This is a genomic window from Actinoplanes sp. NPDC020271, from assembly GCF_044388125.1.
Taxonomy (GTDB): Bacteria; Actinomycetota; Actinomycetes; order Mycobacteriales; family Micromonosporaceae; genus Actinoplanes.
The window spans coordinates 1-46328 of sequence record NZ_JBIRWQ010000044.1; the positions used below are offsets into that span (position 1 = coordinate 1).

The 46328-nt window shown below is 70.9% G+C and carries 42 protein-coding genes and 1 pseudogene; 28 read left to right on the plus strand and 15 right to left on the minus strand.

All coding sequences use genetic code 11. The annotated features are described in order from the left end of the window. The 6 genes from ACH442_RS45220 to ACH442_RS45245 all read left to right on the plus strand — a co-directional run. A partial coding sequence (locus tag ACH442_RS45220; RefSeq protein ID WP_396344375.1) for a phosphopantetheine-binding protein occupies window positions 1-645 on the plus strand: 645 nt, incomplete at its 5' end. A gap of 8 nt (window positions 646-653) precedes the next feature. Continuing rightward, a complete protein-coding gene (locus ACH442_RS45225) occupies window positions 654-2363 on the plus strand; it encodes a fatty acyl-AMP ligase (RefSeq protein ID WP_396344376.1) in 1710 nt (569 codons plus the stop codon). 32 nt (window positions 2364-2395) lie between these two features. Then, window positions 2396-2689 (plus strand): acyl carrier protein, encoded by a 294-nt coding sequence (locus ACH442_RS45230; protein WP_396344377.1) that lies wholly within the window; start codon window positions 2396-2398, stop codon window positions 2687-2689. Between the two features lie 123 nt (window positions 2690-2812). Beyond that, on the plus strand, window positions 2813-3028 hold the full coding sequence (locus tag ACH442_RS45235; protein ID WP_396344378.1) for an MbtH family protein: 216 nt from the start codon (window positions 2813-2815) through the stop codon (window positions 3026-3028). Between the two features lie 26 nt (window positions 3029-3054). Beyond that, a complete protein-coding gene (locus tag ACH442_RS45240; protein WP_396344379.1) occupies window positions 3055-3999 on the plus strand; it encodes a TauD/TfdA family dioxygenase in 945 nt (314 codons plus the stop codon). A gap of 96 nt (window positions 4000-4095) precedes the next feature. After that, window positions 4096-4896, plus strand: coding sequence for an alpha/beta fold hydrolase (locus ACH442_RS45245; protein ID WP_396344380.1), 801 nt, complete (start codon window positions 4096-4098; stop codon window positions 4894-4896). A 12-nt stretch (window positions 4897-4908) separates the two neighbouring features. On the opposite strand, the gene hppD is transcribed toward ACH442_RS45245, so the two are convergent. Then, window positions 4909-5979 carry a 4-hydroxyphenylpyruvate dioxygenase gene (hppD, locus tag ACH442_RS45250; RefSeq protein ID WP_396344381.1) on the minus strand — a complete coding sequence of 357 codons (1071 nt, stop codon included), beginning with the start codon at window positions 5977-5979 and terminating at the stop codon, window positions 4909-4911. Window positions 5980-6033: 54 nt separating this feature from the next. After that, window positions 6034-7533 (minus strand): tryptophan 7-halogenase, encoded by a 1500-nt coding sequence (locus ACH442_RS45255; protein WP_396344382.1) that lies wholly within the window; start codon window positions 7531-7533, stop codon window positions 6034-6036. 927 nt (window positions 7534-8460) lie between these two features. Between ACH442_RS45255 and ACH442_RS45260 the strand changes: the two genes are divergently transcribed. The 4 genes from ACH442_RS45260 (at window position 8461) to aroH (ending at window position 12232) form a co-directional block, all read left to right on the plus strand. Then, window positions 8461-9453 (plus strand): ParB/RepB/Spo0J family partition protein, encoded by a 993-nt coding sequence (locus tag ACH442_RS45260; protein WP_396344383.1) that lies wholly within the window; start codon window positions 8461-8463, stop codon window positions 9451-9453. 167 nt (window positions 9454-9620) lie between these two features. Next, complete coding sequence (locus tag ACH442_RS45265) at window positions 9621-10424, plus strand: siderophore-interacting protein (protein ID WP_396344384.1); 804 nt, start codon at window positions 9621-9623, stop codon at window positions 10422-10424. Between the two features lie 102 nt (window positions 10425-10526). Beyond that, window positions 10527-11873 carry a PLP-dependent aminotransferase family protein gene (locus ACH442_RS45270; protein WP_396344385.1) on the plus strand — a complete coding sequence of 449 codons (1347 nt, stop codon included), beginning with the start codon at window positions 10527-10529 and terminating at the stop codon, window positions 11871-11873. After that, entirely contained in the window at window positions 11870-12232 is a 363-nt protein-coding gene (aroH, locus tag ACH442_RS45275; protein ID WP_396344386.1) for a chorismate mutase, read from the plus strand. Before ACH442_RS45270 ends, aroH begins: the two co-directional genes overlap by 4 nt. A gap of 16 nt (window positions 12233-12248) precedes the next feature. Here aroH and ACH442_RS45280 read toward each other — a convergent pair whose 3' ends face one another. Beyond that, window positions 12249-13343: an alpha-hydroxy acid oxidase gene (locus ACH442_RS45280; protein ID WP_396344388.1), complete on the minus strand. Its 1095-nt coding sequence runs from the start codon at window positions 13341-13343 to the stop codon at window positions 12249-12251. Window positions 13344-13507: 164 nt separating this feature from the next. Between ACH442_RS45280 and ACH442_RS45285 the strand changes: the two genes are divergently transcribed. From ACH442_RS45285 to ACH442_RS45300, 4 genes and pseudogenes are all read left to right on the plus strand, one after another. Continuing rightward, on the plus strand, window positions 13508-14401 hold the full coding sequence (locus ACH442_RS45285; RefSeq protein ID WP_396344389.1) for a prephenate dehydrogenase: 894 nt from the start codon (window positions 13508-13510) through the stop codon (window positions 14399-14401). Window positions 14402-14539: 138 nt separating this feature from the next. Further along, window positions 14540-15340 carry an alpha/beta fold hydrolase gene (locus tag ACH442_RS45290; protein WP_396344390.1) on the plus strand — a complete coding sequence of 267 codons (801 nt, stop codon included), beginning with the start codon at window positions 14540-14542 and terminating at the stop codon, window positions 15338-15340. Window positions 15341-15353: 13 nt separating this feature from the next. After that, window positions 15354-17282, plus strand: a complete 1929-nt coding sequence (locus tag ACH442_RS45295; protein WP_396344391.1) for an ABC transporter ATP-binding protein — start codon at window positions 15354-15356, stop codon at window positions 17280-17282. Next, window positions 17176-17640: pseudogene (locus tag ACH442_RS45300) on the plus strand (hypothetical protein); the annotation flags it as partial. The gene ACH442_RS45295 and the pseudogene ACH442_RS45300, both read left to right, overlap by 107 nt. 123 nt (window positions 17641-17763) lie before the next feature. On the opposite strand, the gene ACH442_RS45305 reads toward ACH442_RS45300, so the two are convergent. Beyond that, complete coding sequence (locus ACH442_RS45305; protein ID WP_396344392.1) at window positions 17764-19353, minus strand: MBL fold metallo-hydrolase; 1590 nt, start codon at window positions 19351-19353, stop codon at window positions 17764-17766. A gap of 499 nt (window positions 19354-19852) precedes the next feature. Here ACH442_RS45305 and ACH442_RS45310 point away from each other — a divergent pair, with 499 nt between their 5' ends. The 6 genes from ACH442_RS45310 to folE all read left to right on the plus strand — a co-directional run bounded on the left by ACH442_RS45310 (window position 19853) and on the right by folE (window position 26997). After that, on the plus strand, window positions 19853-22327 hold the full coding sequence (locus tag ACH442_RS45310; protein WP_396344393.1) for a LuxR C-terminal-related transcriptional regulator: 2475 nt from the start codon (window positions 19853-19855) through the stop codon (window positions 22325-22327). A gap of 188 nt (window positions 22328-22515) precedes the next feature. Next, on the plus strand, window positions 22516-23547 hold the full coding sequence (gene dpgA / locus ACH442_RS45315) for a 3,5-dihydroxyphenylacetyl-CoA synthase DpgA (protein ID WP_396344394.1): 1032 nt from the start codon (window positions 22516-22518) through the stop codon (window positions 23545-23547). Further along, window positions 23544-24209 carry an enoyl-CoA-hydratase DpgB gene (gene dpgB, locus ACH442_RS45320; RefSeq protein WP_396344395.1) on the plus strand — a complete coding sequence of 222 codons (666 nt, stop codon included), beginning with the start codon at window positions 23544-23546 and terminating at the stop codon, window positions 24207-24209. The genes dpgA and dpgB overlap by 4 nt, the downstream gene beginning before the upstream one ends. Continuing rightward, window positions 24206-25507 (plus strand): (3,5-dihydroxyphenyl)acetyl-CoA 1,2-dioxygenase DpgC, encoded by a 1302-nt coding sequence (gene dpgC / locus ACH442_RS45325; protein WP_396344396.1) that lies wholly within the window; start codon window positions 24206-24208, stop codon window positions 25505-25507. Before dpgB ends, dpgC begins: the two co-directional genes overlap by 4 nt. After that, window positions 25504-26301 (plus strand): enoyl-CoA-hydratase DpgD, encoded by a 798-nt coding sequence (gene dpgD / locus ACH442_RS45330; protein ID WP_396344398.1) that lies wholly within the window; start codon window positions 25504-25506, stop codon window positions 26299-26301. The genes dpgC and dpgD overlap by 4 nt, the downstream gene beginning before the upstream one ends. Before the next feature lie 99 nt (window positions 26302-26400). Then, a complete protein-coding gene (gene folE / locus ACH442_RS45335; RefSeq protein ID WP_396344399.1) occupies window positions 26401-26997 on the plus strand; it encodes a GTP cyclohydrolase I FolE in 597 nt (198 codons plus the stop codon). A 193-nt stretch (window positions 26998-27190) separates the two neighbouring features. Here folE and ACH442_RS45340 read toward each other — a convergent pair whose 3' ends face one another. Together ACH442_RS45340 and ACH442_RS45345 are read right to left on the minus strand one after the other, a co-directional pair. Beyond that, window positions 27191-27967 (minus strand): oxidoreductase, encoded by a 777-nt coding sequence (locus ACH442_RS45340; RefSeq protein WP_396344400.1) that lies wholly within the window; start codon window positions 27965-27967, stop codon window positions 27191-27193. A gap of 26 nt (window positions 27968-27993) precedes the next feature. Further along, window positions 27994-28797 (minus strand): alpha/beta hydrolase, encoded by an 804-nt coding sequence (locus tag ACH442_RS45345; RefSeq protein ID WP_396344401.1) that lies wholly within the window; start codon window positions 28795-28797, stop codon window positions 27994-27996. A gap of 98 nt (window positions 28798-28895) precedes the next feature. On the opposite strand from ACH442_RS45345, the gene ACH442_RS45350 reads away from it, so the two are divergent. The 3 genes from ACH442_RS45350 (at window position 28896) to ACH442_RS45360 (ending at window position 32680) form a co-directional block, all read left to right on the plus strand. Continuing rightward, entirely contained in the window at window positions 28896-31604 is a 2709-nt protein-coding gene (locus ACH442_RS45350; RefSeq protein WP_396344403.1) for an AAA family ATPase, read from the plus strand. A 32-nt stretch (window positions 31605-31636) separates the two neighbouring features. Next, on the plus strand, window positions 31637-31888 hold the full coding sequence (locus ACH442_RS45355) for a hypothetical protein (protein WP_396344405.1): 252 nt from the start codon (window positions 31637-31639) through the stop codon (window positions 31886-31888). Between the two features lie 156 nt (window positions 31889-32044). Further along, window positions 32045-32680: a phosphoesterase PA-phosphatase gene (locus ACH442_RS45360; protein ID WP_396344419.1), complete on the plus strand. Its 636-nt coding sequence runs from the start codon at window positions 32045-32047 to the stop codon at window positions 32678-32680. A gap of 209 nt (window positions 32681-32889) precedes the next feature. Here ACH442_RS45360 and ACH442_RS45365 read toward each other — a convergent pair whose 3' ends face one another. The 5 genes from ACH442_RS45365 to ACH442_RS45385 form a co-directional block, all read right to left on the minus strand. Then, on the minus strand, window positions 32890-33846 hold the full coding sequence (locus ACH442_RS45365) for an ABC transporter substrate-binding protein (protein WP_396344406.1): 957 nt from the start codon (window positions 33844-33846) through the stop codon (window positions 32890-32892). Further along, window positions 33843-34445, minus strand: coding sequence for a GTP-binding protein (locus tag ACH442_RS45370; RefSeq protein ID WP_396344407.1), 603 nt, complete (start codon window positions 34443-34445; stop codon window positions 33843-33845). Before ACH442_RS45370 ends, ACH442_RS45365 begins: the two co-directional genes overlap by 4 nt. Then, window positions 34429-34848, minus strand: a complete 420-nt coding sequence (locus tag ACH442_RS45375; protein WP_396344408.1) for a DUF742 domain-containing protein — start codon at window positions 34846-34848, stop codon at window positions 34429-34431. The genes ACH442_RS45370 and ACH442_RS45375 overlap by 17 nt, the downstream gene beginning before the upstream one ends. A 73-nt stretch (window positions 34849-34921) precedes the next feature. Further along, window positions 34922-35347, minus strand: coding sequence for a roadblock/LC7 domain-containing protein (locus tag ACH442_RS45380; RefSeq protein WP_203753476.1), 426 nt, complete (start codon window positions 35345-35347; stop codon window positions 34922-34924). Window positions 35348-35394: 47 nt separating this feature from the next. Next, on the minus strand, window positions 35395-37851 hold the full coding sequence (locus ACH442_RS45385; RefSeq protein WP_396344409.1) for a nitrate- and nitrite sensing domain-containing protein: 2457 nt from the start codon (window positions 37849-37851) through the stop codon (window positions 35395-35397). Between the two features lie 524 nt (window positions 37852-38375). On the opposite strand from ACH442_RS45385, the gene pdxY reads away from it, so the two are divergent. After that, the gene (pdxY, locus tag ACH442_RS45390) at window positions 38376-39227 is read left to right on the plus strand and encodes a pyridoxal kinase PdxY (RefSeq protein ID WP_396344410.1); all 852 of its coding nucleotides are present in this window, start codon (window positions 38376-38378) and stop codon (window positions 39225-39227) included. A gap of 16 nt (window positions 39228-39243) precedes the next feature. Further along, on the plus strand, window positions 39244-39372 hold the full coding sequence (locus tag ACH442_RS45395) for a hypothetical protein (RefSeq protein WP_396344411.1): 129 nt from the start codon (window positions 39244-39246) through the stop codon (window positions 39370-39372). A gap of 31 nt (window positions 39373-39403) precedes the next feature. Here the strand turns inward: ACH442_RS45395 and ACH442_RS45400 are convergent, their stop codons facing one another. Beyond that, on the minus strand, window positions 39404-40015 hold the full coding sequence (locus tag ACH442_RS45400) for a hypothetical protein (RefSeq protein ID WP_396344412.1): 612 nt from the start codon (window positions 40013-40015) through the stop codon (window positions 39404-39406). Window positions 40016-40136: 121 nt separating this feature from the next. Between ACH442_RS45400 and ACH442_RS45405 the strand changes: the two genes are divergently transcribed. Beyond that, entirely contained in the window at window positions 40137-40955 is an 819-nt protein-coding gene (locus ACH442_RS45405) for a CAP domain-containing protein (RefSeq protein WP_396344413.1), read from the plus strand. Between the two features lie 452 nt (window positions 40956-41407). Here ACH442_RS45405 and ACH442_RS45410 read toward each other — a convergent pair whose 3' ends face one another. Beyond that, the gene (locus ACH442_RS45410) at window positions 41408-42106 is read right to left on the minus strand and encodes a DUF4184 family protein (RefSeq protein WP_396344414.1); all 699 of its coding nucleotides are present in this window, start codon (window positions 42104-42106) and stop codon (window positions 41408-41410) included. Window positions 42107-42113: 7 nt separating this feature from the next. After that, the gene (locus ACH442_RS45415; protein ID WP_396344415.1) at window positions 42114-42491 is read right to left on the minus strand and encodes a hypothetical protein; all 378 of its coding nucleotides are present in this window, start codon (window positions 42489-42491) and stop codon (window positions 42114-42116) included. 49 nt (window positions 42492-42540) lie between these two features. On the opposite strand from ACH442_RS45415, the gene ACH442_RS45420 reads away from it, so the two are divergent. After that, window positions 42541-43542 (plus strand): GDSL-type esterase/lipase family protein, encoded by a 1002-nt coding sequence (locus ACH442_RS45420; protein WP_396344416.1) that lies wholly within the window; start codon window positions 42541-42543, stop codon window positions 43540-43542. Window positions 43543-43551: 9 nt separating this feature from the next. Further along, on the plus strand, window positions 43552-44376 hold the full coding sequence (locus ACH442_RS45425; protein ID WP_396344417.1) for a GDSL-type esterase/lipase family protein: 825 nt from the start codon (window positions 43552-43554) through the stop codon (window positions 44374-44376). 12 nt (window positions 44377-44388) lie between these two features. On the opposite strand, the gene ACH442_RS45430 is transcribed toward ACH442_RS45425, so the two are convergent. After that, entirely contained in the window at window positions 44389-45948 is a 1560-nt protein-coding gene (locus tag ACH442_RS45430; RefSeq protein WP_396344418.1) for a diguanylate cyclase, read from the minus strand. Window positions 45949-46328: the final 380 nt, after the last annotated feature.

Below are 46328 nucleotides of genomic sequence, written 5' to 3' on the forward strand. Positions count from 1 at the left end.
GAGCGGATGTATCGCACGGGTGATCTGGTGCGGTGGACGGCTGATGGTGAGGTGGTGTTCGTCGGTCGGGTTGATGATCAGGTGAAGGTGCGGGGCTTTCGGGTCGAGCCGGGTGAGGTGCAGGCGGTTCTGCTGGCTCATCCGCAGGTGGTGCGGGCGGCGGTGGTGGCGCGGGAGAATGTCCTTGTTGCGTATGTCGTCGCGGCGGGGCCTCTTGGTGATGTGCGGGAGTTCGCCCGGCAGCGGTTGCCGGAGTACATGGTGCCGTCGCAGGTGGTGGAGCTGGCTGAACTACCGCTGACCCCCGCCGGCAAACTCGACCGGACCGCGCTACCCGCACCCGGCCAGAGTCGTGCCGGCGCCGCACGGCCACCCGGGACGCCCCAGGAAGAACTGCTGTGCGACGCCTTCGCCGACATCCTGGCCCTGGACTCGGTCGGCGCGGACGACAACTTCTTCGACCTGGGCGGGGACTCGCTGCTCGCGGTTCGGCTGATCTCCCGGATCCGCGCCGTCCACGGCGCCGAACTCGACATCCGTCACCTCTTCGACACACCCACGGTCGCGCAGCTCGCGCACCGGCTGGACGTGCCGGCGCCGGCACGGCCCGCTCTGCGGCCGATGGCCCGGGAGGGAATCCGATGAGATACGACATGAGCGACGCACCCGACCTGGTGACCTTGATCCGTCAGCACGTCGCCGAGCGGCCGCAGGCCCCCGTCGTCGGCTTCCTGGCCGACCCGGACGACATCCGCGGTGGGGTCGTCTCGTGGACCTACGAGCAGCTCGACCGGGCGGCGCGCGGGTACGCGGCCTGGATGCAGGAGCGGCTGCCCCGCGGATCACGGGTGTTGCTGCTGCATCCCAACGGGCTGGACTTCGTCGCCGCGTTCTACGGCTGCATCTACGCCGCGATGATCGCCGTGCCGGCGCCGCTGCCCGGCCGGCACCGCCACCACCGGCACCGCGTCGCCACGATCAGCACCGACGCGGACGTCAGCGCGGTCCTCACCACGTCGGCGCATCTGGGCGAGGTCCGCCTCTGGGCCGAGGCCTCCGGACTGGGTCACCTGCCGATCGCGTCCGGGGACGAGCCGGGATTCGGCAACCCGGCGGGCTGGACCGCGGTGCCGCCGGACCGTGCGGCCCCCGCGCTGCTGCAGTACACCTCCGGGTCCACGGGCGATCCGAAGGGTGTCGTGGTCACCCACGACAACATCCTCTACAACCTGCGCTCCTGCGCCCGGGGGCTGGACTGGCCCGAGCAGTGGCGGGTCGGTGGCTGGGTTCCCCTCTATCACGATCTGGCGATGCAGGGCCTGCTCAACATGACCGTCCTGCGCGGCTCGTACGTCCTGCTGATGGAGCCGATCTCGTTCGTGCGGCATCCGGTGCGCTGGCTGCGGACGATGGCCGAGCACGACCTCCAGGTGACCTTCGCGCCCAACTTCGCCTACGAGCTGTGCACCGAGCGGATCAGCGACGACGAGGTGGCCACGCTCGACCTCTCCGGCTGGAGGATCGCCGGCAACGCCTCGGAACCGGTGAACCCGGCGGTTTTGAAGGCGTTCGCCGGGAAGTTCGCGCCCGCCGGGTTCCGCCCGGAGGTCTTCGCGCCGATCTACGGGATGGCCGAGGCCACCGGCTACATCGCCGGCGAAGTGGGCCGCGAGCCGGTGGTCCGGGTCGCCGGGCTCGCGCCGGGAGATCCGGTACGCGAGATCACCGGATGCGGCACCCCGAACGAGGCGTGCGAGATCCGCGTGGTGGACCCGGAGAGCCGGCACGTGCGTCCCGGCGGGCAGGTGGGAGAGATCTGGGTACGCGGCCGCAGTGTGGCCCCCGGCTACTGGAACCGTACGGACGCGGCGTTCGACGCGGTGACCGCGGACGGCGAGGGCGGCTTCCTGCGTACCGGTGATCTCGGGATGTTGGCGGACGGCGAGCTGTACGTGTACGGCCGGCTCAAGGAGACGCTGATCGTGCGCGGCCGCAACCTCTACCCGCAGGACGTCGAGCAGGAACTGCGCGCCCAGCATCCGGAACTCGGCCGGTGCGGCGCCGTGTTCTCGGGACAGCCGGCCGGAGCCGGCGACGCGCAGGGCGTGATCGTGACCCACGAGGTGACGAACGTGGCCCGGGACCGGCTGCCGGAACTCGCCGCCGAACTGCGGCACACCGTCGGGCGCGAATTCGGCGTCCAAGTGTCCACCGTGGTGCTGCTGCGCCCGGGAGCGGTGCTGCGCACCACCAGCGGAAAGATCCGGCGTTCGGCCATGCGCGAACTGTTCCACGAGGGACGACTCGCCGCCCTCTACCAGCATCCCCCGGTGCCGCAGGACACCCTCCCGTCCACACGCTGACCGTCGACCGGAACCCAGAACGAGGAGACTCCATGTCCGCGACCGCAGTCGCCCGGATCCAGTCCGAGCTGCAGGAGTGGCTGTGCCGGCATCTCGCCGCCCAGCTGCGCCTGCCGTACGAGTCGATCGACCCCGCCGAGCGGATGTCGGCCTACGGGCTCGACTCCGTGCGGGCCGTCGCCGTCCTGGTCGAGACGGAGGAGTATGCCGGCTTCCCGATCGACCCCGAAGCCCTGTGGGACTACCCCACCGTGGAGACGTTCGCGCGCTTCCTCGCCGAGCAGATGGCCGACCGCCCGGAATACTCCGAAAAATTGAATGGCTGAATCCTGTCCAACTGACCTTGTTGAACAGTTGAACAGCGCACTGATTGACGCTCTTGATGGACTCAGCGCCCCGGGTCATAGTGGATCCGGTCAGCCCAATCGCCGAAAAGTGAGGACACTTCCGTGCCGAATCCGTTCGAAGATCCTGACGCCAATTACCTCGTTCTCGTCAACGACGAGGGACAGCATTCGCTGTGGCCGGTATTCATCGACGTGCCCGAGGGCTGGACGACCGTGTTCGGTGAGGCGCCGCGTGCCGACTGCATGGAATACATCGAGAAGTCGTGGACCGACCTGCGGCCCAAGAGCCTGATCGCGGCCATGGAAGGCACGAAGTAACCATCGACCGGCATGGCGAGGATGTGATGGGAACACTCTCCGGGTCGGGCCGTGCCTGGCGGCCCCACGAGATCATCAGCGATGGTCCGGGCGCTCCGGACCTCGTCGGCCGGCTCGACGCTCTGGGGCAGGACGAGCTGACCGAGCTGCTCACCGAGCGGAAGGCGCTCGTCTTCCGGGGGTTCGATGTCCCGCCGGACGGCATCGAACCGGTCCTCGACCGGTTGGTGCCCGGCCGCCTGCCCTACGTGCACGGCAACTCGCCGCGGACTCGGGTGACCGGCAACCTCTACACCTCCACCGAGTACCCGCAGCAGTACACCATCTCCATGCACAACGAGCTGAGCTACGCCCACCGCTGGCCGGTGCGGCTCGCCTTCTACTGCGAGAAGGCCGCCGACAGAGGGGGTGCGACCAGCGTGCTCGACGGTGCCCTCTGGCTCGAGTCGCTGGACGCCGAGGTCCGCGACGCCTTCGCCGGTGGCATCCGCTACGTGCAGAATCTGCATGACGGGTACGGCTTCGGCAAGAGCTGGCAGGACACGTTTGAGACCAGCGATCGTGGGGCGGTCGACGCGTTCCTGCGGGACTCCCAGGCGGAGTGGGAATGGGGGCCCGACGGTCTGCGGGTGACGCAGTTGCGGCCGGCGACGGTGAAGCACCCGGTCACCGGTGCCGAGGTCTGGTTCAACCAAGCGGACCAGTGGCATCCGGCGGGCCTCGGCGACAAGACGTCGGCGGAACTCTACGACATCCTGTCGCCGGAGGAGTTCCCGCAGTACGTGACGTTCGCGGACGGCGCCCCGATCCCCGACGCCTACATCGAGCAGATCCTCGGCCGGGGGCTGGAGAACGCCGTCGACGTCGACTGGCATACGGGCGACGTGCTGCTCATCGACAACGTCCTGACCGCGCACGGCCGCCGGCCGTTCGAAGGAACCCGCCGGGTGTTGGTGGCGATGTCCGGCTGACCGCCGGGCCACGAGAGATCGACAGGAAGGGCGCGGACACTGTCGGCGCCCTTCCTGCATGCCCGCGCACCGGCCATTTCAGAGGAGCCCGATCCCATGTCGTTCGTGCACAGCAACGGAGTCCGGCTCTGGTACCAGCGGGCGGGACGGGGTGAGCCGGTTCTGCTCATCATGGGCTCGGGCGCCGCCGGCCACGTCTGGGACATGTATCAGACGCCGGCGCTGCGACAGGCCGGCTACCAGACCGTGATCTTCAACAACCGTGGGGTGGCGCCGTCGGACGCGCCCGGTGGCAGGTATGCCTTCGCCGAGCTGGTGGACGACACGCGGGGGCTCATCGAGGCGCTGGGGCTGGCTCCGTGCCGCATCGTCGGCACCTCGCTGGGCGCGATGATCGCGCAGGAGCTGGCCGTCACGGCACCGCACCTGGTGCGTTCAGCGGTGTTGATGGCCACCCGGGCCCGTTCGGACACCCTGCGCCGCGCGCTGTCGCTGGCCGATCGGCGGTTGCGGGAGAGCGGCATCGAACTGCCGGCCGGTTTCGACGCGATCCACTCGGTGTTGCGGATGCTGTCACCCCGGACGTTCGACGACGAGGCTGCGGTGGCGAACTGGCTGGAGCTGTTCGAGCTGGGATCGGGCGCAGACAGCCCGACGGGTCAGGCGTGGATCGACACCGACACGGATCGCCGCCCGCGGCTGCGCGGGATCACCGCCCCATGCCGGGTGATCTCCTTCACCGACGACGTGGTCGCGCCGCCCCACCTGGTCGCCGAGGTGGCGGATGCCATCCCGGACAGTGACCTGGTGGAGATCCCGGGCTGCGGCCACCTGGGACACCTGGAACGTCCCGAGCTCGTCAACGCGGCGATCGTCGAGTTCTTCGACAAACACTGAGGCCTCGGCGGATCAGCTCGCCCGGTCGGCTTCCCGCCGGCGCTCGATCGCCTCGTACAGCGCCTTGATGTTGTTGCTGCCGAAGGTCCGCGCGCCGCGCCGCTCGATCAGCTCGTAGAACAGCGTCCGCCGGTCGTGGCGTGACTCGGTGAAGATCTGCAGCATCACGCCGTCGTAGTCACGGTCCGCGAGGATGTTCAGGTTCCTCAGCGTCGTCACCGGCACGCCGACGTCACCGAGCCGCTCCGGCAGGGCCGCGTAGTACTCGGCCGGTGTGCCGAGGAATCGGACGCCCCGGCCGGTGCAGTCCCGGACGCTCGCGGCGATGTCGCCGGTCAGGAAGGCGACGTGCTGCACCCCCGGCCCGGCGTTGTCCCGGACGAACGCGTCGATCTGGCCGGGCGCGCGGGTCGTGTCCGGTTCGATGATGGTCAGCGTGACGCCCCGCGAGGAGCTCTGCACCACCTTGGAGTCCATGGCCTGGCTGCCCACCACGATCCGTTCCTTGAAGGTCTGCTCCCAGCCGAAGACCTGTTGATACCAGCGGATGGTGTCGGTGAGAGTGCCGGCCGGCACACAGACCGCCAGGTGATCGATGGTCTGCAACAGCCCGGTGGTGCTCGCCGGCTCGCCGGTCTCCTCGATCTGGCCGGGGGCGAACAGGCCGTTCGCCCGGTTGCGGGAGACCAGGCAGTGCTCGACGTCGCCGAACCCGCGGACCGAGGCGAACGTGACCCGGTCGCCGTCACGGTCCAGGACGACCGGGGCGGCGGCCGGCTCGGCGCCGAGCCGCACGGCCTCGGTGAAAGCGGCGGCGGCGTCGTCGACGGCGAGCCCGACGACCGCTACGCCCGCACCGTGCCGGCGGACGTACTCGCCGGCACGGTGGGCCGGGGTCAGCGCGGCAGTCACGACCAGGGTGATGTCGTGCTGGCGGAGCAGGACGGACCGCCGGTCGGTCAGGCCGGTCTCGGGGCCGCCCTGTCCGGCCACCGAGAATCCGAAGAGCCCGGCGAGTTCGTCGGCTGCCTTCTCGGCGTCCTCGACATAGATTTCCAGGTGGTCGATCGTACGAGTGTCCATGGCACGCCTCTGCAAGGTAGCGGGGTCAGTGGTGTCGGGAGCGGTGTGGCGCGGTCAGCCGGCCGCGGTCTCCCAGAACAAGCCGTCGGCCGAGGCGACCAGCCCGCCCTTGAACAGCGGCGTCTCGTCGCCGGCGTGCTCACCGAGCTGCGCCCGGGTCTGCACCGAGGCGCCCTCCTGCATCGCCTGGCGCACGACCGAGGACTTGAACAGCGGGGTCATGCTGGCCTCGTTCTGGCTGACCAGCGTGTCGACGGCGGTGGCGAACTCCCGCGAGCGCTGCTGGAACCGCACGGTCGCGGAGTCGGCGCCGGTCAGTTCGAGGTCCGTGGTGGACATGCCGGCCACCAGCTCGACGAACGACTCCAACTCGGTGCGGGCGCCCGTGTTGATGACCTTCTTGGCCGACCAGAAGTACGAGTTCTCATCCACGTGCATGTCGTAGAACGACACCAGGAACTCGTAGAACACGCTGTACTCGCGCCGGTAGCGTGCCTCGAACTCGTCGAAGGCGGACTTCTCGTCGACCTTCCCGGCCAGCACGCTGTTGATCGACCGGGACGCGAGCAGGGCGCTGTAAGTGGCCAGGTGCACGCCGGAGGAGAACACCGGGTCCACGAAGCAGGCGGCGTCGCCGATCAGCGCCATGCCGGGACGCCAGAAAACCGTGTTGAGGTACGAGTAGTCCTTGCGTACCCGCAGCTTGCCGTACTGGCCCTCGGTCACCCGGGTGGCGCCGGCCAGGTAGTCGCGGATCAGCGGGCACTCGTCGATGAGGCCGCGGAGCGCGACCTCGGGGTCGCCCTGGATCCGCGCGGCCTCTTCTCGCCGGACAACGGCGCCGACGCTGGTCAGCGTGTCGCTGAGTGGGATGTACCAGAACCAGCCGCTGCCGAAGGCGGCCGACAGGATGTTGCCGGAGTAGGGCGCCGGCAGCCGCTTGCCGCCCTCGAAGTAGCCGAACAGGGCCACACTGCGGAAGAACTCCGAGTACTCCCGGCGGCCACCGGCGAATCCGTGGAGACGGCCGGTGTTGCCGGAGGCGTCGACCACGTACCGCGCCGCGACGCGGTGCTGGTTGCCACCGGCGTCGGAGTAGACCGCGCCGGTCACCCGCCGCTCGTCGTCCTCGACGACCGCGGTGACCGTGCAACTCTGCCGCACCTCGACGCCGTTGCGGACCGCGTTGTCGAGCAGGATCTTGTCGAACCTGCTCCGCTCGACCTGGTAGGCGAAGGAGGTCTGCCCGGTGATCTTCGGTGATACGGAGAAGGCGAAGTTCCACGGGACGTCGTTCGTGCCCCACCGGAAGGTGCCGCCGCGCTTCTTCGGGAAGCCGGCCTCGGCCAGTTCGTCCGTCACCCCGAGCAGCCGGCAGATGCCGTGCACGGTGGAGGGCAGCAGCGACTCGCCGATCTGGTACCGCGGGAAGGTCTCCTTCTCCACGAGGAGCACGCGATGGCCCTGCTTCGCCACGAGCGTCGCGAGCGTTGAACCGGCCGGACCGGCGCCCACCACCACCACGTCGAAATCGTCCTGCTGCACTGTGTCCATGGAATGCCCTTCAGAAGCGCGGATTCGGTCGTCGCTACTGCCGGAAAATCGCGTTCAACGTCGGCAAAAATGCGAAATAGGACCCCGATCAACGTACGTCCTCGAAGTCTCCGCTTTTGTATTCAAGCCCATTCTGGCGCTGAGGATCGCATGAGCACGGCAACGTCGACAATGTTGTCCAATATTTCGTTACGACCGTTACGCGTCCAACCCGATCACTTTTCCGGTTGGACAACGCCGAGCCCGGTTGGCTACTCTAATCGGATATTAGGGAGGAAGGCAGACATCGCACCGGCGAATCGGACGACCATTTTTCGGTATTTCTGTCGTCTTTGCCGGGTGTTTCGGTCATCCAGGGTGAAGAGAACATCTCAGGCTAGGGGTTAGGGGGTTCGGCCATCCATCGGGACAGGGGTTACCCATCGCTTCCGGCCGATGTTAGCTTTCGACGGTTGAAATGAATCAATAACCGGTGCAGCGCACTTTCAAAAAGCGCACCGGCCAGCTTCGAACGCGGGGAGAAGAGTCATGGTCACTGGCTGATTCTGATCGTTTCATCCGCCCGGGCTACGCGGCCGGACCTCTGCCGAGGTTTCCCGGACTCGCGTCCGACTCGTATTTCACACGAGATCAACGGGCTGTTCTGCGCTGCATGAACCTCGGACCGGGGCCGGTGGGTGGCAATCAGTTGTTCCGCCCGCCGTGGTCGCGTCCGGTGGATCCGCCGAAACCGGTCACTGACATCCGTACGCCTCCGGCCGCCCGGAAAAGCTGTCCCGGCCGGCGTGCGGTGCCGACCTGCGGCCGGCAGGGGAATGAGCGACCGAGCCGGTGTGCCGTCGGGCCCGGCTCCATCGAGGCCGAAGACCTGACTCACGTGTGTGTCAGTGACGATCCGGCGCGCGCGTGGTGAACTGAGGAGCTCCATTGACACCTGAAGAAGAGGACATCAAACGACAGCCCGTCGTCGCCATGGAGATCGGCTCGCTCAGCGTGAGCGGGTCACCCCGGCTCGCCGGCGCGGACCCGGTGCATGTCGAGGCCATCGTCGCTGTGCAGGGTGACCTGCCACCGATCCTCGTGCACCGGCAGACGATGCGCGTGATCGACGGCGCCCACCGGATCCAGGCGGCGTTGCGGCGCGGCGAGACGACGATCGCCGGGCGCTTCTTCGACGGCCCCGAGGACGAGGCTTTCGTACTGTCGGTGTGGCTCAACGTCTCGCACGGCCTGCCACTGGCCCTGGCCGACCGCAAGCGGGCCGCGGAACGCATCGCCGTCTCGCATCCGCAGTGGTCGCATCGCCGGGTCGCCGCGGTGACCGGCATCTCCCCGGGCACCGTCGCCGAGATCCGCCGGCGGGTGACCGGTGCCGCGGCGCCCGGCGAGGGCCGCATCGGCCAGGACGGCCGGGTGCGCCCGCTGGACAGCAGCGCGGGACGCCTGCTCGCCGGCCGGTTGATGACCGAGAACCCCAGCCTGTCCCTCCGGCAGGTCGCCAAGGCCGCGGCCATCTCCCCGGAGACGGCCCGCGATGTCCGTAACCGCCTGCTCAGCGGAGCCGAGTTGGTGCCGGCCCGGCGGGTGCGCGGCGCGGCCCAGCCGGCGGCGCGGAACACGGACCGGGATCGGCGTGCGCTGAACCTGGTCCGCCCCGGCGACCGGCCGGAGCCGATGCTCGACCGGTCCGCCGTCGTCGAACGGCTCATCGGTGACCCGGCGCTGCGCTACACCGACTCCGGCCGTAACCTGCTGCGGCTCCTCATGCTGCACGCGCGCTGGACGAAGGAGTGGGACACCATCGTCGACAACGTGCCGCCGCACTGCACCGACGTGGTGACCGACCTGGCCCGCCAGTTCGCCGACCTGTGGGCCGATTTCGCCACCCGGGTCGGCCCGGGAGCTTCGGTGGCCAGCTGACCGCGCCGCGCGCACGCCGGCCGGCGCTGGAACGACCCGGCAGCCGGACCGCCGGACACGGTGGTCCGGCATTCCCGATGTCCGGAGAAGGAAGTGTTCGACCGCGCACCGGAAATCGATCGGCGAACCTGCCCTCGCGTCGGATCGCCATAGATCCGGGAGGGAACATGATCGGCATCTCGACGCCCGCCCGCCCCCTGATCCGGCTGACGCTTCAGCGGTTGGAAAAAGCCGCTCCGAGAATGACGAGAATGGTCGTCGCGGGCCCCGCCCTCGCTCACTGGAACGCGGGCCCTTTCACGGACACGTACGTGCGCATAGTCTTCCCGAGGCCAGGGGTGGCCTACCCGGACGACCTCGACATGAGCCGGATCCGTACCGCGTTGCCCCGTGCGGCGTGGCCGCGCTTCCGGACCTACACGGTGCGCTCCTTCGACCGCGCCGCGGCCGAACTGTCGATCGACATCTTCGACCACGGCTGCCCCGGGCTCACCCCGTCCTGGCTGGCCACCCTGCGCCGCGGTGACCCGGTGCTGCTGTGCGATCCGCGCGGCCGGTACCGGCCCCGCGCCGAGGCGGACTGGCACCTGCTGGCGGGCGACGCGGTCGCGCTGCCGGCGATCGCCGTGACGCTCGAGGCGATGGCGCCGGGCACGCGGGTGACGGTGCTGGCCGAGGTCGGCGACGCCCGGGAGGAACAGCCGCTGCCCACCGCCGCGAACGCGGAGATCCGGTGGGTCCACCGGTCCCGCGGTCAGAGCCTCACCGAAGCCGTCCGGTCGCTGGCCTTCGAACCCGGTGTGGTGCAGGCTTTCGTGCACGGAGAGGGCGGCGCCATGCGGGGACTGCGCCGGTTCCTGCTGGAGGAGCGCGGCGTCGCGAGGGCGTTGCTCTCGATCTCCGGTTATTGGCGCCGTGGGCTCAACGACGAACAGTGGCGTCAGGTGAAGGCCACCGAGGCGGACCGGTGAGGGCACCCGCCGAGCCGTTCAGCCGGGATGTCCAACCGACGGCCTCCGACGGTTGGACAGCAGATCCGGAATCCATTCACATCGTCGACAACGGGAGCTCCCTTGACCGAGAAAAGCGTCGTGGAATCGTCGTCGCTGCACAGGTCGGAACTGCACACGAGTATCTCCGACCCCGTCCTGGACACCATGAACTTCCTCAACGAGATCACGCTGCGCTACCCGGAGGCGATCTCCTTCGCGCCGGGCCGCCCGTACGACGGCTTCTTCGAAACCGACGAGGTCCTCGCCCACCTCCGCCGCTATCTCGATCACCTGGCTGACCGGGGGGCATCGCCGGCGCAGGTGCGCACCGCGGTCTACCAGTACGGCCCGACCGCCGGCCAGATCCGCGAGATCATCGCTGACTCCCTGCGGCGCGACGAGGGCATAGACGTGCCGCCCGAGTCCATCGTGGTCACCGTCGGTGCCCAGGAGGCCATGCTGCTGGTCGTCCGCGCGCTCATCCGCGACCCGCGCGACGTCCTGCTCGTCTCCAGCCCCTGCTACGTGGGCATCACCGGAGTCGCCCGGCTGCTCGACGTGACGCTGCGGGCGGTGCCGGAGCCGGCGGAGGGCTTCTCGCCGGCCGATCTCGACGCGGCGATCCGGGCCGAGCGGGCCGCCAGACGCCGGCCGCGAGCGTTCTACCTCGTGCCCGACCACGCCAATCCGTCGGGCTCCACGCTGTCCGCGGCGGCCCGTGCCGAGCTGCTGGAGCTGGCCGCCCGGGAAAACGTGCTGATCCTCGAGGACACCCCGTACCGGCTGGTCAGCCCGAGCGAACCGTTGCCCACGCTGAAAGCGCTGGACCGCCGTCGCTCGGTGGTGCACCTGGGCTCGTACTCAAAAACGATCTTTCCTGGCGCCCGGGTCGGCTTTGCCGTGGCCGACCAGACGGTGACCGGCGACGACGGTCGGACCGGCCTGCTGGCCGACGAGCTCGCGAAGATCAAGAGCATGGTGACGGTGAACACCTCGTCGCTGAGCCAGGCCGTGGTGGCGGGTGCTCTGCTCGCCGCCGGCGGGCGGGTCTCCGAGCTGAACGCCAAGGCGGCCGGCCATTACGGCGACGCCATGCGCCGGGTGCTCGACCGGCTCGCCGAACGGCTGCCCGAAGCGCGGCGCGCCGAGCTGGGCGTGCGGTGGAACGAGCCCAGCGGCGGCTTCTTCCTCAGCCTGAGCGTCGATTTCGAAGCCGACGACGCCGCGCTCGTCCGCTCCGCCGAGCAGTTCGGCGTGATCTGGACGCCGATGCGCTACTTCCACCCGGACGGCGGAGGGCGCCGGGCCATCCGGCTCTCGGTCAGCTATCTGTCACCCGAGGAGATCGACGAGGGCATCACCCGGCTGCTGGCGTTCGTCGCGGACCAGACCGGCCGCCACCGTGCCGGACGGGGGCGCCGGCGATGACGGTGCACGCCATCCGCGGCGCGGTCCAGGTGCGCGCTGACGACCGCGCGCAGATCCTGGAGGCCACCACCGAGCTGGTCATCGAGGTGATGACGCGCAACGACCTGGCGAGCGCGGACGTGGTCAGCATGCTCTTCACCACGACGCCGGACCTGACGGCCGAGTTCCCGGCGCTGGCCGCGCGCAAGGCCGGCCTCGGGGACGTGCCGTTGCTCTGTGCGAGCGAGATCGCCGTGCCGGGGGCGATGCCACGCGTGGTGCGGCTGCTCGCCCATGTCGACGTCGAGCGCGGCCGGACCGGGATCCGGCACGTCTATCTGGGCGGCGCCGAGGCCCTGCGGCCCGACCTCGGCAGCTGACACCCGGGGGCGGTGGTCACGCCGCCGCTCGCACCGCCCGCAGACGCCTCGCCTCGGCGACCGTCGCGCACCCGGCGAGCCCCAGGGCGTCGCGCAGCTCGACGCCGAACAGGTCGAGCACCCGGCGCGCACCGGCTTCGCCACCGGCGGCCAGACCCCACAGCAGCGGCCGCCCGGCCAGTACGCCGGAGGCCCCCAGCGCGAGTGCCCGGAGCACGTCGGTGCCGCTCCGGATGCCGCTGTCGAGCAGCACCTCGCAGCCGCCGGCGACCGCCGCGACGACCTCTTCCAGCATGTCCACACTGGGTACGGCACCGTCCAGCTGGCGGCCGCCGTGGTTGCTCACCACCACCGCGTCCACCCCGGACTCCGCGGCGCGCCGGGCGTCCTCCGCGGCCAGCACGCCCTTGAACACCAGGGGCAGCCGGGTGTGCCGCCGCAGCGTGGCGATCGACTGCCAGGTCAGCGCGGGGGAGAACGCCTGGCTGGTGTGCGCGGCGACCGCCGACGTGTCGGCCCGCCTCCGGTGCGCGGTGTCGGTGGTGCTGAGGTTGGCGGCCCGTACGTCCGCCGGCAGCGAGAACCCGTTGCGGATGTCCCGGTGCCGGCGCCCCATCCACGGCACGTCGACCGTGACCACCACGGCCTGGCAGCCCGCGTCCTCGGCCCGGCGCACCAGATCGAGCACCGCGGCGGTGTCCCGGAGCCAGTAGACCTGGAACCAGACCGTCCCGCCGGCCGCGGTGATCCGCTCGATCGGGACGCTGCTCAGCGTGCTGGCCACGAACGGCACCCCGGCGGCCGCGGCGGCCCGTGCAGTCGCGTCCTCCCCGTCCGGGTGCAGCAGTCGCTGGTAGGCCACCGGCGCGACGGCCAGCGGCTGTGCGACCGGCCGCCCGAGCAGCGTCGACGCGGTGTCACAGGCGGAGACGTCGCGCAGCACGCGGGGGACCACGAACACCCGGTCCAGCGCGGCCCGGTTGGCGGCCAGCGTGGTCTCCCGGCCGCTGCCGCCGGCGACGAAGTCCCAGACGTCGGCGGGCAGCAGCGCGGCGGCGGCCTGCTCGGCGTCGGCGACACTGCCGAAGTCCGGCTCGGTCGTGGAGTCCATCGGCCCTCCTGCTCAGCTCGCGTGTCCCGGTTCGGCCGGTCCGCCCGGACTGTAGGGCGGTGCCGGTGGTGTTGGCGAGCCGTCGCTGGACATGGTGCGCTTCTCCCCGTGGCGAGGCCGGGCGGTGTCAGGGCGGCAAGGTCGATCGGGGCTGGTGGTTTTCCGTGATTCGCAGTCTGCTCGTGATCGGGACGGGCCTGATCGGCACCTCGGTGGCGCTGGCCGCCCGGCGGTCGGGGGTGACCGTCTTCCTGGCCGACCGGGACGCCGCGACGGCCAGGGTCGCCGAGTCTCTCGGCGCGGGCCGGGCCGAGACGCCCCGCGACCCGGTGGACCTCGCGCTTGTCGCGGTGCCGCCCGGACAGGTCGGCCTGGTGCTGCGAGAGGCACAGAAGCGCGGGGCGGCACGGAGTTACACCGACGTGGCCGGGGTCAAGGGGGAACCGGAGCGCGACGTGTTGCGGCTGGCGCCCGACCCGGTGGCGTATGTCGGGGGACACCCGATGGCCGGACGGGAGCGGTCCGGCCCGGCGGCGGCCACCGCGGAGTTGTTCATCGGCCGGACCTGGGTGCTCACCCCGTCCGCGCGGACCGGCGCCGTGGCGCTGGAGAGCGCGAACTCGCTGGCCACCCTCTGCGGTGCGGTGCCGGTGCTGCTGGAGAGCCGGGTGCACGACGCGTTGGTGGCGCTCACCTCACACGTCCCGCACCTGATGGCCAGCCTCACCGCGGCCCGCCTCAGGGACGGCCCCGCCGGGACGGAGACACTCGTGGGGCAGGGCGTGCGCGACGTCACGCGGGTCGCGGCCGGCGATCCTCATCTCTGGGCGGACATCGTACGGGCGAACGCGCCGTCGCTGATCCCCGTGCTGCGCGACGTCCGCGGTGACCTCACCCGGCTGCTGGCCGCGGTCGAGATTCTGGCCCGGCCGGCCGCGGACGGTCACGACGGCGCCCTGCGCACGGTCCTCGCTCTGCTGGAGCGGGGTGCCGCCGGCGCGGCCCGGGCCCGGGTGCCCGGACACACCACTTTCCCGGGAAGCGCGCATCAGTCATAGTGATTCCGCCGGATCGCGGAGCACATTTTCTGACGCGACAAAGATGCGCAGGAATTGTCGCCCGAACGTCAGCCGGATACCGCGACCGAATCGTTTCCGCACGCGTGTGACGGCGACGCACACCCACCGGAGGGAATTGTGCCCTACCTGGATACCAACGGAACTCGGCTGTCGTACGAGCGCACCGGCCACGGCGAGGACGTGCTTCTCATCATGGGGCAGAACGCCGCCGGCCACGTCTGGGACATGCACCAGACGCCCGCCCTGCGCCGAGCCGGCTACCGGACCACCACGTTCAACAACCGCGGCATCCCGCCGTCCTCGGCGCCACCCGGCAGTTACACGCTCGCCGACATGGCGGCCGACACCCGCGGGCTGATCGAGGCCCTGGGCCTCGCACCCTGCCGGATCGTCGGGACGTCGCTGGGCGCGATGATCGCGGAGGAGCTGGCGATCCAGAGTCCGGCGCTGGTGCGGTCCGCCGTGCTGATCGCGACCCGCCCGCGCGCCGACGTCTTCCGCGCCGCCCAACTCGCGGCTGATCGTGAGCTGGCGGAGCAGGGCCGCCGCCTCCCGGCCCGGTACCGGGCGGCCGACACGGCGCAGAAGATGCTGTCACCGGCGACCCTGCGGAATGACGCCGTCACCGCTACCTGGCTGGAGATTCTCGAACTCGCCGCCGGGAGCGGCGACGCGACGGGCCAGGCCGGAGCCGACACCGGCGAGGACCGCCGGACCGCGCTGACCAAGATCGAAGCACCCTGCCGCGTGATCGCCTTCAGCGACGACAGCATCGCGCCACCGCATCTCGCCGCCGAGGCCGCCGAGGCCATCCCGGACTGCGACTTCGTCGAGATCGCGGACTGCGGCCACCTCGGCTACTTGGAACGCCCGGACGAGGTCAACGCCGCGATCGTCGAGTTCCTCGGCAAGCACTGACAAGGAGTCTCCGATGGCGATGCTGGGCAGTCCGGGTGTGGGCCCGCTGCGGATGAGGGACGACTCGGCCGTCAAGGGGCACCAGGTGCGGCCCGGCACGCTGCGGCGTGTCCTCCCGTACGCCCGGCGGTACCGCTGGCCGCTGCTCGGGCTGGTGGCGCTGACCACTCTGCACGCCGCCCTCACCGCGGTGGCGCCGTTTCTGCTCAAGTTCGTCATCGACGACGGCATCGTGCCCCGGCGCCGCGACGTCGTGCTGGGCCTGTCGCTGCTGATCGCTGTCGCGACGCTGATCGATGCGATCGCCGTGTACTCGCAGACCTGGCTGTCGAACCGGGTGGGTCAGGGTCTGCTCTACGACCTGCGCACCACGGTGTTCGCCCACGTCCAGCGGCAGCCGCTGACCTTCTTCACCCGCGCGGAGACCGGTGCTCTGATCAGCCGGCTCAACTCCGACGTGATCGGCGCGCAGCAGGCGGTGACCACCCTGTTGTCCCAGACGACCTCGACGCTGCTCACGCTCGTGTTCGTCATCGGCACGATGTTCTACCTCTCCTGGCAGCTGACGGTGGCCGCGCTCGTGCTGATCCCGCTGTTCCTGCTGCCCACCAGAATGATCGGCCGCAGGCTCCAGCGGGTCACCCGCGAACGGATGACGGTGGAGGCGGAAATGGCCTCGATGATGGGTGAGCGTTTCAACGTCGCCGGGGCGATGCTCACCAAGCTGTACGGGGAGCCGGAGCGCGAGACCGGCGCGTTCGCCGGCAAAGCAGCGGCGGTACGCGACATCTCCACCACCCAGAGCACGTACGGGCAATTGGTTCCGCTCCTGCTCACCGTGCTGGCCGGAGTCGCCACCGCGGTGGTGTACGGCGCCGGCGGCAGCCTCGCCATCGACGGTGTCCTGGAGATCGGCACGATCGTGGCCATGATCGGCCTGATCAGCCGGGTCTTCGGCCCGATCAACCAGCTGGCCAACATGCACGTCAGCGTGATGACCGCGCTGGTCAGCTTCGACCGGCTGTTCGAGATACTCGACCTCGAGCCCTTGATCAAGGAGGGGCCTCACGCGCGGGTGCTGGAATCGGGCCCCGACGGCACGGACGCACCGGACATCGAGTTCGACCACGTCTCTTTCCGCTACCCGGACGCGAAGGACGTCTCGCTGGCGTCGCTGGAGACGACCGCCCGGCACGGACAGGAGCGCACCGGGAACGCCTGGGTGTTGCGTGACGTGACGTTCCGCGTCCCGGCCGGGAAGCTGACCGCTCTGGTCGGGCCGTCCGGTGCCGGCAAGACCACCATCACGCAGCTGGTGCCGCGGTTGTACGACGCGGCCGAGGGCACCGTGCGCATCGGTGGTGCGGATGTCCGGGACCTGACCCTGCGCTCGCTGCTCGGGACCGTCGGGGTGGTGACCCAGGATGCCCACCTGTTCCACGACACTCTGCGCGCCAACCTGCTGTACGCCCGTCCCGGCGCCACCGAGCAGGAGATGATGACGGCCTGCGACGCGGCCCGCATCGGGGACGTGATCTCGTCGCTGCCGGACGGCCTGGACACGGTCGTCGGCGATCGCGGCTACCGGCTCTCCGGCGGTGAGAAGCAGCGGTTCGCGCTGGCCCGGCTGCTGCTCAAGTCCCCGCCGGTGGTCGTGCTGGACGAGGCCACCGCCCACCTGGACTCCGAGTCGGAGGCGGCCGTCCAGCGTGCCCTGCACACCGCGCTGACCGGCCGCACCTCCCTGGTGATCGCGCACCGGCTGTCCACCGTGCGGGAGGCGCACCAGATCCTGGTCGTCGCCGACGGCCAGATCCGGGAGAGCGGCACCCACGATGAGTTGCTCGCCGCCGACGGACTCTACGCGGACCTGTACCGCATCCAGTTCGGGCACGACAACGGCCGCCGGCCGCCGGCCACCACGGCTTTCCGGCATCCCTGACAAGCGTGCGCGAGCCGAGTTCCACCGTGAATGTCCGCGGTGGCGGCTCGGCGTGCTGGAGGTGATCCGGGTGTCGGCGCCGTTCAAGCTGGTCAGCCGGGAGAACCACGCCGCGCGCTCGGTGATCCGCATCGGCGGCGTACCGATCGGTCCGGGCACGCTCACGGTGATCCTCGATCCGTCGCACTCCGGCGGCCGGCGTGATCCGGTGCTCCCGCTGACCCGCGCGGCGATCGCGGTGGGTGCGGACGGCGTGCTCATCGACGTGCGTCCGGAACCCAAGGCGGCGCTCTGCGACGGTGACCAGGCGCTGCCCGGGTCCGACCTCCGGGAGATCGCTGACGTGGTGTCGAACATGACGCAGCTCATGGGACGCGTGCTCGCCGGTGCGGCGGCCGTCGGGGCACAGCGCCGTTCCTCCGGCACAACAAACCGGCCGGTACGCGAGGAGACTCGCGTACCGGCCGGTTTTCGACGTCGGCTACCAGCGCCATTCGCGTTTGTTGAAGAGGTGCTCCGCGGTGATGCCGTTCGAGGAGCACCAGGTGAGGAACTCCGCGATCTGCTTCATCTGGTAGGTGTCCTCGTTGTAGGTGGTCGCCATGACGTGCCCCTGCCAACTCTCCTCGCCCATGGCGTAGATGTAGCCCTCGTCGGCACCGAGTTCGGTCATGATGGCCGCCGCTTGCTGGGCGTTGGAGCCGGACAGTTTGCGCGAGTCGCTCATCTTCTTGGTCACCGGGCGGGTCAGCAGGCCCTGGTAGAGCCAGGTCAGCGGCGCTCCGTCGCACTCCATGCCGAGGAACGCCATGTCGACATTGCCGAGGTGCCGGCGCACGTGCCGGTAGAGCACCGGGTCGATGCCGGACGAGTCGGCGCCGACGTAGATGTTGGCGTCGGCGATCTGGACGAAGTACGTCGACTTGGAGCGGATGTCCAGGTCGGAGTGCTCGCCGAGGAACGGGGTGGCCACGATCCGGCCGCCGGGGATCGCGATCTCGTCGAAGTCGTCGACATCGACGACGGTGAAGCCCAGGGCCCTGAGGTAGAGCGCGATGGACGGGTCGCAGAGATTGCCACGGGACGAGCGCGGGACCACCACGGCGCCGATGCGCTTGCGCAACTGGAACAGCGTCTCCAGGACGATGTGGTCCTGGTGACCGTGGGTGATCAGTACGTAGTCGATCCGATCAGGCAGGTCGTCGAGGGTGTAACGGTCGCCGTGGCGGTTGTCGGCACTGATGAACGGGTCGGTGATGATCGTGGTGTCGGCCGACTGGATGACCAGGCAGGCATGGCCGAAGTAGCGGACCCGGCCGCCGGACGCGATGGCACGGTCGGGTGACAGGCTCGGTTCGTCGGTGAGCAGCCGCCGCAGTTGCACCGTCTGCGCGTCGTCGAGTTCCAGCATCTCCCGGAGGTGGCCGACGGTGGTGGGCGCGATCCGCGCGGCGAACAGCTCGTCGATGCCGGCGTGCTGGAACGGGATCTCCAGGTCCAGCACGCCGGGCTGGGGCAGCCGCGGCGTGCTGAGGATGAACGGCCGTTCGACACCGGTCTCCAGCGACAGCTGGATCGACTGGCGCCCGGTGTCGTAGACCGGGCTGGTGTAAAGGACCGGTTCAAGCAGGTGCAGGGAGGCCTGGTTGCCGGTGTCGTAGGCGAGTTCGACCAGACCGTTGAGCGGTGCCGGGAGTCGCGGGTAGAGCGGGGTGAGGTCGAAGCCGGTGGCGTTCTGCCGCAGCAGGTCGTCGGCCTCGGCGATCGCGTCGTTGAACGCCAGCATGTCGGCACGGTCGCGTTTGATCGTGTCGAGGAGTTCGGCTACCTCGTTGCTGCGCGACTCGTCGACGTTGACGAAGTAGCCGCCGCGCAGGGCGGGGTTGACGCTGGCCGCCATGTGCACCTGCGGGTTCTGCAGGTACGACTCGAGCAACGGTATCTGGACCTTCGCCAGGTTCATCGAGGCCTGTGCCGGCGACACGATGTGCATCCAGGCGTAGAACCGGTCGACCAACGGCTCGATGATCGCATTGGACCTCAGGAATACGGGTTCGTCGCTGACATTCATGAGCCCTCCAGCGGGGAATGGTCAGTCTGATTGACGGTGAACATCCCACCCGTCATGTCGGGAACGGGGAGTGATTGGCCGCACCGCGTTCCGGGGGTCACTATCGCAGCATCGACCGTGCGGGTGTCAACCGCACGAAATTATGCTTGGCGAGCTGTCCAACCGGCAGCAACCTCCGGTTGGACAGATTGGGGCGGGAGTTGTGCCGCCGGGTTCCGAAGCCCGGGCGCATGACTGGGAACGTGCCCAGTCAAGCCGGTTGATCATCCACGGCATGATCAGGTTCAGCAATGCACCGACCATGCATAATGTTTCTTTGAGGAAACTCTGAGGTCCGGCAGTGCCGGAGTAGTGCTTCTGAGCTGCAGAAAAACGACATCCACCCACTGTGGACGGAAGTTCCTCAATTCGCCTCGCCTCGGTAGGGTGTAGTTCCGTGTTGAAGCGGTAATGTGCCCAGCGGAGGAGTCTTTTGACACTGAGCAGGCGCGAATCGGAATTGCTCCTCTTCGATCGACTCAACCGCGCTTCGGGTCGCGGGCACGGTGCGGCGCTGCTCATCAGCGGAGCGGTCGGAACAGGCAAGACGGCCCTGCTGCAAGCCATGGCGTCCCGGGCCGGGCGCCAGGGCGGCCGGTGCTTCGTGGTCACCGGTTCGGACTGGGAACGCGGGCATCCGTTCGGCGTGCTCGGCCGGCTGATCCAGGCGATGTGCGCATCGGGGATGGACCAGCCGTTCCCGCATGGCATCGACGGCAGTGAGAACTTCTACGCGATGATGGACCGGGTGTGCGCGGCGATCCGCAACCTCGCCGGCGGCCGGCCCATCCTCATCGGCATCGACGACGTGCACTTCGCGGACGAGCAGTCGATGCGATCGCTGAGCTACCTGATCCGGCGGATCGACTCGTGCAGCGCAGTGGTGGTGCTGAGCGAGAGCCCGTCGTACGAGCGGGACATGGCGAGCCTGCGCGCCGAGATGCTGCACCTGTCGTTCTGTCACCGGGCCCGCCTCACCCCGCTGGCGCCGTCCGACATCGCCGATCAGTTGCGGGAAGGGTTCGAGGGTCCGCCGGACAGGGCGTTCGCGCAGTTCTGCGCCGAGGTCAGTGGCGGTGTCCCGCTGCTGGTGCGCGCGCTCTTCGACGACCGGGCCGCCGAGACCGGTCCGGCGGCGGGTGAGCCCGGTGCGGGTTTCCGCCAGGCCGTCCTGCGCAGCCTGCATCGGTGTGCGCCCTCGACGGCCGCGGTCGCCCGGGCGCTGGCGGTGCTCGGTGAGCACGCCGCACCGGAGCTGACCGCCGAACTCAGTGGGGTGGACATCGCACTGGTCGAGGAGGGTGTCCGGGACCTGCGGGAGATGGGACTGCTCGAGGGTGAGCGGTTCCGGCACCCGCAGACCCGGTCGGCGGTTCTCGCCAGCATCCCCTTGCCGGCCCTGCCGGTGGTGCACAGCCGGGCCGCCGAACTGCTGCACGAGAACGGCGCACCGGCGGACGCCGCGGCGAAGCAGCTGATCGCGGCGCGGGACGGGGGGAAGGCTCCGTGGCGGGTCGCCGTCCTCTGCGAGGCGGCCCGTGACGCGATGGCGGCCGGTGACATCGACAGTGCGGTGAGCGACCTGCGCCATGCCGTCGGCGCGAGTGCCGACGCGGAGCAGCGGGCCCGCGCCGGTGCGCTGCTCACCGAGACCCAGTGGCACGCGGATCCCAGCTGGGCGGCACGGCGTCTGGCCAAGGTCTGCCGGGACGCCCGGGCCGGCCTGCTCAGCGGCTCGGACATTCTGATCGCGGTCAATCAGCTGCTCTGGTGGGGCGAGTTCGCGGAGGCCGACGAGATGCTGCGGCTCGCCGGCGTCGAGGAGGGCGGCGGATCGGCCCTCGCCCGCCTCTGGGCCTTCTTCTGCCGGGCCGGCCTGGCCCCCGGGCCCGGTGACGACCCGGGCCAGCAGCCGGACTTGCCGCTGGCGGACTCCGGCCCGATCGCCGCGGCCACCTACCTCTGTGCGGTGGCGAGCCTCGCGTTCGACGGTGTGCCGACGCATCGCGTGGATCAGGCGCTGCTGGGCCTGCGGGCCGGCGCGCCGCTGACCCCCGCCTTCCATGCCCTGGTCGTGCTGGTGCAGACCGGCCGGTTGGACGAGGCCGTCGCCTGGTGCGACCGCCTGCTGAAGGCCGACTGGATCAACCAGGTGCCGATGCGCAAGGCGATGATCGGGATCGTCAAGTCGGTGACCCTGTCGCGCGACGGCAACAGCGCGGCGGCGTTGAACTGCATCGAGCAGGTCTTCGAAGCGATCCCGCCGCCGGCCTGGGGTGTGGTGGCCGGGCTGCCGCTGTCCGCCGCGATCCGCGCGAGCACGGACCTGGGCGATGCGCACGCCGCGCGGTCGTACCTCGCGGTTCCCGTTCCGCCCGCGATGCTCGACACGCCGTTCGCCCTGCCGTACCTGCAGGCACTGGGGCAATATCACCTGGCGATGGGCCACCCGGAGAGTGCCGTGATGCACACCCGGTCCGGGGTGGACCTGGTGACGCGGTGGAACGGCGACGTGGCCGGGGCGGCGGCGTCGCTGGACGGGCTGTCCTGGCTGCCGGGAACGGTGTCCGAGCCTGCCGGTGCACGCCGCCTGTTCGACGCTCATGCGCAGATCCGGCGGACGTCTCCGGCAGCGTCGGCGTCCAGCGGGAACGACCGTCGGCATCCGGACAACGGGCGGGCGCGTGCCGCAACGGAGGACGGCGCCCGGCTCACCGACGCGGAACGCAGGGTCGCCGCGCTCGCCGCCGCCGGCAACACCAATCGGCAGGTCGCGGCACGCCTCTTCATCACCGTGAGCACGGTGGAACAACACCTCACGAAGATCTACCGCAAATTAAAGGTCCGCAGTCGTTCCGGACTGCGCCGATACTGGTCTGATCATCCCGGCGAATTCTCCGCTGATCGGTTGGACATGTTTGACGCTCCTGAATGAGCGCCCATATCGTCGCCGCGTCGGTCCATCGGATTCCGGAGGTTGGCGATGAAAGCGGAGAAGGTCAAGCGGCTGGTGCGTAGCAAGTGCCGTATGTGGGGGTGGATGTACCGATGACGGCCACCCTGGAACGGTCCTTCGATGCTGCCGTCGGATCGATCCCACCGGCTATTTCGAGAATGGTCGGAGTGGGTACCGCGACGGCCGGGACGACGGTTTCCCAGTCCGCATTGCTGGACCTTTTCGGGATCGACGACCCGAAGGTGCGGTCGGTCTACCTGAACAGCGCCATCGACCGGCGCCGCCTCACCCTCCCGGAACCCGATGCCACCGGCGTGCGCCGGCCCGAAACGCAGGGCCGGCTGCTGGCCAAGCACAAGCGCCTCGCCGTCGAGATGGGCCGCCAGGCGCTCCGGGCCTGCCTGGAACGAGCCGGCGCGGATCTCTCCGACCTGCGTCACCTCTGCTGTGTCACCTCGACCGGATACCTGACCCCCGGCCTCAGCGCGCTGATCATCCGGGATCTCGGCATCGACCCGCACTGCAGCCGATCCGACATCGTGGGCATGGGATGCAACGCGGGCCTCAACGCACTCAACGTCGTCGCCGGCTGGTCCGCCGCCCACCCCGGCGAGCTGGGCGTCGTCCTCTGCACCGAGGCGTGCTCGGCGGCCTACGTCCTCGACGGAACCATGCGCAGCGCGGTCGTCAACAGCCTCTTCGGCGACGGCGCGGCCGCCCTGGCACTGGTCAGCGACAGGCCGGGGGAGACGCGGCCCGGACCGCGCATCCTCAAGTTCGCCAGTCTGCTGATCACCGACGCGATCGACGCGATGCGCTACGACTGGGACAGCGACCTCGATCGCTTCAGCTTCTTCCTCGACCCGCAGATCCCGTACGTCGTCGGCGCCCACGCCGAGACCGTGGTCGACCGCCTGCTCGCCGGCACCGGCCTGCGCCGCAGCGACATCGCCCAGTGGCTGGTGCACTCGGGCGGCAAGAAGGTGATCGATGCCGTCGTGGTGAACCTCGGCCTCAGCCGCCACGACGTCCGGCACACCGTCCAGGTCCTGCGCGACTACGGCAACGTCTCCAGCGGCTCCTTCCTCTTCTCGTACGAGCGGCTGGGTGAAGAGGGCGTCACCCGTCCCGGAGAATATGGAGTTCTGATGACCATGGGCCCCGGCTCGACCATCGAAACGGCGCTTGTCCAGTGGTGACCGCGGCGGGCGTCGGTGACCTGGCGCTGCACGTCGACGGAAGCGAGCCGGTGTCGCCGGCGACCGTCGAAGCCGTGCTGCGCGTCTGTGACCGGGCCGAGGACGGGTACGTCACCGGCTTGCTCACCGTTCACGCCTCCGGAGCGCCGCAGCCCGGCTGGGCCGGGGACGTCAGCGTCGGGCTGACGACCAAGTGGGAACGCGCCGTTCGCCGGATGGAACGGCTCAACCTCGTCACGGTCGCGGTGGCCACCGGCGACTGCGGTGGCACTGCCCTGGATCTGCTGCTGGCGGCCGACATCCGGATCGCCGTCACGGGAGCCCGGCTGGTGGTGCCGCTCAGCGGCGACGCGACTTGGCCGGGCATGGCGCTCTACCGGATGGCCCGGCAGGCCGGCACCGCGTGGTTGCGCCGGGCGGCTCTGCTCGGCACGCCGATCGACGCCGAGACGGCGGTCGCGGCCGGGTTGATCGGCGAGGTGGTGGACCGGCCGGAGCAGACGCTCGCCGGGATCGCCGCAGCGTCGGCCGCGGTCTCCGGCAAGGAGGCGGCGATCCGCCGGCAGCTGCTTCTGGACGCCGGCGAGCACAGCTTCGAGGAGGCGCTCGGTTCGCATCTGGCCGCGTGCGACCGGACCCTGCGCCGGGCGGTGGCCCCATGACCGTGGCCATCACGGCGCGGGACCTCGGCACCGATCGGGTGCGTCTGGCCGGGGCCGCGGAGCGGACCGCACGGCTGATCGCGTCCCTGCCGTCGCCGCTGGACCGGGCTGCGGAGCAGCGGGCCGAGGCGGCGGCCGCTCACGACGCGGTCCGCCGGCTGCGGACGGGTTTCCTCAACGCGTACGTCGATCAGGTCTACGACGAGCTCACCGATGACCGTACGCGTCACCTGCGGGTCGACGAACTCGTCGAGGCCGCGGCGTACGCGTTCCCGGGTCTCGTGCCCACCCCGCAGCAGATGGCGCAGGAACGTGGCCGGGCGCAGGCCGGCCAGGAGGGGCACGAGATCGACCAAGGCATCTTCCTGCGGGCGGTGCTGCGGTCGGAGCCCTCGGGCCGGCACCTGATGGCGGCGATGCTGCGGCCCACCACCCGGGCTCTGCGGCTGCTGCCGGAGTTCCGGCGCACCGGCGTGCTCGAGACCGCGGCTGTCCGGCTGGAACGGCGTGACAGCGTGGCCCGGCTGACCCTGTGCCGGGACGACTGCCTCAACGCCGAGGACGAGCAGCAGGTCGACGACATGGAGACCGCTGTCGATCTGGCCCTGCTCGACCCGGCGGTGCGGGTGGGCCTGGTCCGCGGCGGTGTGATGAGCCACCCGCGCTATCGGGGCCGCCGGGTGTTCAGCGCCGGCATCAACCTCAAGGAGATCAGCGCCGGCCGGATCTCGCTGACCGGGTTCCTGCTCCGGCGCGAGCTCGGCTACCTGCACAAGCTGGTGCGAGGGCTGTCCGACGGCGACGCGGACCGGTGGACGCCGCCGGTCGAGAAGCCGTGGGTGGCGGCCGTCGACACGTTCGCGATCGGCGGTGGCTGCCAGCTGCTGCTGGTCTTCGACCACGTGGTGGCCGCCGCGGACGCCTACCTCGGCCTTCCCGCCGCCCAGGAGGGCATCGTTCCGGGCGCCGGCAACTTGCGCCTGGGCCGGAGCGCCGGCGCCCGGCTGTCGCGTCAGGTCATTCTCGGCGGGCGGCGGATCATGGCGGCCGAACCGGACGCCCGGTTGCTGGTGGACGAGGTCGTGGCACCGGAGGAGATGGATGCGGCGGTGGAGCGCAGCCTGCTCCGGTTGTCCGGCGACAGCGTCGTGGCCAACCGGCGGATGATCAACATGGTCGAGCAGCCGCTCGACGAGCTGCGCGAGTACATGGCCGCGTTCGCCCTCGAACAGGCTCTGCGCATCCACGCCGACGATGTGATCGACAAGGTCGGCCGATTCGCGGAGCGCTCGGCGTGAGAAGGGCCCGGGTGCGCTACGACAAGCAGGGTCCCGTCGCCCGGGTCACGCTCGACCGCCCTGACGTGCTCAACGCCATGGACCTGCGCATGCACGAGGAACTGGCGGAGATCTGGGACGACGTCGAGGCCGACGACGACATCCGGGTCGCGGTGCTGACCGGTGCCGGGGACCGCGCGTTCTCGGTGGGCCAGGACCTGAAGGAGCGTGCGGGCCGTGACGCGGCCGGCGCGCCCGCGTCCAGTTTCGGCGGCCGGGGCCAGCCCGGCTGGCCCCGGCTCACCGAACGGTTCGACCTGAGCAAGCCGGTGGTCGCCCGGGTCGACGGATACGCGCTCGGCGGCGGCTTCGAGCTCGCCCTCGCCTGTGACCTGCTCATTGCCTCCGATCGGTCGGTGTTCGGGTTGCCGGAGGCCCGGCTGGGACTGGTGCCGGGCGCCGGGGGAGTGTTCCGGCTGATCCGGCAGTTACCGCAGAAGGCGGCGATGGGCTATCTGCTGACCGGCCGCCGTTTCGACGCGGCGACCGCATCCGGCTTCGGGCTGCTGAACGAGGTGACTCCGGCCGACCGGCTGGACGCCTCTGTGCAGAGCTGGGTCGACGACTTGGTCGCCGCGGCGCCGCTGTCGGTCCGGGCGATCAAGGAAGCGGCGTTGCGCTCGGTCGATCTGCCGCTCCCCGAGGCCTTCACGGCCGTGTACCGGTGGGAGGACCGGCGGCGGGTGAGCGCGGACGCCGTGGAGGGCCCGCGTGCGTTTGCGCAGAACCGAGCGCCGATCTGGTCCGGGAAGTGATGGAGGAGATCCATCAGAGGCCGCTCACCGTGTCGCTGGGCGGTAAGGCCTGACGACCGCAGCCGCCCGGCCGTCCCCGTCAAGCGCTGGAGAATCGATATGACCGTCACGGCCAAGCACGTCGCCAACGTCAGCCCGGTCCGCAACCTCCCGGCCGCGACCGCGGCCGCCGCGGCCTTCCTCGAGGCGCTCGGTGTCGACCTGAGCGTGGAGAGCCTGCAGGAGACACCGGCGCGGATGGCTCGGGCGTACGCCGACCTGCTGACCGCCCGCGAGTTCAAGCTCACCACCTTCGACAACGACGAGGGCTACGACGAGCTGGTGATGGCGCGCAACATCCCGATCCGCTCGGTGTGCGAGCATCATCTGCTGCCGTTCACCGGTGTGGCGCACGTCGGCTACCTGCCTGCTTCGCGCATTCTCGGGCTGTCGAAACTCGCCCGCGTCGTCGAGATGTTCGCGCACGGCACGCAGGTGCAGGAGCGGCTGACGAAGCAGATCGCCGACTGGCTCACCAAGGAGTTGCAGCCCAACGGGGTGGGTGTGGTGATCGAGGCCGAGCACCTGTGCATGACGCTGCGCGGGGTGCAGGCGGTCGGCGCGAACACCATCACCTCGACGATGCTCGGGGTGCTGCGTGACGACGCGCGTTCGCGCAGCGAGTTCCTGGCGGCCGCCGGTCTCGGCCGCCGCTGACCGCGGCAGCGGGATCAGCGGGGTCCACCGGGTGCTGACGGTCGCGGCGGCCACGCCCGGGGAGACCGTGGGGCCTTGATCGCCGCCGGTAGCCGCGTCGCCGCCGAACGCCTGGCGCATCGACGCGTACTGCTCCTGGCCGACTTTCAGGCCCGGCCGGTGATGCACGGCCGGGCCTGGATCAGGAGAGGGTTCAGAGCGTGCTGATCAGGCCGCCGTCGATGGTGAAGTCGGCGCCGGTGATGTTGCCGGCGCGGTCGCCGGCCAGGAAGGTGACCAGGTCGGCAACCTCCTCGGGCTGGGTGAACCGGCCGGTGACCGAACCGCCGGCCGCCTGCTTGACCACCGCGTCCGGGTCGCCACCGGTGTGCCCGGCGACGGTCGCGGCGACCCCGTCGCCGGCCAGCCACAGGTCGGTCGCGACCGGGCCGGGGCTGACCGTGTTGACCCGCACTCCGGCCGGGCCGACCTCCTTGGACAGCGCCTTCGCGAAGTTGGCCAGGGCCGCCTTGGCCGCGCTGTAGTCGATCACCAGCGGGTCCGGCAGGAACGCGTTCACCGAGCCGACGGTGACGATGCTCCCCGAGCCGGCCGCGATCATCGGTGCGAGGGCCGCGCGGGTCATGCGTACGGCGGAGAAGAAGTTGATCTGAAAGGTCTGCAACCAGTCGTCGTCGGTGACCGAGGCGAAGCCGCCGACCCGGGCCCGCACCGCGCCCACGTTGTTGACCAGCACGTCGAGGCGCCCGAAGGCCGACCGTGCCGCCTCGACGACGGTGGCCGGAGCCTGCGGATCGGTCAGATCGGCGATCACCGGGTGCACGGCGAGCGCGCTCAGTTCGGCCGACTCGCCGCGGGCGACCGCGACGACGTTCGCACCCTCGGCGACCAGGGCACGCGTGACGGCCAGGCCGATCCCACGGCTCGCACCGGTGACGACGACGCTCTTGCCGGACATTCCGAGATTCATGACAAAACCCTTCTTCGCGTACGGGTTCAGAGGCCCTGGCGGCGCAGCCAGGTCAATGCGGTCGCGGCGACCTCGGGCCAGCCGCTGTCGATGGTCAGCGAGTGACCCTTGCCGGGGAACTCCGTGATGTCGGTGACCGCGTCGGAGTGCCGGTACTGCTTGAGCGTGGCCCGGACGACCGCCTCGGGGACGGTGTGGTCCTTTCCGCCGGTCATCAGCAGCAGCGGGCCGCGCGACGCGTTGTCCGTGTCGACCTCGGCCGGTGAGTGCGGGCTGAAGTTCGCGGCCGCCGCCTCGAACAGCGGCTTGCCGGGCGCCGGGATCGTCCACTGCTCGAACAGCGCATCCGACTCGGCCGCGGGGATCGCGTTGCCGAACGCGAAGCGGAACTGCTCGACGGTCAGCGACACCGCGCGGTGCTTGTTGGCCGGGTTCTTGAACACCGGGAGCGTGGCCCGCAGCGCGGAGAGCGGCAGCGGCAGCACGCCCTTGATCTGGGCGGCGTCGATCGCGACGGCGGCCCGGCCCAGGTTCTGCCCGAGCAGCTTCTGCGCGATCATCCCGCCGAACGAGTGTCCGATCAGGATCGGCGCGGTGTCCAGGCCACGGATGAGCCCGGCGTAATGCTCGACCACGTCGTCGATGCCGTGGCCGGCGATGCTCTCCGGGTTCTCCCGGGCCTCGGCGACGGTGTCCGGGTCGCCGGGCCAGCCCGGGGCGATCGGGGCGTAGCCCTCGGCGGTGAACTTCTCGATCCAGGAGTTCCAGGAGGTGGCGTGGAGCCAGAGGCCGTGGATGAAGATGACCGGGGTTTTCGTCGATGCGCTCATGCCGTCAAGAACACCACCGGGACCCCGGTCTCCGAATCCGGGAAACACCCCAGTCCCCCAGGGGCCACCCCGGGGGGTACGACTGATCTACTGGGCGAGTGTCGACGAGTTCCGCGTTCGTCGGGCGCCGCGACGAGCGCCGCCTCCTGGAAGAGTTGCTGGACGGCGTCCGGGACGGGCGCAGCGGCACGCTGGTGCTGACCGGCGAACCCGGCACCGGCAAGACCAGTCTCCTCGACCGCGTGGCGACCAGCGGCCCGGACGTGTACGTGGCCCGGATCGCCGGCGTCGAGCCGGAGACCGTCCTCGGCTACGCCGCCCTGCACCGCCTGCTGCGCCCGTGGCTGCACCGCATCGACGCGCTGCCCGAGCCGCAGCGCGACGCGTTGCAGACCGCGTTCGGGCGGATGGCCGGGGCGCCCGCCGACCGCTACCTGACCGGGATGGCCGTGCTCACGCTGCTGGCCGAGGCCGCCGCCGCGCAGCCGCTGCTGTGCATCGTGGACGACGCGCACTGGCTGGACCGGGCATCGGCCGAGGTGCTGGCGTTCGTCGCGCGCCGCCTGCACGCCGAGTCGATCGGGCTGCTCTTCGCGACCCGGCCGCCCGTCCCGGCCGTGCTCGACGGCCTGCCCGCCCGGGCCGTGCCCGGGATGCCCGGCGACGACGCCGCGACCCTGCTGGCGTCCGGTGCCGCCGGGCACGTCGCCGGCACGGTCGCCGCGACGATCCTGGCCGGGACCGGCGGCAACCCACTCGCGCTGGTCGAACTTGCCCGCGTGCTCACCCCGGAACAGTTGAGCGGCGCCGCGCCACTGCCGCGGACGCTGCCGGTCGGCACACGGCTGGAGACGCATTACCAGCGGCAGATCGCCGGACTCCCGGCCGGGACGCGCACTCTGCTGCTGCTCGTCGCCGCGGCACCGCCGGACGAACCGGGCCTGCTGTGGCGGGCCGCCGCGCGGCTCGGCATCGCCGCGGACCAGGTCGATCCGGCGCTGTCCGCGGGGATCCTCACCGACGCGCTGGACTTCCGGCACCCGCTGATCCGCTCGGCCGCCTACCGGGGTGCGGCCGCGGCCGACCGGCGGCGGGTCCACGCGGCGCTGGCGGCGGTCTCCGACCCGGTGCGCGACCCCGACCGCCGGGCGTGGCATCGCGCGGAGGCCACGATCGGTCTGGACGAGGACGTCGCCGCCGAGCTCGAACGGGCCTCCGAGCGGGCGCGGGCCCGCGGCGGCAACGCCGAGCAGGCCGCGTTCCTGTCCCGCGCCGCCGACCTCTCGCCGGAACCGCGAGGTCAGGCTGCACGCCTGGTCGCCGCGGCCCGCGTGCACCTGGCGCTCGGCGACCCGGCCGCCGCGACCGCGATGCTCGACCGGGCCGACGGGCACCTCGAGGGCGTCGTGCCACGGGCGCTGGCCCGGCAGGCCCGGGCCACGGCCGAGATGCAGGCCGGCCGGTTCACGCAGGTGCCCGGCATCCTGCTGGAGGCGGCGTCGACGATCGCCGAGGCGGACCCGGCCCTGGCCCGGCGGATGATGTTCGAGGCGCTGCAGGCGGTGCTGATCTCCGACGACCGCCGGACCACGGTGACGCTGCACGAGGCGTCACGTGCGGTGCTGGCGTCACCCGCGATCCACACCCCGGACCCGACGTACGCGGATCTGTTCCTCACCGGCTACGCCACCCGCGCCGCCGTCGGCTACCGGGCGGCCGTGCCGCTGATGCGCGCCGCGCTCGACGCGCTGGAGGAAGCGCGCGACATCGCCGGGGAACGCCTGCCGCTCGCGGTGATCTGCGCGTTCGCGGCCGAGGACGTGTGGGACGACGAGGCCGGGCGCCGGGCCTGGCAGCGACTCGAGGCCCACGACCGGGCCGGGGTGGCGTTGTGGACGCTGCGGACCACGCTGATGGTCGGCGCCACCTGGGAGATGCGCGCGGGCCGGTTCGCCGCCGCCTACGCCCGCCACGACGAACTGGCCGCGCTCTCCGACGTGGTCGGGCGGCGGCACCCGGGGATCCAGCGCGTGGAACTGCTCGCCTGGAGCGGACGCGACGCCGAGGCCCGCGCGGCGGCGACGCCCGACCTCGGCGCCGAGGACGTCATCCGCAACTGCCTGGCGGTGCTGGACATCAGCCTCGGGCGGTACGCCGAGGCCCTGGCCGGGCTGCTGCCTTCGTTCGAACGGGACATACCCGGTGTCAGCAACCGCGCGCTGCACGACATCGTCGAGGCCGGGGTGCGCAGCGGTGACCACGAGGCGGCGCGGGCCGCGCTCGACCGGATGGCGGAACGCGTCCCGGTCGGTGGCACGCCGTGGGGGCTCGGACTGCTGGCCCGCTGCCGTGCGCTGCTGGCCGGCGACGACGAGGCCGAGGCGCTCTACCGGGAATCGGCGGAACTGCTGGGCCGTACGCAGATCGCCGTCGAACTGGCCCGGACTCACCTGCTGCACGGCGAATGGCTGCGGCGTGGCCGTCGCCGCGCCGACGCCCGGGTGCAGCTGCGGACGGCGTACGACATGTTCACCACCATGGGCGCGGCCGGTTTCGCCGAGCGGGCCCGGACCGAGCTGACCGCGACCGGCGAGCACCCGCAGAGCCGCGACGCGCCGGTCACCACCGTCCTGACACCGCAGGAACGGCAGGTCGCGACGCTGGCCGCGGGCGGCGCCACCAACACCGAGATCGCCGCCCGGCTGTTCCTGAGCACGTCGACCGTCGAGTACCACCTCACGAAGATCTTCCGGAAGCTCGGCATCACCTCACGTCGCCGGCTCGGGGCCGCGCTGGGCGCCGGCTGACGCCCACCGCGGCCCGTTCCTAGGATGTGCGCATGACCGATGCGACCACCCCAGATCAGCTCCGCCGGCAGATCGCCGACCTCGACAGCGAGATCGCCGAACTCCGCCGGCTGGACACCGACGCCCAGTCACGCCGCGGCGAGGACGGCAACGACGCGGAGGGCTTCGTCGAGAACGAGGAGCTCGCCACCGAACTGACCGGGATCGCCGAGAACGAGGCCGTCATCGACGTCCTCGTCCAGCGCCTCGAGCGTCTGCAGGAGAAGCTCGACGCCGCCGGCTGAGCCGGCCGGCCGACGGGGCGCGCCGCAACGAGATCCGCGGCCGCCCCGAGCCGTTCGCGGTGAAGAGCCGCCGACCAGATTCTCGAATCTCGATCGAGGAAGGCGGGACCAGTGCCTCCCGAGACCCCGGAGAAGATCGCCGCGTCGCCGCGCGCCATCCCCGCGCAGCGGACGGGTGCGCACGACGACATCGGCCCGCCCGGCCGGGCCACGCGTGCCGCCCGTCTCCTGACCGAGGCCCTTTCGCCGGGCATCCTGGTGGCGGCCCTGCTGCTCACCGTCGCCTGGCACGCGTCGGCCTCCACGGCCCAGGCGATCACGACGGGCCTGATCGCCGCGGCCGCCGCAAGCTTCCTGCCGATGTACTACATCCTGCTCGGCGTCCGCCGCCGCCGCTGGTCGGACAAGCACGTCACCGACCACTCCCAGCGCCGGTGGCCGCTTCTGATCATTCTGCTCTCCACGGCCGGTGGCGTCGTCGCCCTCGCGGCGGCGGGAGCCCCTCGCCAGCTGCTGGCCCTGATCGTCTCGATGGTCGCCGCCCTGCTGATCGCGGTCCCGGTCACCGTCGTCCTCCGGTGGGGGATCTCCCTGCACGCGCTCGTCGCGGCGGGCACCGCAACAGCGTTGATCGTCGTCTTCGGCCCGGCCTTCGCCGCGGGCCTGCCGCTCGCGGCCGCCGTCGGCTGGGCCCGGGTCCGGCTCGGCGAGCACACGACCGCCCAGGTGCTGGCCGGCGCGGCGGCCGGCGCCGCCGCCACCGGCTTGTTGTTCCCGCTGCTCGCCGGTTGACCGGCGGCGACGTGTTTTGCTGACGGGATGCTCACCGGTTGTTCACGAAGCGATCTTGAGCATCGAAAGCTGACGATCTCAGCGTGCTGTTCAGGCGACAGCCATGATGGCGATCTTGCGCCATGTCGTCTCTGTGCCACGAACCATGAACGGCGGCGACCGTGAGCAGCATGCTCACCGTCGCCGCCGTGAGGTCGGCCGGCGCCGGCTCAGCGCAGCCAGCTCTCCCAGATCTCCCGGTGCGCGTCGGCCCACTTCTTGGCCGCGTCGTCGGCCGAGAGCCGGTTCTGGACCATGTCCTGCGCGACCTCGTTCTGGTCGGCGTTGCTCCAGGTCCAGTTCTTGATGAAGGTGGCCGCGGGCGACCCCGAGTCGACGAACCCCTTCCGGGCGATCTTGTCCAGCTCGTACGGCGGGTAGCCGCAGGCCACCGCGTCCACGACGGTGTCGCAGCCGGGCTTGTAGGCCGGCAGCGGAACCTGCACCAGCTTCAGGTCGGCCGCCATCCACTGCGGCTCGTAGAAGTACCCGAGCAGCGGGGTCTTGTCCTGCTGCGCCTTGCGGAAGGCCGCCAGCTGCTTCTCCTCGCTGCCGGCGTAGACCACCGTGTAGTTCAGCTTGAGGTTCTTGATCAGGGCGGCGTCGTTGCTGATGTAGGACGGGTCCGCACCCAGGAACTGGCCCTTGCCGCCGGAACGCGACGTCTCGAACAGCTCGGCCCGGCTGTTCAGCTTGGTCCAGTCGGTGATGTCCGGGTACTGGTCGGCCATCCACGCCGGGACGTACCAGCCGACCGAGCCCTTGAGGCCGGTCAGGCCCAGCTCGACGGCGACCTTCTGACCGTCGATGTACTTGCGCTTCAGGTCGTCGTGACCCCAGTTCTCCAGGATCACGTCGATGCTGCCGTCGCCGAAGCCGGCCCACGACGCGGTCTCGGTCAGCTTGACGGTCTTCACGTCGCAGCCGAGTTCCGTCCGCAGCAGGTAGCCGACCACGGCGGCGTCGGCGGCGTACCCGGTCCGCGGGTTGATCACCATGTTGACCCGGCCGCAGGACTGCTGGGCCGGGGCCCCCGGCGGCGGGGTGATCGCGGCCTCGGCGCCCGAGCAACCGGCGAGCGCGGCCAGGCCCAGCACGGCGAGCGCCCGGACGATTCCATGCCTCACCACGCCGACCTCGCCCGCTCCCGGCTCGCGCGCTTGGCCAGGACCTCCTCGGTGAGCGAGACCAGCACGCTCTTCACCGACTCGCGGTCACGGGCGTCGCACTCGGTCAGTGGAACGCTCGCGCTGATCCCCAGCGCGTCGCGGACCTCGGACGGGGAGAAACTCTTCGCCCCCGGGAACCGGTTGATGCCGACGATGAACGGGATCTCGTGCTCCTCGAAGTAGTCGATCGCCGGGAAGGAATCCTCGATGCGCCGCGTGTCGACCAGCACGATCGCGCCGAGCGCACCCGTGACCAGGTCGTCCCAGAGGAACGCGAAGCGATCCTGCCCGGGCGTGCCGAACAGATAGAGCAGCAGCGCGTCGTCGAGGGTGATCCGGCCGAAGTCCAGGGCGACCGTGGTGGTGGTCTTCTCGGACACGGCCGAGGTGTCGTCGATCCCGATCGACTTCTCGGTCAACTCGGCCTCGGTGACCAGCGGTTCGATCTCGGAGATGGCACCGACGAAGGTGGTCTTCCCGACGCCGAAGCCGCCGCTGATGACGATTTTGACAGCGATGGGGTGCGCTGCCGACGGCTCGCTAGAGCGCCCGGACACGGTCCCTGATCCTTTCGATCAAACTGGTGGAGAGCTCCTCGGGCTGTTTTTCCACGTCGAGGAAGCTTTGCGTGATCAGGTCGGCCACGATCACCCGGACCACGCCGAGCGGCGCGCGCAGCGCCACCGACAGGTCGGCGATCGAGCGGGGCGACTGGCACAGCTCGACGATGCGCCGCGACTCGAACCGCAACGGCGCCGACAACGCGGCCGGGGCCGCGCGCAGCAACGTCTCGACCCGCAACCCGTCCTGCATCGGCTGGGTACGCCCGTTGGTGAGCATGAACGGACGGATCACCGGATCCTCGTCCAGGTCGCCGGAGTGCAGCCCGCTGGACGGCCGGTGCGACCCGGCGTACGGCCATGTCCCGGACTGCTCGGAGCCCCACGAAGGGCTCGTCATGCCGACACCTCCGCTGCGCTCCGGCGTCGGCATGACCTACGAGCTGAGCCGGACGATTCGCTCGCAAGCTCACTCATCGGGGCAGGTGCTGCCGAGACTCTGCGATCAGGGCGGGCGTGAGCAGCGTCCCGAAGCGGTCCGCGAGCAGCGAGATCTCGTAACCGACCAGGCCCAGGTCGGCCTCGCTGCCGGCCACCACGCCGAGGACACTGCCGCCGGAGATGACCGACACCAGCAGGAAGCCCCGGTGCATCTCGATCATGATGAGTTTCAGGCCGTCGAAGTCGTACCGCCGGGAGGCGCTGCGGGCCAGGCTGGCCAGGCTGGAGACGATGGCGGCCAGCTGGTCGGCCTCGGCCCGGTTCAGCCCGTCCGAGCCGGCGATCAGCAGCCCGTCGGAGGACACCGCGACGGCGTCACGAACGCCGTCCGTCTGGTGAACGAAGTTGCCGAGCATCCAGTTGAACTGGTGCCGGTCCGCCGAGGTGTCAACGCTCATTCTTCTTCTTTCCAGGTTGCTGCCAAGGGGCCACTTCTGAACTCCGGTCACGACGACCGCGCTGTCTCGGCGTTACCGCGCTGGATACCACCGCGCAACGCGTTGAGCCGGTCCCGCACCGCCTCGGCCGAGCCGGCGATCGGTGCCGGACGGTCGGCCGGGGCGGTGCTGGGCACACCGGCCCGGGGCTGGCCACGCTGCGCGCGGGGAATGCGCTTGCGCAGGCCGTTCGGCGTACGGGGCGCGTCGTCGCCACCGAAGAGAGCGGACGCGTCGTTACCGGGAAGACCGGGCACGGTGTCGTCTCCGGGAAGGTCGGGCACGGTGTCGTCGCCGAGGTGGGCGGGCACGCCGTCGCCGGCGGAGGAGCCGGGCACCGTGTCGTCGACCACCACGTAGTCGATCGCGGTGGACGGCAGCGCCCGGTCGGCGGTGACGACCCGGCTCGCCACCGGCGCCCGCTCGGCCGTCGGCTGCCGCAGCGCCCGGGCCGACTCGACGGTCGCGGTGACCTGCCGGGCCGGCGAGCGCCCCGGCCGCGACGGGGAGATCGCCGGCTGGTCGGTCAGCAGCTCGGCCGGCAGCGTGATCCGCGCGGTCACGCCGGTCACCGGCGACGGGGTGAGCTGCACGTCGATGTTGAGCTGCTGGGCCAGGCGACCGACCACGTAGTGGCCCAGGAACCGGGCGGGCGCCGTGATGAAGTCGCCCTCGCCGCGCAGTCGCGCGTTGGCCCGCTGCATGTCGTCCGTGGTCATACCGACACCCTGGTCGGTGATGGCGATCAGGTAACCGGTGCCGATCCGGCGGCCGTGGATCTCCACGTCCATGTCCGGCGGGGAGAACGACAGACCGTTCTCGATCAGCTCGGCGAGCATGTGCGCGACGGCGCTGACCGCGGAACCGGCCACCAGCACGTCGTCCACCCGGCGCAGGGTCACCCGCCGGTATTCCTCGACCTCGGAGACCGCGGCCCGGATCACGTCCGGGACCATCAGCGGCTCGGAGAGCTGCCGCGGGCTGGCCGCACCGACCAGGACCAGCAGGCTCTCGGCGTTCCGGCGCATACGGGTGGCCAGGTGGTCGAGCTCGAACAGGTTGGCCAGACCGGTCGGGCTGGACTCCTCCCGCTCCAGCTTGGTGATGAAGGCGAGCTGGCGGCGCAGCAGGTTCTGGTTGCGCCGGCCCAGGTTCGCCAGCGACTCCGCGGTGGTGCGGCGCAGCACCGCCTGCTCGGTGGCGAGCGTGTACGCCGTGTCCTGCACCCGGTCGAACGCGTCGGCCACCAGCCGGACCTCGTCACTGGCGCCGCGCGGCACGAGCACCGGCGACGGCGGGTCGGTGCTCGCCCCGGCCGACGCCCGCTCGACCGCCTCCGGCAGCTGCTCGCCGGCGAGCCGGTTGGCCTCACCGGCCAGCACCGCGAGCGGCCGGGCGACCGACTTCGACGCGACCGTGGCGAGCCAGATCGAGCCGGCCAGGCACAGCAGCACGGCACCGATCAGTGCGACCATCCGGGCCGACGCGTCGTCCTCCAGGGTCGCCGCGCGCGCCGCGATGACCGAACCGACGTGGTGCTCCAGCTGCAGCATGTCGTCGAGCACGGTGGTCTGCGCCGACCACCACGACTGCGGGTCGACCGTGAGCTTCTTGCCGTCCCCGGACTGCAGGGCGACCTGTTCGAAGTACGCCGCCTCGCGCGCCGCACCGGTGTCCAGCATGTAGTCGCGGCCGGCCCGGGACAGCGTGTCGGCGTAGCGGTCGAACGTCTTCAGCGCCGCGTCCCGGTCCGCGCGCATCGTGACGAACTGCAGGTATTCGCCCTGCTTGAAGCCACTGGCGGAGAAGACGGTGTTGAGGAACGCGCGCTCCTGGGAGGTGGCCTCCTTGACGTCGCCGAGCGCCTCCAGCGCGACCGCGCCGCGGCGCAGCTCCTCGTCGCCGGTGCTGTCCAGGTCCAGGTCGAGGCCGCCGAGGTCGGCGACGCGCTGGGTGTAGAACGCGACCGTCGGGATCCGCTTGCCGGAGCCGGTGTCGGTGCCGGCCCGGACGCTGGTCAGGCCGTCCAGCTCGCGCAGCGCGCCGGAGACCCGGTCGGCCACCTCACCACCGCCGGCGGTGAGTCGTTCCACCTCCTCGCGGCGCAGGTCGACCTCGTTGCGGGCGCGCTGCAACTCGGTGCTGAAGCCGTCGTTGCCGCCGAGCAGACCGGCGGCCAGGCCACGTTCGGTCTGCAGGCCCTGGACCAGCTCCTGCACGGCCAGGTCGATGCTGACGGCCTTGGCGGTGGCGGACGCCGTCCGGAAGTTCTCCACCTCCCCGACGGCCACGATGGTGAGCAGCACCAGGGTGGTCGCGATCGGCAGTGCCAGCGTGCGGACCACGCGCCGGCGGATCGTGCCGCCGCCCCGGAGGCGCCACAACGCCCGGGCTCCGGTGCTGGGGGCGGGCGGCTCGGCGTCGACCGGCTCGGCCCGCGCGGCGTCCTCAGCGTGGACGGACAAGCGATCAGCTCCTCTGTCGACCACTGCCGGCAGGCACAGTCGATATCACTACGGAAATGTCTTGAAGTTGGTGATGCGAAGTAAAGAGGCGACGCAGCCCGGAATGCGGCTCGGAGGATGGGGCCGACCCTCCATGATCGCCGCAATAGGATCGACCCTCAGTCCTCGATGGTCAACACCGCGGCCCGAAGTTTGCACCGGTGCCGGCCTTTACCGCCCGCCACGACTACCCAAGGTCATGTGGGAGCGCTCTCAGTAGCTGCCCGTCACCCACTTCGCCGGCATGCCGGAGCCGCCGCGATCCCGTCGTCGACGGGCATCCGAGCCCACGACCTGCCGAAGGAGGCTTCGCCCGGGCGCGGGCGACCGGCGGCCTCCCCGCCGAAGCCGGCCCCGAATCGTCGTAAAGGACGAACTCGGGAGTACAAACGGGCAAGATCCACAAGAGCGATCGCTCGTCCTCGTCGGCAGCCGCGTCCTCCGGCCCCGTGCGACCCGGCAACCAGGGGCTCTAGGCTGGGGTGATGAAGGTTCTGTCCATCCAGTCGGTCGTCGCGCACGGCCACGTCGGCAACTCCGCCGCCGTTTTCCCGCTGCAGCGCATCGGTGTCGAGGTCGTCCCCGTCCCCACGGTCAACTTCTCCAACCACACCGGTTACGGCGCCTGGCGGGGTCCGCTGCTGCCGCCCGCGGACGTGGCCGAGATCCTGCTCGGGGTCGAGGAGCGTGGCGTGTTCCCGCAGGTCGACGCCGTGCTCTCGGGTTATCAGGGTGGGGCCGGCATCGCCGACGTCATCATCGACGCGGTGCGCCGGGTGAAGGCCGCGAACCCGTCGGCGGTCTACGCCTGTGACCCGGTGATGGGCAACGCCAAGTCGGGTTGTTTCGTCGCCCCGGAGATCCCGGTGCTGCTGCGGGACAGGGTGGTGCCGGTGGCCGACATCATCACGCCGAACCAGTTCGAGCTGGGGTTCCTCACCGGCACCGAGCCGGCGAGCATCGAGTCGACGCTGGTCTCGGCCGACCTGGCCCGGGCCATGGGTCCGTCGACGGTGCTGGTGACGAGCGTGGAGCGGCCGGACCGGGCCGAGGGCACGATCGAGATGCTGGTCGTGGACGACTCCGGGGCGTGGGTGGTGACCACCCCGCATCTGCCGTTCAAGGCCAACGGTTCCGGCGACGTGACGGCGGCACTGTTCACCGCGCACTATGTCCGTACGGGAAAAGCCGCAGTTGCCTTGGAGCGGACGGCGTCGAGCGTCTTCGACCTGATCGAGACCACCTTCCGTTCCGGTGAGCGGGAGTTGCGGCTGATCGAGGCGCAGGAGTTCTACGCCACGCCGCGGATGCAGTTCACGGCGGTCCAGGTCCGGTGAGCCCTCGGCGCCCGTCATGACGTTCACCCGGGCCGCCGACGCGACCGCCCGCCGGACGCTGACCGTGCTGCGGGACGCACACCGGTCCCGGCACGCCGACGACGCGGCGCCTCTGCTTGACGCCGGCCGCGACGCGTCTGCATGAGCTGCCCCAAGACCCGGCTCGGCAGAAGTCTTCAGTAGGCCGCTGCAGGGAGTTCCACCGTCGTGGTGACCCGGACGAGGGACGGCGATCGCGGGGTCGAGCCGAACCCGAACCGCACCGGCGGATCAATAGCGGTCAACCGCCCGAGGTCCACCCCGTCCAGGACCCCCGCGGCGCCGGTGATGTGGTGCAAGTCCTGGGCGCCGTACCACTCGCGGCGCCCGTTGCCGGCGCTCCCGTACGTGCGGACGCCCTGCAGCAGCCGTGCCGGCCCGTCGATCAGCCGGACCCAGCGCGGCTGCCGGGCCAGCGCCGGCGGCACCACCCGCAGCAGGTAGCCGAGCGCCCCACGCCGGCCCACCGAGAACCGCAGCCCGAGCGGCCCGGCCGCGACGGTCCACGCCGGGCCGTGCCGCTCAACCGCGGTCGGCACCACGCGTACCTCATCGAACGAATACGTCGCGGCGATGAACTCGGCCACCTCGTCATGGGGTGCGAGCAGCACCCGCCGCCCGTCCGGATGTTCCACCATGACGTCGCTGATCGGACCGTACGGCGACTCCGGCCAGTGCCCCACCACCAGTCGCGGGCCGGCCGTCATGCCGAGGCCGGCGATCCACCCGTCGAATCGCAAACGCTGCATCGCCCCTTGGTACCCGAATCCTGAGGCCTTGATGGGGTCGCCATTAAATGTTCCTTAGCGGTCAGGCGCCGACGACGGTCATAGCGGAGAGTCGATCTCCCACCGATCGTCGAGGAGTGTCGTGTCTTCGCGCCACCGCAAGCCCAGCCGGACCCGTAGTCTCGTGCTCGCCACCGCCGCCGTGGGGGTGCTCGGCGCGGGAGTCGCCGGGATCGCCTCGGCGCAGACGGGACAGCACCGTCCGCAGGCCGCCCCGAGCCGCACGGCCCTGGTCGGAGGCGCCACTCAGGTTGCCGCATCCACCCCCACGACTCGCCCGCACCGGCCGCGGCCCAGCGCGACGCGGACCTCCGCGACACCGGCGGCCACCTCGCCGGGCCCGTCCACCCCGGCGACCGTCACGCCGACCACCGCGGCCCCGCCCGGCCCCACGCCGACCGGCAGCGCGCCGGCGGCCACCACGCCGGCGGCCACCACGCCGGCGGCCACCACGCCGGCGTCGCCGAGCAGCCCGTCGACGACCACGGTGATCGACGCGGCGCTCGCCCACATCAACGACGCACGGACCGCGAACGGCCTGAAGGCGCTCACCCTCGACGCCGGCCTCTCGACGGCGTCCGAGGCCCACAACGCGCTGATGGCCGGCGGTTGCGGCCTGTCCCACCAGTGCCCGGGCGAAGCCGGCCTCGGCGACCGGTTCACCGCCGCCGGCGTCTCCTGGAACTCGGCCGGCGAGAACATCGGCCAGGGCAACGCCGGCGACACCGCCGCCTCGATCACGCAGGCCGCGAACGGCCTGACCGACCTCATGCTCGCCGAGGTCGCACCGAACGACGGCCACCGCAAGAACCTGCTCAACGCGAACTTCACCCGCATCGGCCTCGCCGTGACCCGCGGCGCCGACGGCCGCGTCTGGTTCACGCAGGACTTCGTCAACTGACGCCCGGGGCCGGGCCCGGCCCGGCCCCGATCACCCCGGCACGCGGTCACCTTCAGCTCCGCTCCCGGTTGCGGTCTCCCACTGCTGATCGCGTACGGCGGCAGCCCGCTCTTGATCTTGATCTTCGGGTTCTTGCCGAACTCCGCTGACGTCGCGCCCGAGCCCGTGCCCGGGGCCGAAACCGCCGTTGCCCACCTCCGGGCAGCGTCGGCAGTGCCCGGCCGGCCAGGTCCCCGGCCGGCCGGGTCCCCGGCCTCAGTGACCGCGGCCGGCGGCGCGGGCCGCAGCGGCGCCGGCCGATGGGCCGGCACCTCGTCGATGTACTGGCCGGTGGCGATCCGCCGGACCGCCGCATCGACCACCTGCCGCTCCCTTGCCGGCATGGCCCGCGGCGCAGCGACCCGACGTGCGTCTCATCGGTCGGCCCGTGCCGGCGATCGATCAGCCGGGAATCACGAAGCGTCGGCGTCGGGCCGGGAGCGCGACACGAGAACCATGCGCGCGATCGCGAGGACCAGGATCCCGGCGGCGCCCGCGTCGATGCCCATCGTCGCGCTGTTGAAGAACGCGCTGCGTACCGGGTCGGGCTGCCGCAACCCGTACCACCAGCCGAAGACGCCGCCGAGCACGGTGAGCCCGCCGGCCACGCGACAGGCCGACGGCCGCGAGAAGATGCGCCGGGCGGCCGGCGGCCGGCGCCTGAACCACATCGTCAGCACGATCAGCCCGAACAGGCCGCTGGCGTACTGTGCCCACTCGTAGACGCCGAGGCCGCCGAGGTGCTGCTGCAGCGCCGGCAGGTGCCGCACGGCCCAGCCGTCGGCGTGGGTGAACGAGTCCCAGACCACATGAGTCAGGGCACCGACCCCCAGGCCGGCGACCACCCGGTGCGGCCGGTCAGGGAGGGGAGGAGCGATGCGGTCGGTGAGGAACGGCCGCAGGACCACCGTCCACAGCAGGTACAGGGCGGCGCCCGCGGCGAGGTCGACGGTCGCGACGCCGACGAGTTCGTGGCTGAGTTCGACGCTGTAGGGCATCGGCACGAACAGTGGAAGGTCGGGCGACATGCTGCCGATGACGAGGGCGGCCGCCGGCATGGCGGAGCCGAGGAAGGGCAGCACGGCCGCCGGGTGCGAGCCGGTGAAAGGCATGGTCGCCCTACCGTGAGCCGGCGGTGGCCTTGGCGTCGTCGAGTTCCGCGCGGCTTTCCGGCCCACTGCGCAGGAAGAAATCCTCCGACGTGAGGGTGGCCCCGGCCTCGACACCGCAGGATGCGTTCAGCAGGCTCGCTCCTTCCCGTGCTCCCACCCGATCGTACCGAGCCCGGCGCTCACCCGGATCGAGAGCGCGGAGCCCGTCCCCGAAGGTTTCGGTGATCCACTGACCGAGGCGTTCGAGCAGCTCGTCGATGCCGACGAGGGTGTCCTCCTCGTCCAGGGCCCGGGTCTTCCCCGGCACCGGGCACCGCGCCGGGCTCGACACGAGTGGCGACAGCGACGGGGAGCGCTCCCATCGGACGGTTGAATCGATTAACATCAATGATTCCATCCCCGATGAGAGGCCCCATCCCCCAAGGAGGCACCTCGTGCGAGTTCTCCTGGCCCTCGCCCTGACCGTGACCAGCTGGTTCGTCCCCGGTCCAGCCCTGGCCGCGACCGGCGACGGCACCCCGGCCGACCCCAACATCAGCTTCGTCGGCCGCTGGAACAAGACCAACGCCGCCGCCTACGTCCCCTACTGGGCCGGTGCCTACCTGCGCACCGGCTTCACCGGCAGAACCGTCAAGCTCAAACAGCGCAACACCATCGACCTCTGGGCCAGCATCGACGGCAAACCGTTCACCGCGTTCAAGGGTTCCGGCACGATCAACCTGACCCCCACCGCGCTGACGGCCGGCACTCACACGCTGATCGTCAGCTACCGCCAGGTCGCCGGCTCCTACACCGGCGACGCGGTCTTCCAAGGCCTGACCCTCGACGCCGGCGCGACCACGGTCAAAGCCGCCGCCCGCCCGAAGCTCGTCGAGTTCGTCGGCGACTCGATCACCGCCGGCACGACCAGCAGCCAGCTCGCCGTCACCGATTACGGCTTCAAGGCCGGTGAGCAGCTCGGTTACGACCACACCCAGATCGCGATCGGCGGCATGTGCCTCGCCGAGACCAGCGACGGCTGCTGGGCCCACGAGACCCGGTACTGGATGTCCAGCGGCGGTCAGGCCGGCACCGACCTGTGGGACTTCACGCGTTACACCGCCGACGCCGTGGTGATCAACCTCGGCACCAACGACAAGAGTCACGGCGTCAGCGCCGCGGATTTCCAGGCGAAGTACATCGCTTTCCTCGCCAGGATCCGGGCCAAGTTCCCCACCACCAAAATCCTTGCCCTGCGTACGTTCATCGGCCGTTACGCCGCGGAGACGCAAGCCGCGGTGCAGGCCCGCAACGCGGCCGGGGACGCCGCCGTGTTCTACGTGGACACCACCGGCTGGCTGCCCTCGGACGGGCTCAGCGACTCCGTGCACCCGAACGACAAGGGTCACCAGGCGATCGCCGACCGGCTCGCCCCCGTCATCAGTTCACGCCTGTAGGAGCCCGTCATGAAGATCGCGATTCTCGCCGCCGCCCTCCTGACCGTCAGCGCCGGCGCTTCCGGGGTCGCCACCCCGCAGCCGGCCGCCGCGGTGTGCCGTACCGACTCGACCGCCACGGTCGCCGCCGCGCCCGTCAAGGTGTGGATGGCCGGCGACTCCACGATGATGAACGCCGGCTCCTGCCCGATCGGCTGGGGCAGCCAGTTCGGGTCGTACCTGACCGCCGACGCCACCGTGCAGAACAGCGCGGTCGGTGGTCGCAGCATCCAGACCTGGCTCTACGAAGGGAACGTGACCAGCACGAAGAACGCGGCCGGCGAGTGCACGCTCAGCTCGACGGCGTACAGCTCGCGCTGGACGGCGATGCTGAACGGGTTCGTCGCCGGTGACTACCTGATCGTGCAGTTCGGCATCAACGACGGTGACACGGCGTGCCCGCGGCACGTCGGCAGCGCCCGGTTCAAGGAACTGCTCGGCGTGATGGCGACGGCGGCCAAGGCGAAGGGCGTGAAGCCGATCTTCGTCACGCCGGTCGCCGCCATCACCTGCAGCGGCAGCACCGCCGTCGGCAACCGTGGCTTCGTCACCGAGACCAAGGCGGCCGCCTCCGCCAACGGCGTGCCGGTGATCGACCTGCACGCGCGCAGTGTGGCGCTCTACAACTCGCTCCGGTTGTGCCCGAACAACGGTGACTACACCAGTGGTGCGGTCGGTGCGTTCTTCTGCAACGACCACACGCACTTCGAGGCGGCCGGGGCGAGACAGATCGCCGGCCTGATCGCCACGGCGCTGCGCGAGCAGGGCATCCCGCTCGCCGCGTACCTCAAATAGGGTTGGCGTCCCTCAGGCAGCGGCGGCTGCGGCCAACTGGTTGCGGCCGCCGCGCTTGGAGACGTAAAGGTGGGCGTCGGCGCGATCGTAGAGGTCGCGGCCCGGTTCGCCGGGGCGGGACTCGGCCAGGCCCATGCTCAAGGTCACGCGCAGACCCGGCATGATCGTGCTCCAGTCCCGGGCCAGGATCACCCGGCGGATCCGCTCGGCGACCTTCCGGGCCTCCGGTTCGCCGACCGACAGGAAGATGGCGAACTCGTCGCCGCCGAAGCGGATCGCCACCTCGTCGTGCCGGCAGTGCGAGCGCAGCACCGCGGCGATCTCGCCCAGCACCCGGTCGCCGACGCCGTGCGAGAACCGGTCGTTGATGTCCTTGAAGTGGTCCACGTCGATGAGCAGCAGCGAGCCGCCGGCCGCGACGGTAGTGATCCGGCGGTCGAACATGCGCCGGTTGCCGAGCCCGGTCAGCGCGTCCGAGGCGGCGGCCAGGTCCGCGGTGGTGCGCGCGGCCTCCAGCTCGACCCGGCGGTACGCCTGCCGCAGCATCGTGCGCCGGTCCAGCCGCAGCTGCCACAACGCGGCGACGTGCTCTCGCAGCGACTCCAGCACGGCCTGGGTGACCTCGCCGGGGAACTCGAGCGCGGCCGTGACCGTCAACTCGTACTGGAAGAGCAGTCGCTGTGACCGCAGGACGGAGAGTTCGACGGCGGCCCGGAACTCGCGACGGGCGGCCCGCCACTCGCCGTTCGCCCGCAGCGCCAGCCCGTGCGCGAGGTGCAGCAGGCGCGCCTCGTGACTCTGCTCGGCCGCGCGCATCGCCGGCAGCAGGTCGCCGACCAGCGCGAGCGTCTCGCTGATCCGGCCCGCCTTGGCGTGGCACACCGCCAGCAGCGCGATGGCGAGCGGCGAGTCGATGCCCTGGTCGATCCAGCACCTCAGGGCAGCGGTGCTCTTGCCGACCAGGTTCGCCGCGTCCTCGACCCGGCCGATCTGGTCCAGTCGCAGCGCCCACTCCAGCCACAGCTCGGCCTGAGTCAGCGCGGCGGCGGACCGGTACACGTCGTCGGTCGGGTCGAACGCCTCGATCGAGCGGCGCATCGCGTCGTCGGCCAGCTCGAACAGCTCGGCGACCCGGGCCGCCTGGGCCAGCGAGGCCATCGCCGAGAAGTAGCGCAGGCCCTTGCGCGGCGCCACGTCCAGCACGGCCATCGCCCGGGCGACGTAGTGCAGGCCGTCGTCGATCCGGCCGAGGTCGATCAGCACCTCGGCCGCGTCCGCCATGATCTTGGCGTCGGTGGCCTTGGGGCCGCCCAGCCGGGCCTGGTCGGCGATCAGGTCCTCGGCGATCTGCAGCGCCTCGTCGAGGCGGCCGAGACACTTCAGCGCGTACATCCGGCCCAGCCGGCTGACCCGGTGGGTGCGGTGGTCGCCGAGCATCAGGGTGATCGCCTCGGCCTTGTCCGCGGCCACCAGCGTCTCGGTGTGGTGACCGCGAATGGTCAGGTCGTGCACGTGCAGCGCGAGGTCGGCATAGGGACCGTACGGTGACACCAGCACCGGCAGGCGGTTCATCGGCAAGCCCCGTTTCGCATGGTCCTAGCTTCGGCTGTTCCGCGCCCGATGTGAGGCGTCCGCGCTCGCAAGTCGCACACACCCGTCCGCCGGCCGCCGCACCGCGTCCGCCGGCCGCCGCACCGCGTCCGCCGGCCGCCGCACCGCGTCCGCCGGCCGCCGCACCGCGTCCGCCGGCCGCCGCACCGCGTCCGCGGCCTCGCCTGCCGCAGCAGTCGAATCCCGGCCCGCCCTCAGGTCACGGCCTCGGCCGGCCCTCAGCGTCGTCAAAAGCAGTCCGGAGGCGGGGGGGGGGGGGGGGGGGGGGGGGGGGGGGGGGGGGGGGGGGGGGGGGGGGGGGGGGGGGGGGGGGGGGGGGGGGGGGGGGGGGGGGGGGGGGG

What these genes read in the sequence shown, in the direction of transcription:
- ACH442_RS45225 (WP_396344376.1), top strand. Translation starts at nt 654, where the DNA reads ATGAGCGACGCACCCGACCTGGTGACCTTGATCCGTCAGCACGTCGCC.
- ACH442_RS45230 (WP_396344377.1), top strand. Translation starts at nt 2,396, where the DNA reads ATGTCCGCGACCGCAGTCGCCCGGATCCAGTCCGAGCTGCAGGAGTGG.
- ACH442_RS45240 (WP_396344379.1), top strand. Translation starts at nt 3,055, where the DNA reads ATGGGAACACTCTCCGGGTCGGGCCGTGCCTGGCGGCCCCACGAGATC.
- ACH442_RS45245 (WP_396344380.1), top strand. Translation starts at nt 4,096, where the DNA reads ATGTCGTTCGTGCACAGCAACGGAGTCCGGCTCTGGTACCAGCGGGCG.
- hppD (WP_396344381.1), bottom strand. Translation starts at nt 5,979, where the DNA reads ATGGACACTCGTACGATCGACCACCTGGAAATCTATGTCGAGGACGCC.
- ACH442_RS45255 (WP_396344382.1), bottom strand. Translation starts at nt 7,533, where the DNA reads ATGGACACAGTGCAGCAGGACGATTTCGACGTGGTGGTGGTGGGCGCC.
- ACH442_RS45265 (WP_396344384.1), top strand. Translation starts at nt 9,621, where the DNA reads ATGATCGGCATCTCGACGCCCGCCCGCCCCCTGATCCGGCTGACGCTT.
- aroH (WP_396344386.1), top strand. Translation starts at nt 11,870, where the DNA reads ATGACGGTGCACGCCATCCGCGGCGCGGTCCAGGTGCGCGCTGACGAC.
- ACH442_RS45280 (WP_396344388.1), bottom strand. Translation starts at nt 13,343, where the DNA reads ATGGACTCCACGACCGAGCCGGACTTCGGCAGTGTCGCCGACGCCGAG.
- ACH442_RS45295 (WP_396344391.1), top strand. Translation starts at nt 15,354, where the DNA reads ATGGCGATGCTGGGCAGTCCGGGTGTGGGCCCGCTGCGGATGAGGGAC.
- ACH442_RS45305 (WP_396344392.1), bottom strand. Translation starts at nt 19,353, where the DNA reads ATGAATGTCAGCGACGAACCCGTATTCCTGAGGTCCAATGCGATCATC.
- dpgC (WP_396344396.1), top strand. Translation starts at nt 24,206, where the DNA reads ATGACCGTGGCCATCACGGCGCGGGACCTCGGCACCGATCGGGTGCGT.
- folE (WP_396344399.1), top strand. Translation starts at nt 26,401, where the DNA reads ATGACCGTCACGGCCAAGCACGTCGCCAACGTCAGCCCGGTCCGCAAC.
- ACH442_RS45340 (WP_396344400.1), bottom strand. Translation starts at nt 27,967, where the DNA reads ATGAATCTCGGAATGTCCGGCAAGAGCGTCGTCGTCACCGGTGCGAGC.
- ACH442_RS45345 (WP_396344401.1), bottom strand. Translation starts at nt 28,797, where the DNA reads ATGAGCGCATCGACGAAAACCCCGGTCATCTTCATCCACGGCCTCTGG.
- ACH442_RS45355 (WP_396344405.1), top strand. Translation starts at nt 31,637, where the DNA reads ATGACCGATGCGACCACCCCAGATCAGCTCCGCCGGCAGATCGCCGAC.
- ACH442_RS45375 (WP_396344408.1), bottom strand. Translation starts at nt 34,848, where the DNA reads ATGACGAGCCCTTCGTGGGGCTCCGAGCAGTCCGGGACATGGCCGTAC.
- ACH442_RS45380 (WP_203753476.1), bottom strand. Translation starts at nt 35,347, where the DNA reads ATGAGCGTTGACACCTCGGCGGACCGGCACCAGTTCAACTGGATGCTC.
- pdxY (WP_396344410.1), top strand. Translation starts at nt 38,376, where the DNA reads ATGAAGGTTCTGTCCATCCAGTCGGTCGTCGCGCACGGCCACGTCGGC.
- ACH442_RS45395 (WP_396344411.1), top strand. Translation starts at nt 39,244, where the DNA reads ATGACGTTCACCCGGGCCGCCGACGCGACCGCCCGCCGGACGCTGACC.
- ACH442_RS45400 (WP_396344412.1), bottom strand. Translation starts at nt 40,015, where the DNA reads ATGCAGCGTTTGCGATTCGACGGGTGGATCGCCGGCCTCGGCATGACG.
- ACH442_RS45410 (WP_396344414.1), bottom strand. Translation starts at nt 42,106, where the DNA reads ATGCCTTTCACCGGCTCGCACCCGGCGGCCGTGCTGCCCTTCCTCGGC.
- ACH442_RS45415 (WP_396344415.1), bottom strand. Translation starts at nt 42,491, where the DNA reads ATGTTAATCGATTCAACCGTCCGATGGGAGCGCTCCCCGTCGCTGTCG.
- ACH442_RS45425 (WP_396344417.1), top strand. Translation starts at nt 43,552, where the DNA reads ATGAAGATCGCGATTCTCGCCGCCGCCCTCCTGACCGTCAGCGCCGGC.
- ACH442_RS45430 (WP_396344418.1), bottom strand. Translation starts at nt 45,948, where the DNA reads ATGAACCGCCTGCCGGTGCTGGTGTCACCGTACGGTCCCTATGCCGAC.